Below are 56,676 nucleotides of genomic sequence, written 5' to 3' on the forward strand. Positions count from 1 at the left end.
GTGATGTGATAGGGTTTTCTAATAACGTAAGCATATATGTTTCCTCAAGTAAGCAACGATCAGCTAGAAGGTTTTTAATTACTTTCGCTTCCATTGCAGAACCTGTTATTAACAAATTGTCATCCACATCAAAGATGCTTGTAGTATGTTTTAGTTGTAGTAAGAGATTTTGAAAGTATTGTGGAGTATCATCGGCACATTGTATTTCCAATCCGAACATTGACTTCATATAGGCAAATTTCCTTTCATTTCTCAACTTTCTTTCTTTAGTGTAAAATAGATAAGCAGATACTTCAAGGAAGGTGTGAATAAAAAATGAAATGGATTCAATTGCCACTTGGGCCTTTACAAACAAATGCGTATTTATTAATTAATTCTAAGCAAGAATGCCTGATTTTTGATCCTGGTAGTGAGGGAGAAGCGTTCATTTCTTATATAGAAGAAAAGGCATTAAAGCCTATTGCGATTCTCTTAACTCATGCTCATTTTGATCATATCGGCGCCGTTGATGCCGTGCGAGATCATTGGAAGATTCCTGTTTATATACATAAAAAAGAGAAAAATTGGCTAATGGATCCAAGTTTAAATGGTTCACAATTCTTTCAACTCGGTCCAATCACAGCAAAGCCCGCAGATCACTTAATACAGCAAGAAGAAAAATTGGTTATTTCAAATTTTGAACTGGATATCTTGTTTACACCAGGTCATTCTCCGGGAAGCATTAGTTTTTACCATGCAAGTACCAAAACAGTATTTTCTGGCGATGCACTTTTTGCTGGTAGTATTGGTAGAACAGATCTACCGGGAGGGAATCATGATCAGCTAATAAAAAGTATTCATGATAAACTACTAGTTTTACCCGAAGAAACAACGGTTCTATCTGGACATGGAATGACAACCACTGTAGAAAGAGAAATGGACAGTAATCCATTCTTAAATGGATTTTAGAAATGATTCCTGCTTTTTTAAAGGAAAGGATTACTAATACAGCCCAACGGAAAATAACGTATGCTGATTACATGGCGGAAGTACTCTATCATCCCAAACATGGCTATTACATGAAAGAGAAAGAAAAGGTAGGCGCAAAAGGGGATTTCCTAACTTCTAGTAATGTTTCGGATATGTATGGGAAGTTGTTTGCGGGCTTGTTTATTAACTACTTTAAGAAAAATGCCATACAACCTATGATTTGTGAAATAGGTGGAGGGACAGGAAGATTTGCGAAACAGCTCTTAGAAGAATGGAAGAAAATAGATGAGACTTTTTATCAATCTGTGATTTATAACATGATTGAAACGAGCCCATTCCACCTTAAATGCCAAAAGGAATTATTAGTTAACGAGGAAAATGTGCACTATTACTCCTCTCTTGAAGATATTCCACAAACGCAGATGGAGGGAATCGTCTTTTCTAATGAACTCTTTGATGCTTTTCCTGTTCATGTAGTAGAGAGAAAAGATGGGGAAATAATGGAGGTTTTCGTTACATTAAATGAAGCGGATACCTTAGAAGAATGCATAGGTAATGTTTCTACACAACGTATTTTAGAGTATATCAGTTTTCATCAACTTAAATTAAAAGAAGGGCAACGAGTAGAAGTTCCGTTGGCGATGGAGGAATACGCCAAAAAGCTATCTGGCTTTCTAGAGAAGGGTTCCATTATAACGGTCGACTACGGTTATACTTTTGCTGAATTAGCACTGCCTGAGCACGTTGAAGGGAGCCTGAGAGGATATTATCAGCATACATTAGTAACAGACCCCTTGCAGCATCCAAGTGAAATGGATTTAACAACACATATACATATCAATGCTCTAGAAGCTGTTTTTGAAACGGAAGGATTAACGCCTGTTTGTCAAAAACGTCAAGGTGATTTCTTAGTGGAAGCTGGGATATTAACTTATCTGCAAGAAAATTTTGATAGCAATCCTTTCTCAGAAAAAAGTAAAAGAAACCGAGCCATCAGAAGCTTGATTTTAGATTCGGGATGGAGCCAATCCTTTCAAATACTAATCCATGAAAAAAATATTAAAAATTCATGGAATGGAATCATAGACCCATGCAATGTAAAGAAAAATTGCACCATGGATAATGAAAAGGTGGAATGTTAAGTATCTCTGTCTCCCCTGTAGATTGTAGTGCAAGGTGTGAGACTCCTGCGGGAAGTAGCGTTTTGTGGAGACCCCCGCAGGAAAAGCCGAGGAGGCTCCACAAGCGCCCCGCGGAAAGCGAACACCTGGCACGGAAATCAACAGGGTGTTCAAAGAGGCCTCCGTATTTTCAGGGTAGCTAAATGAAAAAAGCGTTGACAAATGTCAGCGCTTTTTCCATTTAACTACCTATGTTTAATGTCCTCCACCTGGTACCATCATAAATGTTGTCCAATACGAAAAGGCAACAAAGAAAATCGTTAAATATGCACCAAAAATGTAAATGTACATACGTTCAGATAGCTTTAAGTAACTTAATAAAATGAAGAATACCGTTTGTCCGAAGAAAAGTAAAGACGTTTGAGTCATGTGTCCAAGGTAGAACATAACAGCAAATATCCCTGTCCAGAAACCCATTACACGGTACATACGATCCATATGTATCCCCTCCTTACGCACTATTCCATATGCTTGTCACTTACCTATTATAATGTACCGATAGTTTACTTGTAAATAAGTGTTTGTTTCTAGTTTGTGACGATTGCTTAATAAATACATTTTTCTCAAGTGGTAGCTAAATTATACACCAATTGATTGTGGTTTGCTTAAGTAAATTAGGTGTTGTTTTTTTGGCACGCTACTTTTTTGCTCTTACTTTTTATATAAGAGGTGAAGGGGGGTGAGAGCATGGCTGAGGTAACAATTGAAAATACTCAACTACGTTTAGTGTATGAGTTAGGCGAGGATGGTAATGGTAGAATGCAGTACCGCACTAAGAATTACAACAACATTAAAGCGGATGCACAGGTGGAAGGTTTATTGGCAGCAGCTTTTGCTATTTCTAGCTTACAGGAAACACCAGTAGCTAGTGTGAAGCGAAATGAGCTTCATTTTATAGGGTAATAACGTCTTAAATAATGGGGAGAGGAGGGAGTAGAATGTTTACATTAGAGCTATTGTTTTTAAATGAGGAAGGGAAATCTGTAAAAATTTCTATCGATGATCCGAGACCTGGCGTTACATCAGAAGAATTGGAAATTGCGATGGATGCTATTGTCGAAGCAAATGTGTTCACATCAGCAGGTGGAAATTTTGTTTCTGCAGTTGGTGGAAGAATTATTGAACGACATGTGACAGAGATTGATTTGCCATAATGTATAGCATGAAAAGGTCTACCTCAGTAGGCCTTTTCTGTTGTAAATAGGAAGAAAGGAGAAAATAATGATGGAGCAATGGTGGGCATGGGTTAGTGAAGTGGGGTTTCCGATTGTGGTGACGTTTTATTTGTTACATCGTATTGAAAAAAGATTGGACAATGTAACAAAAACGCTCCAGCAACTTCCTTATCAATTAACTTTTCATTCGCAACCGAAGCGTAGTACGAAATAAGTGTAGCACCCAATGGCTGAAACCTCTGTTCATTGGGTTATTTTTTGCGCTTTATAAAAATTTTTGCCTTTCTTCTGCATTTCGATAATAATATAGGGTAGAGAGTTAAGAGGTAAAGGATGATGAAATGTGAAAAATAAAATTGTATTTACTGGTGGGGGTTCTGCTGGACACGTTACTCCTAACATTGCCATTATGAATAAAATGAAGGAAAAAGGCTGGGACATTACATATATCGGATCTCGAAAAGGGATAGAAGAGGATATTATTAATAAAGAAAACATTCCCTTTCATGGAATTTCTAGCGGAAAACTAAGAAGGTATTTTGATTGGAAAAACTTTTCAGACCCTCTAAAAATAATGAAGGGTGTTATGGATGCATATTTCATTTTACGAAAAGTAAAACCAAGATTAGTTTTCTCTAAAGGCGGGTTTGTTACGGTACCTGTAGTAATTGCCGCAAAAATGTTGAAAATTCCGGTGATTATCCATGAATCTGATATCACGCCGGGGTTAGCCAATAAAATAGCTACAAAGTTTGCGACAAAAGTATTTGTAACCTTTGATGAGACGTTAAAGCATTTTCCAAAGGAGCGCGTCTTATTCACAGGCTCTCCAATACGTGAGGAACTCTTTAAAGGAAGAGTCAGCGAAGGGAAAGCATGGTTAGGTTTTCATGCTCCTAAACCAATTTTAACCATTATGGGGGGAAGCCTAGGGGCAAAAAAAATCAATGAAACGGTTCGGGCCATCTTACCAGCCTTAACGGAAGATTTTCAAATTGTACACATTTGCGGGAAAGGAAATGTAGATACTAGCTTGCAAAATGTGAAGGGTTATAAACAGTTTGAATACATTTCAAATGAATTGCCAGATATTTTAGCCGCATCACAATTTATTATTTCAAGAGCGGGAGCAAACTCTATTTTTGAATTTTTAGCCTTGCGAAAACCAATGCTACTTATTCCACTGTCACGAAATGCAAGTAGGGGAGATCAAATACTAAACGCAGAATCCTTTGAGAAGCAGGGATTTGCTAAGGTATTATTGGAAGAAGAACTAACCGAAGCTACTCTTGCAAGTCATATAGAAGAACTGAAAACAAACAAAGAAATACTAGAAACTAACATGAATAAAAATAGTGCACCTAATACATTGGAAATTATTCTTGCTGAAATTATAAAGGCTGCAAAATAATAATGTTCTCAAAACAATCTCTAACGGGACCTTCCGCTAGAGATTGTTTTTTGATTACCGGTAGATTAAAAGGTAATAACGGATGCAATGTGTACAGCAGCAAGCTTTTTTTATGTTTTTTGGGAAAAATTACGAAACTTATTGGATATCTAACTATTAATAGAACACTTGTCTATACACATGGGACAGAGGTTTCATAGAATATACTATCACTTGGTGGAAGGAGTGTTGGTATGAGTGGATCTTATGGTAACAATTTTGTGTTAATTTTAGTATTGTTTATTTTACTAGTGATTGTAGGAAAATCGTTTTACTAAAAAACTAATAAAGACATGGAAGGTGGTTTAGTCCCTTCCATGTCTTTCTCTTAATAATCGTTATTAAATCATCGGTAATAGATAGGAAATGATAAACCACATGATGCCGAAAAAGATAACTAAGTATGCAGTATATTTGATGAAAGTAGATGCCACAAGTCCTCTATCTTCTTTTGTTTCTCTTTTTTCCACTCTTACATCTTTATCTTCCATATTCATCTCCCTTTCATAATAAGGTTTATCGATTATATTCCCTATTGTGCTCCCTCATTAAACATTAGACATACCTCTTTAGAGTCCAGCAGAAAATCAGAAGTATATAGAATTTGCAACTTGGGAAAGTGTATAATGAAAAGGTAGAATTAAAACGTGATTTAGACAGAGACTTTCCCAACCAGGACTTTGTATTTATTTTTGGGGGAAAGCTTTATAATGAAGTATACATTATTGAAAATGCTTCTTTGTTCTAATAAAATGAATTCTTCTCAAAAATAAAAGACTATCTAGATAAATAGGGGTATTGTATGAAGAATAAATGGCTAAGGTTTATACCATTAATCTATTTAGGCTTTGGTATCTTATGGATTTCACTGACTGATTATTGGCTTTATAGTTTAAACCAAAATAATAATCTGATAATTGTAGAATATGTAAATTTGCTAAAGGGTTGGTTGTTTATTATAATCACAGCTTTGCTTATCTATTTGATAATCAAAAAGCATGAGGCTCTAAAAGAATTAGAGCAAAAAAAGAGTGAACTATCGACTTTAATTAATAATATGCCTGACTTTGTTTGTTTTAAAGATGGTGCAGGTAAATGGGTACTTGCTAATGATTACGGACTCGCCTTATATGATTTGCAAGAAGTAGATTATCAAGGTAAAACAGATTTAGAGCTTGGTGAATACTCCCCCCATTTTAAAGAAGCATTTGCTTATTGCATGGAAACGGACGAACAAACGTGGCAAGATGGAAAAATCACTAGGGATGAAGAATCGTTTCTTTTACCTTGTGGAGAACGGAAAACATTTGATGTTATCAAGGTTCCTTTATTTTATCCAGATGGTAAAAGAAGGGCACTGGTGACAATCGGGAGGGATATTTCTTCTTTAAAGAAGGCAGAGAGTTTACTTTTAACGAAGGAAAAGCTTTCTGTGGTGGGGGAAATGTCAGCTGGAATTGCTCATGAAATAAAAAATCCGTTAACGGCTATTAAAGGCTTTATCCAACTAATAAAAAAGTCTGGAAAAGCAAATCAAAATCACGTTAATCTAGTGTTATCAGAGATCGATCGAATTAATGATATTGTAAGTGAAATGTTAGTGCTATCTAAGCCGCCAACCAAAAAATTACTACCAGTGCCACTGACAGAAGTTATTCATTATGTATCGAACTTAGTTAGCAATGAGACAAAGCAGGGAAATATACATATTGATGTGAAAAATATTGTGGAAACGACTATGGTTAAAGGTGACGTGAACGGTTTAAAGCAAGTATTTTTAAATATTATTAAAAATGCGATGGAAGCAATGCCAGAAGGTGGATTAATCGAAATTTCAGCTGAAATGACCACGCCCAATTACTTAACGATAAAGATTAAAGATGATGGAATAGGTATTAGAGAAGCTAATATTGATCAGCTAGGTAATCCTTTTTTTACCTCAAAAGAAAAAGGTATGGGCCTTGGATTAACTATTACTAACAAGATTATACAAGAACACAATGGTCAATTATATATTGAAAGTGAAGAAGGAAAAGGGACGACGGTATCTATTTCACTATCAACCATTTAAAAATGTGCGTTTGATAGAAGATAGATGACCAAGCACTCTGGAGAAACTAACATAGAATGATTAGTGTACAGCTTCCTTCTCCTTTCGTACACGGGATTATTTAGGACAGAGATTCTTCTGTCCTTTTTTTTGTTGTGTAGAAGATTATTAGCTAAAACTGGGTATGAATAAAGATAAAGAATTTAGATAAAATGGGGGAATTTCATGTCAGAGCATGTACTTTATGATTGTATTGGCGTTGGTATAGGTCCCTTTAACCTAGGGCTTGCGGCGCTATTAGATAACCAAGACAGTATCAAGGCAATCTTTTTTGATAAGGCTGAGTGCTTTGAATGGCATCCAGGTATGTTAATCGAGGAAGCGGATTTACAGGTACCATTTCTGGCGGACCTAGTAACTTTTGCAGATCCTACCAGTAAGTATAGTTTCTTAAATTACGTGCATAAACAAAATCGCTTATATCAGTTTTATTTTTTCAAGAGATTTGATATTCCTAGAAGAGAATATAATTTATATGCCAAGTGGGTAGCTGATCAACTGAAAGCTTGTCATTTTCAATCTGTCGTAGTAGATGTAAAAGAGACTGAGCACAATGGAGTGTCTGCATATCAAGTAACGGTTCATAGGTTGGATACTGGTGAGACAAAACTATATTTCACAAAGCATGTTGTTCTTGGGACAGGAAGCATCCCTTTTGTTCCGGAAAGTTTTAGTCGTGGCAAGCAAAATAATGTCGTACATACTAGCGATTACTTGCCAAATGCATCCGATATTAAAGAAGCTTCATCAGTTGTTGTCGTTGGCTCCGGGCAAAGTGCAGCCGAGGTTTTTTATGAATTGCTAGTAGATCAAAAGCATTTCCATTATTCACTAACATGGTATACAAGATCAGCCCTCTTTTCTCAGCTCGAAACTGGGAAGTTAGGTCAGGAAGTATTTTCCCCGGACTACGTTCACTATTTCCATAGCTTAGATTACGAAAAGCGAAAAGAAGCGCTTGGTCGTCTTCAAACGGTGCGTAATGGAGTAGATAAAGAAACCTTAATTAATATCTATGATTTGTTATACAACCGGTCAGTCGAAGGTAGAGATAAAAATATCATCATCCAACCCTTAACAGAAGTAGAGGAAATCAAAGAACATGGAGTGGAAGTAGAACTTCAATGTATGCAGTGGGAAACGGAAGAAAGCTTTGTTAGAAAAGTAGAAAAAGTAGTGGTAGCGACAGGTTATAAGCCTCATATTCCAGAATGGATTTGGGATAAAAAAGCAGAAATGGTATGGGAAAGTGATAAGGAGTTTCAGGTAGATGAGAAGTTCCGGATTGTATGGAAAGAAAAGCGTGCTAATCATATTTATGCATCTACTAATTTAGAGCACAGTCATGGAACAGCAGCAACAAACCTAAGCTTAGCTGTTATGCGGAATCAAACAATCATTAATGATATAGCTGGAAAGGAACTTTATCCTTTGAAGAATGATACAGTCTTCCAACAGTTTAGGCCTGAGATGAAAAACTAAGTTTACAAAGTTAGAGGAAGGGTATTTTAACTTATGTAACTATATGTAGAAGGAGTCGATAGAAAATGAGTAAAAAAATTGCTGTAGTTGTAACAAATATGTTCGAGGACTCAGAATACACAGAACCAGTTAAGGCATTTAAAGAAGCAGGTCATGAAGTAACTGTCATAGAGAAAACTAAAGGTGAGACTGTTAAAGGGAAATCAGAAGACACGAAAGTAACTATTGATGCTGGGATAGAAGATGTAAAACCAGAAGACTTCGATGCACTATTCATTCCAGGTGGCTTCTCACCAGACATATTACGAGCGGATGATCGCTTCGTTATTTTTACCAAAGCGTTTATGGATGACAAGAAACCAGTGTTCGCAATCTGCCATGGTCCTCAGTTATTAATAACAGCCGAGGCTTTAAAAGGGCGAGATGTGACAGGATATACTTCAATTAAAGTGGATTTACAAAATGCAGGAGCCACTTTTCACGACAAAGAGGTAGTCGTTTGCCATGATCAGCTCGTCTCCAGTAGAACACCAGATGACTTACCTGCTTTTATCCGTGAGTCATTAAAATTGTTGAAATAATTAGCAAAAAACTACCAGGCAGTTTTAAAAGTCTGGTAGTTTTTTTGAAAAATATTTAAAAACCTTGCAGGAATAACTCGAGTTTTGTAGAAATTTATGAGAGTAAGCAAAAAATTTAAGAAAGGAATTCGGCTACCTTAATCCAAGAACTAGAGGTGAAAAATGAATATTGAAAAAAAGTGTGAAGAAATTATTCGTCAAGCCATTCGGTTGCGTGTATCCGATATTCACATGAAACCACAAGAGAAGACAGCGTGCCTTATGTTTCGGATGGATCATTATTTATATGATCAGGAAGAAGTGTCACTCGAGATTTACGAAAGAATAGTTTCCCATCTTAAGTTCCAGGCTTCTATGGACATTGGAGAAACAAGAAAACCACAAAATGGCGCATTAACCTTAATGATTGACTCCAAACAAATTAATCTTCGGCTCTCCACACTCCCAACTTTTTATCATGAAAGCCTAGTTATTCGAATTCTACCCCAAGATTCCCATCATCCATTAAAATATCTATCCTTATTTCCAAACTCTACTACAAAGTTATTATCTTTAATGAAATATTCCCACGGATTAATTCTATTTACAGGTCCGACTGGCTCTGGAAAATCTACAACGCTCTATTCCCTACTAGAAGAAACAAAATCTATGCTCCAGCGAAATATTATCACGCTCGAGGACCCTGTAGAAAGAAAAAGTAAACATGTCCTACAAGTTCAAGTAAACGAAAAAGCTGGTATCACTTATACCACAGGATTAAAAGCAATACTTCGCCATGATCCTGATATCATTATGGTTGGAGAAATAAGAGATGAGGAAACAGCAAAAATTGCGATAAGGGCTTCGCTCACAGGTCATCTAGTATTGAGTACACTGCATACTCGGGATGCCAAAGGAGCAGTTTATCGGTTGTTAGAATTTGGTGTAACACAACAGGAGTTAGAACAGACACTTATTGCCATCTCTGCTCAACGATTAGTAGAGTTAAAGTGTCCTTTTTGTCAGCAGGAGTGTTCAACCTTTTGCAGAAAGTACCGAAGCCATCGCTTAGCTAGTGTCCATGAACTGCTCTATGGGAGAGAGTTAGTAAAGGTCATGAAAGAATGCAATGGAGAAAATGTAGTATTAGGCTATCCGACGCTTAAAGAAGTAATTAAAAAAGGAATTGCACTAGGGTTTATCCAAAATAGTGAGTATGAGAGATGGGTCTATGATGGCACGGAGCAATAAAAGATGGAGTATAAAAGCACAAGAAGAGTTTCTTATTCGTGTAGGAGATTTATATTCAAACGGTTATTCTTTATTAGAAGCAATTGAATTGATGAGCATCTATTATGAGGATAAGAAGAAAAGCAATGACCTATTAAGAGCAATACAGGAGTTGAAAAATGGCTTTAGCATCCATAAAGTACTTGAGATGCTTGATTTTCATCAAGATGTTTTATCCCTACTTTTTTTTTCGCAAAAACATGGGAATTTAGGAGATGCCTTTAAAACTGCAGGTCAATTAATGCAAAGAAAGAGGTATTATCATCAAAAGCTCATGGAGATAATTCGCTATCCAATTTTCTTGCTTTTCCTTGTTTTAATCATGCTAATCTTTGTTCAAACTGTCTTGCTACCACAATTTAACCAGTTATTTCAGCAAATGAATATTGCACTACACAAAGGAATTACGATGTTTTTCATCGTTATAAGTAAGCTACCCCAATTGCTTTTTTTTACGGCTATTTTGATTGGTTGTCTCTTGTTACTCACTCGTATTTACGCAAAGCGAATCCACCCTACAAAAAAACTCAAACTTTTAATGAAAATACCTCTCCTCAAATCATTCCTATCGCTTCACTATTCCCATTACTTTTCACAACAACTAAGTAGTTTACTCTCTAGTGGTATGACGATTAATGAAGCGATTTCTGTGTTTGAGCAACAAACCTATCATGCCTATTTTCAAGTGAGAGCGGCGGAATTTCGGGAGCGGTTAATTGAAGGAGAAAAATTCGAACAACTGATTCAAAGAGATATGGTATTTGAAAAGGGATTAGCTTCTGTCATCTTACACGGTCAAAAAAATGGTAGACTTTCTCGTGAATTAGAGGAATATAGCCGTTTATTATTAGCAAACTTACAAAAAAAATCAGAAAGTTTGCTTGGAAAAATCCAGCCATGTTTATTTTTAGCTATCGGAGCATTCGTTTTAGTACTATATCTCTGCATTTTTATTCCGATGTTTCAACTTTTAGGAGGATTATAATATGAGAAAAATGATGAAGGATGAAAATGGATTCACCTTGGTCGAGATGCTGCTAGTTATGCTAGTCATCACGGTATTGTTGTTGATAATGATCCCCAATGTTACAAAAAACACAGGAATCATTGGAGATAAAGGATGCGATGCGTTAGTAAAGATGGTAGAGGCTCAAATGCAAGCGTACCGTTTAGAAACGGGGAGTAATCCTACTAGTATTCAAGACTTGAATGATCCGGAATACTTAGGGGATAAATTTGACGAAGAAGATGTGCTTTCATGTCCCAATGGAAAAGTAATCATCATTAATGGGAATGAGGTCGATACGGTTGAAGAGTCGTAAAGCTAACTCCCTTCTTTACTCCTCAGGCGGTTTTACCTTTTTAGAATCAATTTTGGTTTTATCCATTGTATCTATAATCTTATCCGTTAGTGTTTTAAAACTTGCTGCAGTGGAAGAAAAACATATTGCTCAAAATTTTTTCTACCAATTTAGTAACGATGTATTATTTGCACAGCAATACGCTATGAGTACGAAGCATACGGTTAGCATCATCATTGTACCAAGCCATCATTACTATCGAATTACACAAGGATCATTCAACGAAGTTCTTAGAAGAAACTATCATGAAGATATCTCGATTGATCCACGTACAATGGGCACTGTGATTAGCTTTCAAGGAAATGGTAGTATACAAAAAGCAGGCACGATGGGATTGACTTATAAACAGAAAGAGAGTTTCCGTATCGTCTTTCAGTTGGGCAAGGGAAGATTTTATGTGGAAGCTGTCTAATGGTTTTACCTTATTGGAGGTACTTGCTACTATGGTGGTTTGGATGATTACTATTACGTTATTGTTGCCAGCTTTAGTTATGATTAACCAGGAGCGGAATGGATTTACGCTTGACCGCGAGGCGCGGTTTCTACTCAATCAAGAATTAGAAAGCAAAAGGAGTCATGGAGATCCTCTAAGTGAAAAAATAATAGAAAAACAGGGACGCGTCTTTCAATTAATTCGTAAGGAAGATGGATCTCTCATATCAATATGTGTGAAGTATCAAGACTATCGGGATCGAGAAAAAACAAGGTGTGTGTATTGGCATGAATAAAAAAAGTGGAGGTTTTACTTTAATCGAGGTGCTTGTTAGTTTTTCTGTGGTTTTGGTTTTAACTGCTTTTTTCCCAATTCTTCTAAAAAGCATCTATACATTAACGAAAGAGAATAAAGAGATCCATCCTTTAGAGCTCGAAGTATTTATTCATCAAGCAAAAATGGAAATAAGAAATGCGAAACATGTAACAACGAATGGAAAGATGCTAACGATTATGAATCGCAATAATCAAACCATCACTTATGAAAATTATGAGGGAAAGGTACGTAGAAGAGTAAATGGGAGTGGGCACGAAATATTATTACAAAATGTCCATCAAGTAACATATGTAGAGCAAAATAATGGGGCAGTCTTCTTAATAGAAGGAAATAATCATGAGTTTTATGAAATTACCGTCAGTGCAATTGTGAAAGAATGGACATCTGATTAAGATGGAAAAAGGCTATATTTTCCCTATCACATTAATGCTCTCTGTACTATTGTCGGGATTTTTGTTACACCAAATTGAACTATATAGAATGGAAAAGCTGTTTTATGCCGAATCAGATGAGCTGTTTGAATTAGAGCATATGATGAAGTATTCTTGGGACAGTGTGGAGAATGAATTGCAAACTGATACGTTTCCCCTCCTTAACTCCATTTCCTTTCCTTCAGGAACGGCTACAATTTCTACCCAAGATACCTATCCAATAGCACAAATTAAGATAATTTGCGTAACAACGAATGACAGAAGATATGAGGCGACTATTCAATATGATCGAGCGGCCTATCAAGTAATTTCTTGGATAGAAACCAATTGATTCAGACATAAATGCATACGAAAGACCTTTTTCTAAAGGCTCTGTTAAAGTACAGTGGTGTTTAACAGAGCCTTTCTAATATAAATGGTGCTTAGTGATCTTTCTAGATTAAGCTAAGCACTTTTTAGGTAGAGAAATTACGGTGTTTTTCCTATAATAGAAAGAAAGAATATCTGGGAAAGAGGAATTTCGGTGAAAAGTATCTATTTAACAGGATTTATGGGAGCGGGGAAAACCTCAATTGGAAAAGCGCTTGGTGAAAAAATGTCCCTTCCCATATATGATACAGACTCTTATATTGAAAAAAATGAGGGGTGTAGTATAAAAGAAATATTTGATAGCCGTGGGGAAGAGAAATTTCGTTTCTTAGAGGAACAAACTTTAAGAGAACTACCTATAACTAATTCCATAATCATGACAGGCGGTGGCATAATTAGTCGACAAAGTAATATCGAATGGATGAAAGTAAAAGGGGTAATGTTATTTTTGTACTGCGATATTAACACAATAATGAAACGGTTAGAAAATGATGTAACAAGACCGCTTGTACATAAAAAAAGTATAGAGGAAATTAATATGATTTACTCGAAACGGTTGCCACTGTACCATCAAGCACATTTAACCATAGATATATCAGACGATACTCTACAAGAGGCAACCGAAAAGGTATATCAAGCGATTAAATCATGGCAAAGCGGTCAACACTAATGGGTAAGAAATAAGCCCATTGGTGGTGAGTGCGTTGAAAACAAATGATTATGTGAAATATGTGACACAGCAGCTAGTAAGCTATATGGATCAACCAAAAGAAATGAAAAAAGAGCAAAGACAACAACGAAAGCTAGAGCGTTCGCCTGTTGTATACCAGTTGTTTGGTATCATTCCTTTTGCATTGATGATGTTTATTAAAAAGAAGAATAAGTAAAAACATGGATAAGATAAAACTATTGCATGTTTTTAGTTTTTTATGCTACAATCTCAATCGAAAGAAGAATTTATTCAACTACATATTAATGCAAATGCTTTCAGACAAGCATTAGAACTTTACGTGTTACTGATTCGATTAGGCATGAGTAAAGAGGATTTGATTAATACTAAGGGATGAAGTCTACCCTTATACAGTGTCAAACCTTTTTCTCGTGCCTTTTTTATATTCTCTACACTGCATCCTTTCGGTTAAGGATGCAAGTTACAGGGTATAGGTAAAATGGAATAATAGGTTCTATATGTATTTGAAGGTTTCTTGAAGTTGCTTGTCACTGATTTTTAACAATTTAAAAGGGTATAATAGCCTTTTTGTTGAAATCTATAGGGGGCAGCTGTACATTAGGTACAATCAAAAAAATAAAAACATATTTAAAGGAGTTTGATTACAATGGCAGAAAAAACTTTTAAGGTAACAGCAGATTCAGGAATTCATGCACGTCCAGCAACTCAATTAGTACAAGCGGCAGGGAAATTTGACGCGGAAGTGAACCTTGAGTATAACGGAAAATCTGTTAACTTAAAGTCTATTATGGGTGTTATGTCTTTAGGAATTCCTCAAGGTGCGGAAATTAAAATTGTAGCTGAAGGTTCTGACGAGAGCGAGGCTATTTCTGCAATCGAAGAAACTTTAAAATCAGAAGGGTTAGGGGAATAATGTCTAACACGATTCAAGGTATACCTGCTTCAAGTGGGATTGCCATTGCAAAAGCCTATCGTTTAGAAAACCCAGAGCTAACTGTTGAAAAAAGAACGATAGAAAATGCAGAAGCAGAAGTGGGAAGATTTGAAAAAGCAGTTGAAATTTCTAAAACTGAATTGGAAAAAATAAAAGATCATGCTAACCGTGAATTAGGCGCAGATAAAGCAGAGATTTTTTCTGCACATATACTTGTGTTAAGTGATCCAGAATTAATAAAGCCAATTGCAGATAAAATTAAAAATGAAAATGTAAACGCTGAATATGCATTGGATGAAATTGCAGGTATGTTCATTACTATGTTCGAACAAATGGATAATGAATATATGAAAGAACGTGCGGCAGATATTCGAGACGTAACGAAGCGTGTATTAGCTCATCTCCTTGGAGTGGGTGTTTCAAATCCAAGCTTAATTTCAGAAGAAGTAATCATCATTGCCGAAGATTTAACACCTTCTGATACAGCACAATTAAATCGCCAATTTGTAAAAGCATTTACAACAGATATCGGGGGACGTACTTCTCACTCTGCAATTATGGCACGTTCCATGGAAATTCCAGCGGTGGTTGGAACAAAAAATGTTACAGAAACAATTGCAAATGACACGATGGTTATTGTGGATGGATTAGACGGAGTTGTTATTGTAAATCCGTCTGATGACGAAATTGCTACGTACAAAGAGAAGCAAAGAAAGCATGAAGAGCAGAAAAAAGAGTGGGCCAAGCTTGTAAATGAGCAGAGTCTCTCGGCTGATGGCCAGCATGTTGAGCTTGCTGCGAACATTGGAACACCTAAAGACGTAAAAGGTGTTCTAGCAAATGGTGGAGAAGGAGTGGGTCTATACCGTACAGAGTTTTTGTATATGGGTAGAACAGAACTTCCAACCGAGGAAGAGCAATACAAAGCTTACAAAGAAGTATTGGAGCGAATGGAAGGCAAGCCGGTGGTAGTTCGTACATTAGACATCGGTGGAGATAAGGAATTACCTTATTTAAATCTTCCAAAAGAAATGAATCCTTTCCTAGGCTATCGTGCAATTCGTCTTTGCTTAGAGGAGCAAGAAATTTTCCGTACCCAGCTTCGTGCTTTATTACGTGCAAGCTCATACGGTAACTTAAAAATTATGTTCCCAATGATTGCAACTTTAGATGAGTTCCGTCAAGCAAAAGCGATTCTATTAGAAGAAAAAGAAGAGCTAGTGAAAAACGGAACAACTGTCAATGAGAATATCGAGATTGGAATCATGGTAGAAATTCCATCTACCGCAGTTCTTGCTGATATTTTCGCTAAAGAAGTGGATTTTTTCAGTATCGGAACGAATGATTTAATTCAATATACGATGGCTGCGGACCGTATGAATGAGCGAGTATCTTACTTGTACCAACCATACAATCCAGCAATCCTTCGTTTAATTGATACAGTCATCCAAGCTGCACACAAAAACGGTAAATGGGCTGGAATGTGTGGAGAAATGGCTGGCGACCCAATCGCGATACCTATCCTTTTAGGTCTTGGATTAGATGAATTCAGCATGAGTGCAACAAGCATACTGCCTGCACGTAGCCAGTTAAGAGGAATTTCAAAGGAAGAAGCTGCTTCCTACAGAGAACAAATCTTGGCGATGGGTACTGCGGAAGAAGTAGTAGCTTTTGTGAAAGAGAAGTTTGGAGTTTAAGTTAATTTTGTGAGTCAACCTTCAGATTGTATTTGGGGTTGGCTTTTTTGTTTTTGGATAGGAATAGAGGGAAAGTAAAAGACACTAAGCTTAAGACTATTTTTGCAGCTTTCTTATACAGATTTTTCAACCTCCAAAACGATAGCTATGCTACAATAAAACCAGTCAAATTAATAAAGGAGGAATACTTAGATGGAACAAGAAAAATTAGCGAAATATGCAGAATTAGCGTTAAAAGTAGGGATAAATTTACAAGAGAATCAACCGCTTGTGATTAATGCGCCAATCTCAGCTGCTCCGTTTGTTCGGGAAGTTGCAAAGGTAGCCTATCAAATTGGTGCGAAATATGTACATACTGAATGGAACGATGAGCAATTAACAAAAATTACATATGAGACAGCATCCATTGAAACATTAAAAGGTGTACGGGAATGGAGAGTCAAAGGTCTTGAGGAAATGGCGGAGGAAGGAGCAGCATTTATGAGTATTGTCGCTTCTAATCCTGACCTTCTCAAAGAAGTAGATCCAGAGCGAGTATCGATTGCCAATAAAGCTCTAGCCCAGGCGCTACAAACCTATCGTTCTTATATACAAACGGCAAAGGTTAGTTGGGCAGTAGTTTCTGTCCCTTCACAAGAATGGGCAGCGAAGCTTTATCCAACATTATCACCAGAAGAACAAGTTGCAAGCTTATGGGAAAATATTTTTGCCGTAACAAGAATTAATGAAGCAGATCCAGTTGCTGCATGGGAAGTTCATATTCAAACGCTCCAACAAAAGCTTGAAGTTCTTAACGGGAAGAATTATAAAAAGCTGCTTTATAAAGCACCTGGTACTGAGCTCATCATTGATCTTCCTAAAGACCATATTTGGTTAGGTGGAGGTATGAACAATGATCAAGGCACTTATTTTGTACCAAATCTTCCAACAGAGGAAGTTTTCACGCTTCCAGTAAAAACTGGTGTGAACGGGATAGTTTCTTCGACTAAGCCTCTAAACTTAAACGGGAACTTAGTGGATGAATTCACCCTTACTTTTAAAGATGGAAAAATAGTAGAATTTACAGCTAAAGAAGGCTATGAGGTATTAAAGAAATTATTAGAAACAGACGAAGGTGCTCTACATTTAGGTGAGGTTGCATTAGTCCCGCACAGTTCTCCAGTTTCCAAGCAAGAAGTTATTTTCTATAACACTTTATTTGATGAAAATGCTTCTTGCCATCTTGCATTAGGTTCTGCATATCCAATTTGCATTAAAGATGGTGCATCACTAAGTAAAGAACAGTTGGAAGCAAAAGGCGTGAATACAAGCATGATTCACGTTGACTTTATGATTGGTTCTGCTGAACTGACCATTCAAGGAGAAACTGAAGATGGAAAACTGGAGCCTATTTTAACGAATGGGGAATGGGCTATTTAAAGAAAAGGGAAAGCAGTGAAATTTCTTATAGAGAAATTTCACTGCTTTTCTTATTGGCGCTTGTGGAGCGTATTCGTTGTTTTTTTGTTTTATTTTGGATAATACGAAAATCCAGGATACTTAACAACTGGCCATTTTTCTTTTCTAAGTGAATCTATTAATTCTGGACCAACGTTTAAATTGCTTTGTACTAACTCTTTTGGTGTCAATGCCATCCACTGATTAAGTGATACATCCTCGAATCGATCACTTTTAAATATTTCTAAAAACCATAGTGTGTCAGCCCCGGTGTTCTGAATATAGTGACCAGTTGCAAAAGGAACATAGCCAACATCTCCTGCTCGATAATCGAAAGTTCGAGCATTTCCATTTCCGGTGAACACAGTCATCCGCGCTTCTCCAGTAAGGTAATATTGCCATTCATCGTTATTAGGGTGCCAATGTAATTCTCTCATTGCACCTGGCTCGACTTCTACAAGCGCTGCTGCGACAGTTTTGGAAATAGGGAAATTAGATGAGTCAACAATCCGTACGCTACCACCAGGAGTTTGGATAGGTGTTTGTTTTAGAAGCTCATATTTAAAGGGTAATGGAACTTCTCCATAAGGTGACAATACTTTTTGGTTTTCAAGGGAAGGTGGCACTTTATCCTGATAAATATATACTTGATCGTTAGGAATAGAATGAAAGGCTTGTTCAGCAACACCGAAATTGGCGGATAGAACGTCTTTTGGTGTATGGGCAAACCAATCGGAAATGGAAAGTGTATTAAGGTCTGAAAAATTCCCGTCATCAAAGACGAGTAGAAATTCACATTGTTCTAATCCTTGAATGGAATGGGGGATCCCGGGAGGAAAATACCATAAGTCACCTGGCTCAATATCGGCAATGAAATTTCTGCCTTCTTGGTCTACGGAAGTAATCCGTGCTCTCCCCAAAAGCATATAGGCCCATTCAGCTTCTTGATGCCAATGTAATTCTCTCACGCCACCAGCAGTTAGGCTCATATTTACTCCAGCAAGAGTGGTAGCAATGGGAAGTTCTCTTACTGTAATTTCTCTAGACCAGCCACCGTGATTTAATTTCATCGAAGTATCAGAAAAAGAAAATTTCAAATTAGGCACTAGTCCGTTATCTGTAATAGGTGGAACAAGCATATCTGGGTTTTGGATATCCCTCATAATATTACGAGGTCCTAGATCGATAGCTCCAGCTCCATCACTTCTTATTGGCTGGGGGATGTTTTGTTCATTCTTATGGTTATCGTGCTGTTTATGCAATAAACACACCTCTTTCTATTAAAGGGGAGCTTTAGTATTCATTCTCTAACATAGTCTTATGATGTGTTCGTAAAAGATATGCCAGCAAAGGATTATTAACCAAGTAAAGTGGTTTTTTAAAGATTGCACTCTCTTTTATCTCCTTTTATTGTATAAAAATCGACAAAACACGACAAAATACTTATATTATGTTGTATCTCCGTATCATTAGATGTTTAGCAGTTAATACAAAAAAGAGCCAAGAATTAACTCTCTCTTGGCCCATCTCTTAGTTGCTTTCGATCAATTGAAATTGGGGGTTTCTCAAACCATCCATTTTTTATTAATAATGTGGCACCGTCTTCTGTATAACTTGCAATTTCAGACATAAGTCGTAAATAATGAACACTTAAGTCCTTTCTAATGCTTGCGCTTAATGCAGTGCCATAATCAGCAATTCCGATAGCACCTAACATGTTAGCGTGGAATAACATTAGCTTGTCAGAAAAAGGAGTTTCAGTTGATTCTGTTAAGGTTCCATCCCATGTGGAAGGGTAAGCTGTATCATTTTCTCGTAATACATCTAAGAAAGTATCTACCTGTTTTTTACCTATTTCATAGCCCTTTCGAAAGAAATCTCTTAGCTTTTGAGATTGTGCTACTTGGCTAAATCCTAAAAATAATGTTTTACCGACATTGTTCACCTCAATATTTGTACCTAAATGTGCGATTTCAACAGCTAATAATGGTCGTTTTTGACCAAATAGACTGCCTAAAAACGAATTATCCTTCACATATTCTATACTAGTAGGATAAGAAATATAGGGTGAGCGAATATAAACTCCTTTTTCTAATTGAGTATCCGACACCATATCATACAATTCTTCTGTTTGACTGTAATATTTTTTATATAAGGCACGGATATCTTTTCTAGAAGAAATAGCTTTTGCCAATCCATATGTGGACAAGCCTGTCCTACCCATGTGTTGCAGATATCGTATATACGAAGTGTCAGACCAAAGTTTGGGTGCATGAAGGTTTACATCATTGTCATTAAAGCCATGCGGTATAGGGATATTTTCACTTTCAAAAAGAGAAGTAATATCCTCCATATGGCTTTTTGAGATAGAAATAGCAAATTCTATAATTGTCTTAAAATCCATCGTTTCATTAGTTGCTAAAAAGTGTTTTAAAACACATATAGCTAGTGAATCAGCAAGATAAGTATTCCACAATGTTGCTAGTTCTGAAGAAGTTAGTCCTGGGTTATGTTCTACACTCACTTTTCTTCGCTCCCATCTTATGTTTTTTTGATTAACTATATAAAATAGACACTAAATTCCAATCACTTCATTTTTTCAAGAGGGATGTTAAATTGAAATAATAAAAATACAATAAAAAGCAAGGATATACCCAGTGCTAAAAGCGGCTTTTTATGATGAATGGGAAACATGATGAACATGACAATTACAAATAAAATGGACCACCCCATATGCCAACCATTATGATGAGAAATTAATCCTAAGCGGAGATTGACAAATTCACCCCCAAGGTAAAGGGTTACCCAAATAACTAGGTGAAGAGCTCGAAGCCACCATTTCTTTGTTTGAAAGAAATATTTAAGATAAATCAATATCGTAGCAGGGTAAGAGATAACCATCGTCATTAAAGAAATAATGGTATGGTTTGGAAGTACTGTTGGTAGAAGGTTTTCGTGTAACAACCAATAATAGTGATTGTACATAATAAAATTATGTAGTAGGTCACCAAAAACAAAAAAAAGAATCGTTGGATAGTACTTCTCCCAATTTCTCCAATCACCCCAACGCCAAGCTGCAAATAAGAATATAAAGTTGTAAACAATATGCATAGCATTCCCAATTCCTCATAATTAAAATATAAAAGGTTGTACTAGTATTTACTTTTATTGGAATTATATTCAATTTGAAAATAAGGTAAAAATTCACAAAAAAGTTTGCTTAGGCTTATTTTAGAGAACTTCTTGTGATAGTCTAAATAAGGTGAGGTACGCAAAATATTACATTTAAGTGGAAAGAGAAAAATAGTACCATAATAATACAATGTGCAGATTAAGTAATATGTGTTATATGATGTCATCCATGATAAAGAAAAAGGGGGATTTCTATGTATTGGGAGACTCTACCTAGTTGGTTTTGGTTTATTTATTATTTATTTTTATTTGCAACATTTGGCACAGCGGTATCTAGTCTGATTAAAAAGAGACTTGTAATCTATTCTTTTATTGTTTTTGTATTGGTGTTAACTATTCCAGTTAATGGAATGATAAATGGCATAGAGAGAGGGCCCGGACTTAATGAATTAGAACATTTAATCCAATCTTTTCAGCAAAGGGAGGGCTGGTCGCTCTTTATAGTAACTGGTTTTGTCATTTTATTTATATGGTGGATTGTTTTTTTTAAAGTAGCTTTAGGAATGCGAAGGAAAGACCAGTTGTCTTCGTAACAGTTTGGTCGAAATTAATAGCCTGAAAAAACAACAAGCTATGCAAAAAGAGCCGTAATTTAAAGTAGAAAAAAGAAATTACTTACATAGTAGGAAATAAAAATATTCAATTAATACATATATTTACCTGGTTAATGAAATTGCTTAGAGTTTATTTTTTTGATAAAAGGACACCCAAAGGAGCATGATAAGAAGAGGAAACGAACGCATAATTGTCATTACTTTATGTGCAAAATTGTATCTTGAAAGAGGTATTTCGAATGGCGCTCAAAGCTGAAAAAACAATTGAAGTCTCTTCGTGGATTGTTATGGCATTTTTATTGATACGTTATGTCCCTAAAAATAAAATTCGAGAGGCAAGTGTTGCATTTCTATTTAAGCAATTAATTACTTGGCTATTTGGATTAGCTGTAGTAGAAACGGGTCTAATAAAATACCCATCTCGCCTATTTTTCAAGCATGCTACCAAATCGAGCTTTACGTTTGAATACTTTGTTTATCCAGGATTATGTGTGTTATTCAATCTTTACTATCCAGAAAAAAGAAATCTACTTGTAAAGGCACTTTATTATACCTTTCATGCAGGAATTATTACTTTTTTTGAATTAATCGCCGTTAATTTTACTCAGTTAATAAGATATCCAAAGTGGACCTGGTATTGGAGCTTTCTTACTATGTGGAGTAGCAACTATCTTTCACGGCTATTTTTTAGATGGTTTTATAAGATAAATTAATAAAAGGGTTTTAATAGGGATAGGAAATAGCCGCAGAATGGAAAGCTTCTGCGGCTTATTTCTATTCTAGTTACATTCTCTCGCTGGTCTTAAATGGTATAATTTATAGGGAAATTGCGTGTGAGTACAATGTACGAATAAGTAACACAGACTTTAAGAGACGTAAGAAAGCATATCCCAGTCACATGAAAGCAAAAAAAGACAGGATTACACAATAATTAACGGCTAGAATTAAACCAAGGAGTGAGCTTTTATGACATGGGTGGAATCAATTCAAAAAGCGATTGAATATATGGAGACGAATTTAATGGATAATATCTCCATCGATAGTATCGCGAAGCAAGCAAATGTTTCCGCCTTTCATTTTCAGCGGACCTTTACTGTTTTGACAGACACTTCGGTTGGAGAATATCTAAGAAGGCGTCGCTTAACGCTTGCAGGACAAGAAGTACTCATGACAGATGTCAAAATCATTGATCTAGCTTATAAATATGGCTATGACACTCCTGAGGCTTTTACGAAGGCTTTTCGCAGACAACACGGCGTGACACCTAGTGATTTGCGGAAGCACAAGGGGAAGCTACAATCCTATAACCGCCTGACTATTCAGGTGTCCTTGAAAGGGGCAGAACCGATGAAGTACAGTATTGTAGAAAAAGAGGGATTTCAAGTAATAGGTATCAAACGAGAATTTTCATTTGAGAATGACGGGAATTTAATAGGTATTCCTAAGCTTTGGAGTGAAGTTAATGGAGACGGGACTAGTGATCAACTTTTTCAATTAAATGATGGAGAAATTAAAGGTGTTCTTGGAGTTTGTGATAGCTCTAGTAAAGAGAAACGTAATAAAAATATGATGGATTATTGGGTAGCTACTTCATATAGCGGGAATGTGCCAGAAGGTTTTGCAAGCTTAGAAATACCAGCATCAAAATGGGTAGTTTTCGAAGTGATCGGTCCAATGCCTAATGCTATGCAAAAAGCTTGGAAACAGATTTTTTCTGAATGGTTCCCATCTAATCAATTTGAGCATGCAGGAACACCAGAGTTTGAGATGTATACCGATCAAGATCCGTCCAGCCCAGACTTATATTCGGAAATATGGATTCCGATTAAATAGAAATATCCATTCTTTATGAAAAAAGAGCAATCTCTTATCTTACAAAGATAAAAGTTCGCTCTTTTTTTATTCTTCCACAATTACTTTGAAACTCATAACTGCATGGCCAGCCCCACATAAAATGCTACATCTACCTTCAAATTCTCCCACTTTATCCGCTGAAAAAATCTCAGGACTTTTGTCAGTTAGCGTGATTTTCAGTGCTGGAACTTGAATCCCATGCTCTACAGCATTGGAGCTTTCTAATGTCAACTTAACTATTTCGCCTTTTTTAACGATGATTTCTGCTGGTTCAAAATAAAAATCTTCTAATTCTGGACCTGTGTGACCAACAATTGTAATTTCACGATCAGCTTCAAGTATCACTTTTTTCTCAGGTAAGGCAGTATTTCCACATCCGCTAATAATAAGAATCAAACTAAGTAGAAGGATGCTAAATATATGTTTCATCATTTCTTCCCCTTAAATGCAATTTTTTTCATTATAAGGGGGAATGTAATAGGTGTCGACTAATTGAAAGTGTTTTCTTAAAAAAGAACTAATTAGTTGATTTTGTCCCTATCTATCCACTATAATGTTCTTTAAAAAGAACGAAAGGAAGGGTGGTTTTGAATAAGCTACTTTTTACCTTACTAATCTTACATTTGTTCGACACAAGTGCAACTTTTCTTGGGTTAAAGCTAAAGCTTGTGGAAGAAGCTAATCCACTTATGCATCATCTATATGAAAAAGATCCATTGCTCTTCCTTGTGGTGAAACTAGGCTTTTCTTTCCTTCTCCTTCTTTTCATTCTCAAAAAGGAATTCGTTTCTTCGATCATCGTAAAATACATAAGTGTTGTTGCGGTAATTTGTTATAGCCTTGTCTTTGGAATACATGTTTTTTGGATGTATCGTTTTTTAATCTAAAACGCATAATGGTAGGACTTTATCTACCATTATGCACTCTATTGATAAAAGCTTGCGTTAAATAGAACATGCCACCGTTTATTATAGTCACATGAATTTTCGGCTCATATTGCTCCTGTAAGGCTTTTTTTTCTGTTTGATACGATTCAGGCTTTTCCTCTTCATCTTCATAGAAATGGTTTAATAGCTGTAAATCCTTTTCCCACCGAGCTCTCGCCTCATCTGCCCATGTGTGGTCCTCGCTTGCAATAAACCCATTTACATAATGCTCTAATCTAGTAAGGCCGCTTGTAGGCATGATGATAGGAGACATCGTAAAACAGAAATCTGGAATCTTAGGAGTTACTTCTGTTTGTTGCAATACTTGTTGAAAACCTTCGACAATACTACCAGTTATTAAATGAATTCCTAGTGATAGAATAACGTCTTTTTTACGATCACATTGATAACTGATCTTGACATTAACATTTAACCAAGGGTGTAGCGGAAGGTGACCAGCAGAAGGTGGAATTTGTACATCTTCATATAGGCGAATGTATCCAGCCAACCGCTTTGTTGATTCGAAAATTTGGTGTAGCCTTGGTGAACCAAAATGGACAGTATCCCCTTTAAGATCTTCTGGTGCTACCGTGTTATCGGTAATAAGTGTTAATTGCATTGGGTTAGGAACGCCACCAGTTTTCTCGAGATAGTGCCAATAAAAAGGTCGATTCATTAGCTCCTTATCCATTTCAATGGAAAGCTGGACAGCTAAATGGCTATTCGTATTCTCCATAACTTCACAGCTGTTTGCGGTAAAATAGCGCTCCAGAAATTTATGAATTTCCTGCTGCTGCATGGGGCTCTTCCTCCTTTTTCAATTGATCAGCAAACTCAATAATCGAAGAGAGATTCTCCATTTTAATCTTCATTTCTCCTTCTGACTTGGAATGAAGCATAATATCTTGAATATGCTCTTCTAAATTTTTTATCTCCATCTTCGTGAGAATATCATCCAACTCCCCAATTACCCGTTCAAATAAATTAATTTTTTCATATAAAAGCTTTAAAATATGCTCTTCCACAGTATTGGTTGTTGCAAAATTATAGATATGCACATCGCGTTCTTGACCTAGTCGATGTATCCTTCCGATACGTTGTTCTAGCCTCATTGGATTCCATGGTAGATCATAATTAATGATGTGATTACAAAACTGAAGGTTGATACCTTCTCCTCCAGCTTCTGTTGCAATCAAAACTTGCGTATGCTTTTTGAAAAGTTCCTTCATCCAATCCTTTTTACCACGTTTAAATCCTCCCCGAAAAGGAACCGAGGTTATACCATGTTGTTTTAAGAACCATTGTAAGTACAATTGCGTCGCACGGTATTCCGTGAAAATAATGACTTTATCATTAACCTTCTGAATTAATTCTAAGACTTTTTCTGCCTTGGAGTTCTTACCAACAAGGTCAATTTTTTGAAAAATATTCATTAACGCTGGTGGTGGTTGATAGTGTGGATTTTCCTGTTGCTTTCGCTCAATCATATTTTTCACCGTATAATAAACGGCTTCTCTGCTGCTACATGCTTCTCGTTGTAACGTCATAATAGCGAATTGACTAGTAACCGTAAAAGTAGGATCTATTTTTAATTGATTAATGGAGTCGTATAAATCTTGCTCCTCCTTCGAAAATTCAATCATACAAGATTCCACATGCCGTTTCGGCCAATCAATACCTGTATCGCCACGACGATTCCGAATCATGACCTTGTTTACTAACTCTTTTAAGTATTCATCATTATCAAGATTGCGGTCCTTCGCACGAAATACTTCTAAAAAATTACTTTGGCTACCGAGATGCCCGGGTTTGAGGAGGGAGACTAAGTTGAAGATTTCCTCCACTTTATTTTGAATTGGTGTCGCGGTCAGCAGGAGACAAAATTTCTTTTTTAAGTTTTGAACAAATTCATAGTTTTTCGTTTTATTATTCTTTAATTTATGAGCTTCATCGATAATGACCATGTCATATTCCAGACCATTAATGATTTCGCGATGAGGGCTTCTCTTGGCTGTATCAATAGACGAAACGACGACATCACATTGCTCCCAGACATAGCTTTTGCGCTGAGCAACAGCTGGAATGTAGAATTTTTGATATAGTTCGACCGACCATTGTGATACTAAAGAAGCCGGTACTAAGATAAGAACCTTTTTCACTAAACCCCGAATCATGTATTCTTTTAAAATAAGTCCAGCTTCAATTGTTTTTCCTAGCCCCACTTCATCTGCAAGAATAGCTTTACCGTTCATTTCTTCCACTACATTTCTTGCAACCTCTAGCTGGTGAGGAAGAGGAGTTAATTGTGGCAAATGTGAAGGCGCTAGTAATCCCTCAAACTCAGGAATACTTAAGTGATTCTCTACTTCTAACGCCAATTTAAATAATTCAAAGTTCGCCCATGGTCCGTCATCTTCCATTCTTTTTAGTAATTCTTTCTGCCAGTCTTTATCAAAAACTATCTCCACATTCATGCGTGAGCATCCTTTCTGAATCATCCAATATTTAGTGTATAAAAAATAGATAGCGGTTACATTGGTTATTGGTATTCATAACTTCGTTTAAATCCGAACAATTAGCTATATAAAAATAATAATGTTATGTGTTTTTATATTGCCAGACCCCATTATCTAATGGTAGGATAATAGTGAGCTTTGAAAGGTGATTTTACCTATAATGGTTATTTATAATAATTTGAAATCTAGGCGTGAATAGGGCTTGTTTTGTTTTTGATTATAAGTTTCTGCTACTTTTCCTTTATTATTAACCATATTTAGCAAAATTATATATTCGCGAATGAGAGCAGGGGGAGAGACTACCGAAGTTTGGTGGCGCCGAAGGAGCAAGCAAAGTAATTTGTGAATCTCTCAGGCAAAAAGACTCTTGTTTGACGCATCTCTGGAGAGCGTTCAACAACTAGATGAACCACCAAAGGGGCAAACCTTACATAAGGTAAACTTTCAGGTGCCAAGGACAGAGGAACTCTACTTAAAAAGGAGTTTCTCTGTCCTTTTTTTGAGGAAACACAGAAGAAATGTAGGTTTCATTCTTTTATTAAGCTAAGGAGGAGAAAAGCAATGACTGAATTAAAAAGAACTCCGTTGTTTGAAGTGTATAAGGATTATGGTGCGAAAACCATCGATTTTGGTGGCTGGGACCTACCTGTTCAATTCTCTAGTATTAAAGAAGAGCACGAAGCTGTTCGCACAAAAGCTGGACTTTTCGATGTTTCACATATGGGTGAAATCGAAGTAAAAGGCAAAGATAGCCTAGCTTACCTACAAAAAATGATGACAAATGATATTTCCAAACTAAAAGATGGCGGAGCACAATATACAGCAATGTGTTACGCAAACGGTGGAACAGTGGATGATTTGCTTGTGTACAAAAAAGCAGACGAAGACTATCTACTAGTAGTGAATGCCTCTAATATTGAAAAGGATTTTGACTGGTTAGTAAGTCATGTGACAGAAGAGGTCGAAGTAACGAATATATCTGATTCGATTGCACAGCTTGCTATTCAAGGTCCGTTAGCAGAACAAGCGCTTCAAAAATTAACAAACACAGACCTATCTGAAATTAAATTTTTTAAATTTAAAGAAAATGTAGAAATAAATGGAGTGGCTGCACTCGTTTCCAGAACTGGCTATACAGGGGAAGATGGATTTGAAATCTATTGTCTAAAAGAACATGCAGTAGAGCTATGGAATGCTATTTTAAAAGACGAGAGCGTCGTACCTTGTGGCCTAGGTGCTCGTGACACACTTCGCTTTGAAGCAAACTTAGCATTGTATGGACAGGAATTATCCAAAGACATTACCCCACTTGAAGCAGGAATTGGCTTTGCGGTAAAAACAAACAAAGAAGAAGATTTCTTTGGTAAAGAAGTATTGAAAGACCAGAAAGAAAACGGCGTACCACGTAAATTAGTTGGGATCGAGATGATAGATAAGGGGATCCCACGCCACGGATATGAAGTATATGTTGGGGAAGAATTGATTGGTGAGGTTACGACTGGAACACAATCGCCAACATTAAAGAAGAATATCGGGTTAGCCCTATTAAAGAAAGATTTTACAGAGCTTGAAACAGAAGTAGAGGTACAGGTTCGTAAAAAACGTCTAAAAGCAAAAATTATAAAAACACCATTTTATCAACGTCCAAAAAACTAAGTGGAGAGGGGCTTTCAACATGAAACATCGTTATTTACCGATGACAGACCAAGATATTCAAGAGATGTTACAGTTAATTGGAGTATCATCGATCGATGAGTTATTCGCTGACATTCCTGAAAGTGTTCGTTTTGATGGAGAATTAAAAATTAAACAAGCTAAATCAGAATCTGAGTTAATGCGAGAGCTTAGTGACTTAGCAGCAAAAAATAAAGACTTAAGAAAACATGCATCTTTCTTAGGTGCTGGTGTTTACGACCATTACATGCCAGTAATCGTCGATCATGTTATCTCTCGTTCGGAATTCTATACAGCTTACACACCATATCAACCAGAAATCTCTCAAGGGGAGCTTCAAGCAATCTTTGAATTCCAATCCATGATTTGTGAGTTAACTGGAATGGATGTAGCGAACTCTTCCATGTATGACGGACCTACTTCCTTTGCAGAATCTGCTATGCTTGCATGCGGACATACAAAAAAGAAGAAAGTACTTATTTCTGGCGCAGTACATCCTGAAGCGAAGGCAGTTGTTCAATCTTATGCGAAAGGTCAATACATCGAAGTTGTCGAAATTCCAACGAAAAACGGTGTAACAGACGTAGCGGCATTAGAAGAAATGATGTCTAGTGATATTGCAGCGGTGATGGTTCAATACCCTAACTTCTTTGGTCAAATTGAACCACTTCAAGAAATAGAGAAAATTGCACACACAGACAAAGGAATGTTTATCGTTTCCTCTAACCCGCTAGCACTTGGAGCATTAACACCTCCTGGTAAATTCGGTGCTGATATCGTAGTAGGGGACGCTCAACCATTTGGTATCCCAACTCAATTTGGTGGACCTCATTGTGGTTATTTTGCGGTAACGACTAAATTAATGCGTAAAGTTCCAGGTAGATTAGTAGGGCAAACAGTGGATGAAGAAGGACAAAGAGGATTTGTTCTAACGCTTCAAGCGCGTGAACAGCATATTCGTCGTGACAAAGCGACTTCCAATATTTGTTCCAACCAAGCATTAAATGCTCTTGCAGCATCTGTTGCGATGACAGCGCTTGGCAAAAAAGGCGTGAAAGAAATGGCGATTCAAAACATCCAAAAAGCACACTATACAAAGAACTTATTAGAAGAAAAGGGTGTAAACGTTACATTTAACGGCCCATTTTTCAATGAATTCGTTGTAAAGCTACCTAAACCAATTAAAGAAGTAAATCGTAATCTTTTAGATAAAGGAATTATCGGGGGCTATGATTTAGGAACGTATTATCCAGAACTTGAAAATCATATGCTTCTTGCGGTAACAGAATTACGTACAAAAGAAGAAATCGAGACACTTGCGAGAGAATTGGGGGATGGCAATGAATAAGCAACAAGATCAACCACTAATATTCGAACTTTCTAGAGAAGGCCGAATCGGCTATAGCTTACCAGAAAATGATGTGCCAGAAATCGATTTAGCTGATATTTTCCCAGCAGAATTCATTCGTACCGAAGAACCAAATTTACCAGAAGTATCAGAACTAGACATTATGCGTCACTATACAGCACTAAGCAATCGTAACCATGGTGTAGATTCTGGATTCTATCCATTAGGTTCTTGTACGATGAAATACAATCCGAAAATTAATGAAAATGTTGCACGCTTCCCTGGCTTTGCTCATATTCATCCATTGCAGGACGAGTCTACGGTTCAAGGTGCATTAGAATTAATGCATGACCTACAAGAACATTTAATCGAAATTACGGGGATGGACGAAGTGACACTTCAGCCAGCAGCCGGTGCTCACGGTGAGTGGACAGGATTAATGATGATCCGTGCTTACCATGAAGCAAACAATGATACAAAGCGTACAAAAGTAATTGTTCCGGATTCTGCACACGGAACAAACCCAGCATCTGCTACGGTTGCAGGTCTTGAAACCATTACGGTAAAATCAGACGAAAACGGTCTTGTAGACTTAGAAGATTTAAGAAGAGTAGTGGGTGAGGACACAGCGGCATTAATGCTTACTAACCCTAATACACTTGGACTTTTTGAAGAAAATATTTTAGAAATGGCACGCATCGTCCACGAAGCTGGCGGTAAGCTTTACTATGATGGAGCTAACTTAAATGCGGTATTAAGCAAAGCACGTCCTGGAGATATGGGCTTTGACGTTGTTCACTTAAACTTACACAAAACATTCACAGGTCCTCACGGTGGCGGTGGTCCGGGTTCAGGTCCAGTAGGTGTGAAAGCAGACTTAATTCCATATTTACCGAAACCACTTGTTGTGAAAAAAGAAGATGGTAGCTTCGGATTCGATTACGACCGTCCAGAATCAATCGGTCGTGTGAAGCCGTTCTACGGAAACTTCGGTATTAACGTTCGTGCCTATACGTATATTCGCTCCATGGGTCCAGATGGCTTAAAAGCAGTTACTGAATATGCGGTTCTAAATGCAAATTACATGATGCGTCGTTTAGCAGAGCACTATGATTTACCATTCGACAGACATTGTAAGCATGAGTTCGTATTATCTGGTAAGCGTCAGAAGAAGCTAGGCGTGCGTACACTTGATATTGCAAAACGCTTGCTAGACTTCGGCTACCATCCACCAACCATCTACTTCCCATTGAATGTAGAGGAATGTATCATGATCGAGCCTACAGAAACGGAATCAAAAGAAACGTTAGATTCATTTATTGAGGCGATGATCCAAATTGCGAAAGAAGCAGAAGAAAATCCAGAAGTGGTCCAAGAAGCACCACATACAACGGTAATTAAACGTTTAGATGAAACACTTGCTGCACGTAAGCCTGTGTTGCGATATATTAAAGAAGCTTAAGTTTTTGGGGCAGCGATCCGTTTTGGATCGCTGCTTTCTTTAGGTTATGGGAATAAATGGGGGATTCGGCTAATTTGGACGAATACTATCCAAAATCGGCCGAATGAAGTTTAATTTTGGACGAATGCTACCCAAAATCGGTCGAATGAAGTTTAATTTTGGACGAATATCACCCAAAACCGGACGAATACCAACCCAACTTGGACGAATAGAGTCTGACTTTGAATGAAATCTTCTCAAAACACAGTCGAATCTTGTAAATAAACGGTTATTACCAGCTACTCGATCAATCAATTGACACTTCTCAACTCACTCGGAAAGATTTATGATAAAAGTAGACACAAGGGGAGGGATAAAGATGTATTACGAGCAAACATATGAAGCGAGAAAAGAATTACTTCACTTATTAGAAACCTTAAACGATGAACTACTGCACCAAAAGGAGAATCCTGAATTATGGTCCGTAAGTGAAAATGTGGAACATCTATACTTAATTGAAACCAAAATCATTAAAGGGTTGAAAGCAGCAATTCAAACAAAGTTAACCGTTGAAGCGAAAGATATAAATTTGGAGAAGCTACTCGCCAATCGTACGTATAAAGTAAAGGCGCCAGAAGATTTAATCCCAACTAGTAAACGATATACGAAAGACGAATTAATAGAGCTCTTAAAACAGTCAAGAAGTAACCTTGAAGCTTTTGTTAAAGAAGTAGACGATGCATCCTTGAATCAGTATGGTTTTAATCACCGCTGGATTGGTGACTTATCTGTACAACAATGGGTTCAATTAATTGGCTACCATGAAAGACGCCATATCAATCAGATTAATGAGACTTTACGCAGCACTGCACAATAAATACGAACAAAAAAAGAGCACTTACTTCTAACCATGTAAGTGCTCTTTATCTTTAGTTCTTTGTTCTAATTTTTCCGCCCCATTGCTTAAATCCACCTTTTAGCTGATAAAGCTGGTTGTAGCCTTTACGTTTTAGCATATTAGCTGCACGGCCACTGCGTAAAGTGTTTTGGCAATAAATATAGATTGGTTGATCGGAACGAACTTCTTTCATTCTCATTTTTAATTGAGAGAGCGGAATATTTCTTGCTCCTAAAATGTGTCCACCTTCGTACTCTTTTTGTTCGCGCACATCAATTAGTTGCGCTTTGCGGTATCCAGCGCGAAACTCATCCTCTGTTAAAGTAGTTAGAATTCTGCGTTGGTAGATAAACATGACAACAGAATAAGCAATAAATCCACCTAGAACTGCTAATAAAACATACAATGATGTCAAAGCTGACAACCCCTCTTTATCTTTTTCTTCCAAAGTATATTATATAAAAGGTTGGGCGAAATGTCATCCCTTGTCGATTTAAAAACTACCAAGCTTTAACTTTGAATAAGTGGTGCTGTTTTGATACACTAAATCATCATACATAATAAAAGAGGTACGAACTATGACAAAAGAAATTTGGAGATTTATTGATTCACAGGAACAGTCTCCTGCGTTTAATATGGCACTTGATGAAGCGTTATTAGATTGGCATAGCGAGGGGAAAATTCCTCCTACTATTCGATTTTACGGTTGGAATCCTCCGACTCTATCCATTGGTTATTTTCAAAAAGTCGAAAAAGAAATAAATATGGAACGAGTAAGAGAAGTGGGGTTAGGCTTTGTTAGAAGGCCTACTGGTGGTAGAGGTGTTCTTCACGATAAAGAATTAACTTATAGCGTCATTGTTTCCGAAGAGCACCCTGAAATGCCGCAGACAGTAACAGAAGCTTACCGGGTGATTTCAGAAGGTATTTTAGAAGGTTTTAAAGCACTTGGTCTTGATGCTTACTTTGCCATTCCACGAACAGAAGAAGAAAAACAAGGATTAAAGAATCCAAGGTCCGCAGTGTGCTTTGATGCACCTTCCTGGTATGAACTAGTGGTGGAGGGAAGAAAGGTAGCAGGAAGTGCTCAGACTCGTCAAAAGGGTGTCATTCTACAACACGGATCCATCTTACTAGATATAGATGAGGATTTACTATTTAGTTTATTTAATTACCCGAGTGATCGAGTGAAAGAACGGATGCAAAAGAATTTTAAAAACAAAGCGGTCGCAATCAATGCTTTGAGAGAAACGCCAGTAACGATTGCAGAAGCGAAAGAGGCTTTTTATAAAGGATTCGAAAAAGGTTTAAATATTCAACTAGAGCCTTATGAACTTTCCAAAGAAGAACTGGCAGAGGTTCAAGGTATTATGGATAAAAAATATTCTACAGATGAGTGGAATTATAAAAGGTAATGAGGAGTAAATTCCTCGTTACCTTTTTCCTTTTACAAGATATAGTAGATGGTATTTAGTTATGAGACTAAAATGAAAAAGTCAACCACTTAATATAAAATAAATTATTTTTCTTGAATGAGTAGGAAAAGCAATAAAGCCTAATAAATCAAGGGCTCTATAATTCTTTGAAATTAGCAAGTGACAGAAAACGTCATTATTCGAGAAAATGGCAATACAATCTCTGGTTTTCTCTCTAAATCTCATGAATATGATTGTTTTATCATTTGACAAATTCCGAAATAGATGACCGCATATCAATATATAGTATTGTCGAAAAAATATCACACACTATATGTTGATATTTTAGGTTAAGATATGATACCTTATCTGTAGCACAATTTTTACAGAAGTAAATTTTGGTAGAACTACTAGTTTTAGAGGAGTTGTAATAATGACCATTGCCACAAACGAAAATAAATTAAAAATTAATGTAGAACGACTAAATAAGGATATTAGCTTGTTTCCGCAAGTTCATCCTATAACCGAGGACATGACGACCACTCATAAAGGTGTTTCCCGTCTTGTTATGCTCGATCGTTACACATTTAAAGATACAGAAAAAGTAACCTTAACAGCTGGAGACTTTGTCGTGCTAACGATTAAAGAGGACCCGAAATTCCCAGCAAGAGGACTTGGGTTTATACAAGATATTGATTGGTCTACCAAGAAAGCTTCTGTTTTAATTGAAGAGGAATATCGTGGAGTGTTAACGAAACAAGGAGAAGTTGAAACAGGTGTGGTTGTTCGTTCTCTAGACGTCATTGAAAAGCCATTGGAAGTCTACTATGAACAAATCGCCAAGCGTAATGCAACAGGTTTAGCTGCTGTGGAAAAAACAGAAGAAAAGCGTCAAGAATGGTTCGAGAAATTCTACCATGAGCTAGTAAATTTAAACTTTGTGCCAGCAGGACGCGTCTTGTATGGAGCAGGAGCGGATACAGACGTAACGTACTTTAACTGTTATGTAATGCCGTTTGTTCAAGATTCACGTGAAGGAATCTCGGAGCACCGTAAGCAAGTAATGGAAATTATGAGTCGTGGTGGCGGAGTTGGAACAAACGGATCAACCCTACGCCCACGAAACACGCTTGCAAGAGGTGTAAATGGAAAATCGTCTGGAAGTGTTTCATGGCTTGATGACATTGCTAAGCTAACACATCTTGTGGAACAAGGTGGATCCCGTTAACACCATGGCGGGATTAAAATCTCGTGAATTGCTGGAACACCCTTAGAGCTTTCTTCACCACAACGTGACTGGCAACAGTGAGCGTGAAGGTTAGAAAAGAAGAAGGATTGGGCAATCAGCAGCGAAGTATCTTTGGAAACGAAGATAAACGTTCAACGACTATTGAAACTCCCTAAAGTTTCCAAAGTAAATGAAAACAGCAAATTACTAGGAGGTTTTCTATTTGGAAAGAAAGGGAGGAGTAAATCATAATAAACGGAGACGTTGTTATGAGGCGCGAGACAAGGAAGAAATGATAAAGTTAATTACAAAACTCCATGAAGATGGCTATAGTCAAGTTGATATAGCAAAAATGCTAAAAATAAGCCGTGGAACAATAAAAAGATGGAATGATAGCTTGAACTTTATAGATACTAGGACGCCAGGTGATACTGGGAAGTTGAAAAGTAGAATTTATAAATACAATGAAAACTACTTTGAAAAAATTCTCACAGCTAATCAAGCTTATATAGTCGGATATATAACAGGTGATGGAACAATACTTGATAGAAAAAAATCCAAAAGATTAGTATTATCGCTTGCAGAACAAGACAAACAATTATTGTTCAGTATCGCTAAAGAAATGAATATGACAGAAGCAATTAAATTCAGAAAGAAAAACGCTGAAAATGAACAAAACAAATATTCATTAGCTATTAATTCCACAAAAATGTGTAATGATTTGATTGCATTAGGGATAGGTCCAAGAAAAACTGGAGTTGAAAAGTGGATTAACTTTAATGATTTAAAACTACAGTGGGCTTATTTAAGAGGTTTCTTTGATGCAGATGGTCATATTAGGGTATATGAGAGAAATGGATACAACAAAGCTAGAATGGGGTTTACTGGGAACCCCGATATGCTACTTTCAATAATGTCCTTTATGAAGTCATGTGGATTAGCCCAAAATGTTAATACCATTACACATAAACAAGGTTGTTCTGATCTTTATTTTAGTAGTATAAAAGAGTTAAAGATTATCTTTAATGAATTATACAAACATGGAGAAATTAAACTTAATCGAAAATATCATATCTTTTCTTCTTTGATGATATAGTCTGACCTTGCATGAAAGTGCAAGAATGTGGCAGAAATGACCACATCCCTCGGGTAGAGGAGTAACATTAGGCGTGGAGCTCAAATGATCATGCTAGCTGACTGGCATCCAGATATTGTTGAATTCATTATTTCCAAAATGCAAAATCCAAGAATTCTGCGATATTTAATCGAAAATACGAATGACGAAAGCATTAAAAAAGCAGCGGAAGACAAGCTGAAGTTTATGCCATTAACGGACCAAGAAATAACGATGTATCAGTCTGTAACAAACTTCAAACATATTCCTGGTTATGGTGGTTTTACCGATCAAATTATTAAAGATGCCGAGCAAAAATTAAAAGTCGGCGGCACCTATTCCGTTCATAATCCAGAATTCTTAACAGGTGCGAACATTTCCATTACGCTAACAAAAGAATTCATGGAAGCTGTGGAAAATGATGCGGATTATGAACTACGTTTTCCGGATGTAGAAAGCTATGATAAAGAAGAAATGACGCTTTATAATAAAGAATGGTCTGAGGTTGGGGACGTTCGTGAGTGGGAAAAGCTAGGTCACAAAGTCCGTGTATATCGTACGATTAAAGCAAAAGAGCTTTGGAATCTCGTTAATATTTGTGCAACATATTCAGCCGAGCCAGGAATCTTCTTCATCGACAATGCCAACGACATGACTAATGCGAAAGCGTATGGCCAAAAAGTCGTTGCTACAAACCCTTGTGGAGAGCAGCCTTTAGCTCCGTTCTCTGTTTGTAACTTAGCTGCCGTGAACTTGGCGGAAATGGCGGACAAAGACAAAAGGGAAGTTGATTTTGAAAAACTAAAACGCACGATAGAGGTTGGCGTAAGGATGCAGGACAACGTTATTGATGCTACTCCTTACTTCTTAGAAGAAAATAAAAAGCAAGCCCTTGGAGAGCGCCGTGTTGGACTTGGTGTGATGGGATTACATGACCTGCTTATTTATTGTGAAACAGAGTATGGATCTGATAAAGGAAATGAGTTAGTAGATAAAGTTTTTGAAACAATTGCTACAACCGCGTACAGAGCTTCTGTAGAACTTGCCAAAGAAAAGGGGAGCTTCCCATTTTTAGCAGGAGAAACGGTAGAAGAAACTAACCGCTTACGTGCTGCATTTACGAAAACAGGCTTCATGAGTAAAATGCCAGAGGATATCCAAGCAGGTATCCAAGCCTATGGAATTCGTAACTCTCACCTCTTAACTGTTGCACCTACAGGTTCTACGGGAACAATGGTTGGTGTATCTACTGGGCTTGAACCTTATTTCTCCTTCTCTTACTTCCGTAGTGGACGGTTAGGGAAGTTTATTGAAGTCAAAGCAGATATCGTACAAGAATACTTGGATCGTCATCCAGAAGCAGATTCAGAAAATCTGCCAAAATGGTTTATTTCCGCGATGGAATTAGCACCGGAAGCCCATGCGGATGTACAATGTATAATTCAGCAATGGATTGATAGCTCTATTTCCAAAACGGTAAATGCTCCAAAAGGATACACGGTTGATCAAGTGAAAAAAGTATATGAACGTCTTTATAAAGGTGGAGCAAAGGGCGGTACCGTTTATGTAGACGGCAGCCGAGATTCTCAAGTTTTAACTTTAAAGGCGGAAGAAAATACGATGGATGAAGAAAGCGAACAAATCCAAATGGAGGATGTCGTGAAAAAGCCAGTTGTATTAGTAGAAACTATTAATGATCTACGCTCAACTAATGTGCAATACGGCTCTGAAGTTGGAAATGTTTGTCCAGTCTGCCGTATTGGAACGGTGAAGGAAATCGGTGGCTGTAACACATGTACAGATTGTGGCGCACAGCTGAAATGTGGATTATAAACTAACAATAAGAAAGAGACCTATTCAGCTAGTTGGATAGGTCTCTTATTCTGCTGCCTGAAAAAAATAAAGTTTTTGGTGTAACGAAATTAATACTCTCTCATAGGCTAGCTTTAGAGGAGAGGGGGAGTATTGTTATGTGGAAACAAAAAATACCATATCTAATTGGTGATCCAGTAGGCGTATCATTCGTCACTGGGCAAGGTACTTCTGGAATACTATGTGGCGCAGATGGTGACAAGCTCTATGTGTTAGAATACTTATATCATACACAATTTGCACTTAAGCAATATGAATATCAACAAATCCAAGACATTAACCCATTCCCAAATTGCCAATAACATTCACCATGGATGGTGGAAATGTGGCTCAGGTTCGTTTAACGTCATGTTTAACCCGTCCCCCCTGTAGATTGAAGTGGAAGGTGTGAGACTCCTGCGGGAGAAGTAGCGACCCCGCAGGCAAAGCCGAGGGAGGCTCGACAAGCGCCCTCTGGATAAGCGAACACCTGGCACGGAAATCTACAGGGAATTTAAAGACGACACTGTATTTTCAGGGTAGCCATTAAATTTAACTAAAAATCCATCAAAAGAAAATTAGAAATAATGAATCAACGTGACATAACTTGTCAGTAAAGAAAAGTTAATGTATCATTTTAATGACGGTCAAGAACGTGGATAGTAAATGGAGGGATTTCACATGCCTACCCCAAGTATGGAAGACTACATAGAACAGATTTATATGTTGATTGAAGATAAAGGATATGCTCGTGTATCAGATATTGCCGAAGCATTGGCGGTACATCCCTCTTCTGTAACAAAAATGGTTCAAAAGCTAGACAAGGATAAATACTTAATCTATGAAAAATATCGTGGGTTAGTCTTAACTTCAAAAGGTAAAAAAATTGGAAAACGTTTAGTATATCGCCACGAACTATTAGAACAATTTTTGCGAGTAATTGGTGTCGATGAAGAAAATATTTATGTAGATGTAGAAGGAATTGAACATCACTTAAGCTGGAATGCGATTGATCGCATTGGCGATCTTGTTCAGTACTTTGAGGAAGATAAAAGCCGTAAAGAAACACTAAGAGACATTCAAAAGCAAAATGAAGAGAATCAATAAGAGGTTGACCAGGCTATATGCTGCATGGTCGACCTCTTTTTTATAGTTTTAGAGAAAGAAACGGGTATAATTCCAATCAATCGCCATTAAACATCTAAGTAGAAGCAATCACCTTATTTTTACTGGAGGGATTTCCTTTGAAAATAGATGGTGTATTTTCAGGCGGTGGTATTAAGGGCTTTGCATTAGTAGGTGCCCTTCAAGCAGTGGAAAAGAGAGGATTGAAATTTCAACAGCTTGCGGGGACAAGTGCTGGCTCTATTATAGCTGCTTTTTTGGCTGCCGGTTATACAGCTGATGAGATTTATAGCATGTTAGGGGAAACGGATTTCATGGATTTTCTAGATCAGCGACGAACACTTTTACCCCTGCCAGTTACAAAATGGCTCCTACTTTATTGGCGACTAGGTCTATACAAAGGTGAAGCCCTAGAGCGATGGATAAAAGAAAAATTAGCTGCTAAAGGAGTCGATACCTTTGCAGATCTACCTGCAAATAAATTACGAATCATTGCATCTGATTTAACTGGTGGAAGGATTGTGGTTCTACCAGACGATTTACCACGTTATCACATAGATCCAAGAAAGTTTTCAGTTGCTAAAGCTGTTCGGATGAGTTGTAGCATTCCTTATTTTTTTGAACCAGTCAAAATAAAAGGAAAAGGAGTTTGCTATCTTTTTGTGGATGGTGGGGTATTAAGTAATTTCCCAATTTGGCTTTTTGACAATGACCGGATTCCAAAAGTTCGTCCAGTACTCGGAATAAAACTCAGCGCCAAACAAGAGGATCGTCCTGTTAATAAAATAAACAACGCGATAACGATGTTCGGTGCGCTATTTGAAACGATGAAAGATGCCCATGATGCACGGTATATTTCGAGACGCCATGAGAAAAATATCATCTTTATCCCGATGGACCATATTGCACTTACGGAATTTGCACTCACAGATGAAAGGAAAAGAGCGTTAGTCGAAATCGGAAAAAAGCGAGCGGAGGCTTTTTTGCGGACCTGGAGTTGTTGAGAATCTCTCCATAAGCTATTAAATGGTAAAAGTAACTCCATAAAAAAATCGGGTCGTTTAGAAAAACGCCCGATTTTTTTTCTTTCCTTTTTTCCCTTCAATGACTGTAAGGTGGGAAGAACTTTTTCTTTTTTGAACATTGGATTTTAGTCCTTGCTTATCTTTTCCGATAAGGGGAGATACATTTGGTTTTGGTTTAGCTGTGGGGTATTTCTTTTTTGATTGTTTGACTGCTTTGCTATACCTTGCATCCGTTTTCCCGCCCAACCTACCTTGAATGAAGTGTCGGAATACTAGATAAAAAACGGTGGCTCCTCCAACAATTAATAGAAGGGTAGTAAATAATCCTTTTGGATCACTAAAGAGTCGAATACCGAAATAAAATCCAGCTAAAGAAAGGAGAATAATTAAAATCGGCTTTCCAAAGTTTCGTTTCACCTTCGTCACCTCCCAGGTATCAGATATAAGAAATGTATCCTTTAGTTAAAAGGAATCTTCCATCTTTGTTTTACTATTATATTTACTAGGATAAGGCTTGTTGCGGATTTTTATACTATTTCTTCGGTAATCTTTTTCTCGGAATCTTGTTCAAGTTCTAAAAGTTTATTAAAAGAATGGATGGCAACTTCTACTTGGTCATCTGTAGGTTCTTTTGTTGTAAGGAGTTGAAGCCATAATCCAGGGTACCCTAACACTCGAAGAATAGGAACTTCGCGAACTTTGTTTGTAAGCTGTAAAACTTCAAAAGAAATTCCTAATACTACTGGGATAAGTGCTAGACGGTTAAGGACACGCAACCATAATGGATCAGTTGGAACTAATAAATAGATAAAGAATCCAACAATTACCGTAAACAAGATAAAGCTACTACCGCAACGATAGTGTAGTCTTGATTGTGCTTGTATATTCTTTACAGTTAATTCTTTCCCATTTTCATAGGCGTTAATCACTTTATGTTCTGCTCCATGATATTGAAACACTCTTTTAACAATTGGTGTAAAGGAAATGAAATATATATAGGATAGTAAAAGTATTAGTTTAAATACCGTCTCGATAAGTACTTGGGCAAAATCCCCAGGGAATATTGGTTTTGTTAATGCTGCTAAAAATACGGGAACAAGTGTGAAGACAAACTTCCCGAACAAAAAGGAAAGTATCCCAACAGCAGCTACGCTTAAGACCATTTCGAGCTTAGATGTTTCTTTTTTGTTATAAATTACTTCTTCATCTTCACTTGGATCTACATCATATCGTTCCGTTGAAAAATTAAGATGCTTTGAACCGTTTCCTGCAGCTTCTACAATAGCTACGATTCCTCTTAAAAACGGAATTTTTTTCAAAGATTGCATTGTTTTATTCGTTTTTCTTGGGACATGTAGGTATTCGATGGACTTATCTTTTCTACGAATTGCTGTTACATAATGACGTTTTCCGCCAAACATAACACCTTCAACAACAGCCTGTCCTCCATAGACAGGTTTTGACTGATTTGACATATGGACACCAACCTAACTTATTCTAAGAAGAAAAATTTTTCCTATTATCTAATATTCTACCTGAATCTCAAAAAAACCTCTACTGTCGTTCATTGTTCCTATTCATTTTTTTAAAATCCCATGAATGGTTCCCTTTTATAATGGAAAGATATGTTTATATGAGAAAAGAGAAGGAGAACAACTATTATGAGCGAGAATCGAGAACTAGAGCAAAATAAACGAGAACAACCAATGAGTTTTATGACAAAGGTAGTTGTTACTGGGTTTGTAGGTGGGGTTTTTTGGAGTATCATCGGATATGTCGCTTACCTATTTAGTTTCACGGAAATAAGTCCTAATGTCGTATTACAACCGTGGGCATTAGGAGATTGGAAAAAAGGGTTACTAGGCTATATTATTAGCTTTATTTTACTTGGAGTATTTGGAATAGGTGCGGCATTAATTTATGCAGCAACACTTAAACAATTTCCACATTATTTGCTCGGAATTGTTTATGGAATCGCTTTATGGGGGATTGTTTTTTTCTTGCTTAATCCAATGTTCCCGGCAATTAAAACCATTCAAGAGCTCACATTTGATACAAATATTACAAACTTATGCTTATATATTCTATTTGGTGTTTTTGTTGGTTATTCGATTTCTTTTGAACACAGTGAAATGCAAATGCAAAAACAACAGCAACAACATCAAGATCAAGATCAATCCTCGGCAAATAAGTAGTAGGAAATAGCGGAATGTGATAGAATGTTCAGTAATTGGACATTCTTTTCTAATGTAAAAATAGGAGGAATTGTTCATAAATGCATGCTTAAGGGAGTAAGAATATGCGCCTACTTGTTGTAAATGGTCCCAACTTAAACCGGCTTGGATTACGCGAGCCTGCTGTGTATGGGAACCAAACTTTAAGCGATTTGGAGAAACAGCTAGAAGATTTAGCGAAGGAAATACATATAACGATTGATTGTTTTCAAAGCAATCATGAAGGGGACATAATTGATAAGCTTCATGAGGCGGAAGAAACATATGCTGGAGTTGTTATTAATCCAGGTGCTTTTACACATTATAGCTATGCCATCCGTGACGCAATAGCTAGTATTACGATTCCAGTGATGGAAGTACATATTTCAAACATACATAAGCGTGAGGAATTCCGCCATACTTCTGTAACAGCTCCTGTCACAGTCGGACAGATTATTGGGCTTGGAATGTATGGCTACCATTTAGCAGTATTAGGGTTAGTAAAGAATATCAAGGGGGAATAAAGAATGGAGAAATTAACAAAATTAAGAGAACATTTTCAAGCAGCCAATATTGAAGGCTTATTAGTGACAAGTGGGAAAAATCGTCAATATTTAACGAATTTCACTGGCAGTGCTGGAGTAGCGATTATTACGGAAAATAAAGCTGTATTTATCACTGACTTCCGCTATACAGAACAAGCTAGTAAGCAATGTGTTGGCTTTGAAATAGTTCAGCATAAAGGTGGGTTAGTCGAAGAAATCGCCTCTGTAGTGAAAGATTTAGGGATTAGTAAATTAGGGTTTGAACAAGATCATGTTACTTTTTCTAGTTATTTGAATTACAAAACCACGATAACGGCTGACCTTGTTCCTGTTTCTGGTGTAATTGAAAAGTTACGCTTGATAAAGAATGAACAAGAGATTAAGATATTAAAGGAAGCTACAGAGATTGCTGATGCGGCATTCCAACATATTATTACTTACATAAAGCCTGGTCTTACAGAATTAGATGTATCCAATGAGCTTGAATTCTTTATGAGAAAACAAGGTGCGGTCTCTTCTTCATTTGATATAATTGTAGCTTCTGGTTATCGTTCCGCACTTCCACATGGAGTGGCTTCTGATAAAATAATCGAAAAAGGCGAATTTGTCACATTAGACTTTGGCGCTTATTATAAAGGTTATAACTCGGACATTACACGTACACTTGCTGTGGGTGAGCCTAGTGACGAACTAAGAAACATCTATAATATCGTGTTAGAGGCACAATTAAGAGGAATGAAAGGCATCAAACCTGGAATGACAGGTCGTGAAGCTGATGCTCTTACTCGTGATTATATTACAGAAAAAGGGTATGGTGAGTACTTCGGACATTCCACGGGACACGGCTTAGGTATGGAAGTGCATGAAGGACCATCCTTATCTGTGAAATCTGAAACTGTTTTAGAACCAGGAATGGTTGTAACGGTGGAACCAGGAATTTATATTGCAGGTCTTGGTGGTGTGCGTATCGAGGATGATACGATCGTCACAGAATCTGGAAATGAATCTCTTTCTTATTCCACAAAAGAACTTATTATTTTGTAAAGGTAATCTCTGTCCTGTGTAGACTAGACTGTATTAGTCAAGGATACAATACGGATAGGGTAACTATTTACATAGCATTAGGAGGAAACAACATAATGATTTCAGTAAACGATTTTCGTACAGGATTAACAATTGAAGTAGATAATGGTATTTGGCGTGTACTAGATTTCCAACACGTAAAACCAGGTAAAGGTGCTGCGTTTGTTCGTTCTAAGCTTCGTAATCTACGCACAGGAGCTATTCAAGAAAAAACTTTCCGTGCTGGGGAAAAAGTAGCAAAAGCACAAATCGACAACCGTAAAATGCAGTACTTATATGCTAATGGAGATTTACATGTATTCATGGACAATGAGTCCTATGATCAGCTGGAATTACCATCTGGACAAATCGAGTATGAGCTTAAGTACTTGAAAGAAAATATGGATGTTGCCATTATGATGTATCATGGTGAAACACTTGGGCTTGAATTGCCTAACACAGTAGAGTTAAAGGTAGTGGAAACCGAGCCTGGTATTAAAGGTGACACTGCTTCTGGTGGTTCTAAACCAGCAATCGTAGAAACAGGTTTATCTGTAAACGTACCATTCTTCGTAAACGAAGGCGATGTATTAATTGTTAATACAACGGACGGATCTTACGTTTCTAGAGCATAAGAGAAAGGGGCAGACTGATAGGGTCTGTCCCTTGATTTTTTTCTAAGTTTCGAATAAATAACTAATCATACAAACTAAGTCCTCTTACTCCGTGAACCAAACCACTCTTTCTACACCATCAATTAATTTCTGCTGCTCGCTTCCATCGGTTTTACTAATCCAGACTGTATTCCAACCGTTAGAGTCCTTTCGTATCCAGCTAATTAGATTTCTATTTTTCAAAAAGATGGGATTTTCGTCTGAACTACCATCTGGAGTTTTCACTAGCCTTTTTTCGGAAGACGTCCCATCCTTAGTATTCACAATATACAAGGAGGAATAGAAAGGAGCTGGTTTATCTGCTTCCAATCCACGAGCAACAACAATGGTATTATCGTCAATCCAATCGAAATCAATGTCAGCACAGCCTACGGGAGTGAATACTTTCTTTTGATTAGGAAGAATGCTTTGCACGGTCAATTTTTTATTCTTAACTCCTGTTGTAAGTCGACCGCCTCCTTGAATAGATGCAAGTAATGGTTTCGTTGGCGCCCATTTAATCCATTCTTTTTTTCGTAATATTTCTCCCAATGGGATTAGTATTTTATTTTCGTTAACAAATACACTTAACATATTGCTATCCGCTGACCATGATGCAGTAGGGGATACAATAAAGGCTAAAAGCTTTCCATCCTTTGACCAGTTAAATTTCTCGGCTTCGATGGATATTATAGATAGATCATCGAGATTAAGTGGCGAGGAAATCGTATATAATGGGTCCACCTTGACATCTAATTCCTGTTTCTTTTTCTCAAGCATCCAATTCACAACATAAAGTCTTGGGTGACTCCATCCATCTGGGAAAAGCATCGCACTAGCTGAGGCGATAAGATTCTTTCCTTCAGTGTCCCATGAAAAATGAGAAACACCACCTGTTAGCTGATGGATGACGGGATTCATAGACGAAAGTTCAACAACCGATAAAATAGAATCGCTTAAAAAGGCAAATGTAGGGCCAGTAGGGCTCCACATGATAGAGTTACCTTTCATTTTTAGTTTGGTATGCTTATTGGACGGAACATGATAGAGCCAAATGTCTGATTCTCCATTCGCTTCCGTTACCGTGGTTTCAAAAGCTAACCATTGACCATCGAAAGACCAACTTAGATTGGAGATCGATATATTTTCTTGTAGTAAAACTTCGCCATCATCCTTATATAGCCACAAGCCTTGATCGCGTATAAAAGCTGCTTTTATGGGAGTCTCTGCCAATATACTGTCTGGGAGTAGAAAAATAAGTAGGACCAATGTGATCCACATTTTTTTCATAAATATGTTCCTCCTATTTAAGTTAACTATCATTGTAGTCTTACCTTAGAATGGGGTTTTCATGAAAAAGCTAGTTGAAAATAAAAAAAAAGGTGGTATAGTAAAATATAGGATTTATTCCTAGATATATTTTTTAACAATTTGTGCAAACGGTTACGCAATCCGTTATGATAGTAAAGTGTTGTTGACAAGGGAGTGTATCATGTTGAAAAAGATATGGTGGAAAGAAGCTGTCGCTTATCAAGTATATCCAAGAAGTTTTATGGATTCGAATGGTGATGGAATTGGTGACCTACGAGGAGTTATTTCAAAATTAGATTATTTAAAAGACCTCGGTATAGACGTAATTTGGATTTGTCCAATGTATAAATCCCCGAATGTTGATAATGGGTATGATATTAGCGATTACCAAGATATCATGGAAGACTTCGGTAATATGGCTGATTTTGATGAATTATTAAAAGAAACACACAATCGTGATATGAAACTTATCATTGATTTAGTGATTAACCATACAAGTGAGCAGCATCCTTGGTTTATTGAGTCTGCATCATCTAAAGATAACCCAAAAAGAGACTGGTATATTTGGGAAGATGGAAAAGGCGGAAAAGAGCCAAATAACTGGGAAAGTATTTTCAATGGCTCAGCTTGGGAATTAGATGAAGAGACGGAGCAATATTATCTTCACTTGTTTGCAAAAGAACAGCCAGATTTAAACTGGGAGAACAAAGACGTTCGTTTTGCGATTTATGACATGATCAATTGGTGGCTAGACAAAGGGATCGATGGTTTCCGTGTGGATGCAATCTCTCACATAAAAAAAGAACCAGGCTTTCCAGACTTACCAAACCCAAAAAAACTAGATTATGTACCATCGTTTGACTATATGATGAATGTCGATGGGATTCAAAAGCATCTTCAAGAATTGAAAGAGCAAACGTTTGCGCGATACGATATCATGACAGTAGGAGAAGCAAACGGAGTAAAACTGAACCAAGCCGATGACTGGGTGGGCGAAGAGAACGGCAAATTTAATATGATTTTCCAATTTGAGCATTTAGGACTTTGGGAAAAAGGAACAGAAGGCGGAGTAGATTTACTTCAATTAAAAGCAACCTTAACAAAGTGGCAAAAAGGCTTAGAAGGCAATGGCTGGAATGCTTTATTCCTCGAAAATCATGATCAGGCTCGTTCTGTTTCCACTTGGGGGAACGATAAGGAGTATTTAGTAGAAAGTGCTAAATCTTTAGGTGCACTCTATTTTCTCATGCAAGGGACTCCATTCATTTATCAAGGACAAGAACTTGGCATGACAAATGTCCGTTTTGAAACCATCGACGAGTACGATGATGTCGGGATGAAAAATCTTTATCGTATCGAAAGTAAAAAGGGCAATGCACAAGAAGTGATGGAAATTATTTGGGCAAAAGGCCGTGATAATTCACGAACTCCTATGCAGTGGAACGACAAACCAAACGGTGGATTTACAACAGGTACACCTTGGATGGGTGTAAACGATAACTACAAAACAATCAATGTAGAAAAGCAATGGAATGATCCGAATTCAGTTCTTAGCTTCTACAGAGACATGATCAACCTTCGTAAAGCAGAAGAGGTATTTGTTTATGGCGAATATAATCTAATCTTAGAAGATGATACGAATGTCTATGGCTACACAAGAACGTTTGAAGACAAAAAAGCAGTAGTATTGTGTAATATTAGTGAAGAAGAAGTAGAAATAGAGTTAATGGATATCGAAGTTTCCTCTGAGTATTTACGACTTCAAAACTATGAAGTAGAAGCACATGAGAATGTTGCGAAACTCACATTAAAACCTTTTGAAACGAGAGTTTATCTGTTAGGAAAATAATAAAGCTATAGGGAGTCCCGCATCTGGTGGGGCTCCCTTTTTGTGTTTCTGGGATTTCGCTATTTCTATAGAAAATTGAGGGGGAATTAGAAATGTGAGAACCTTCGTGAGTTACGTGAGAACGTAGGCGAGAAGCCTGAGAACCTTCGTGAGTTACGTGAGAACGTAGGTGAGAAGTGTGAGAACCTTCATGGGTTACGTGAGAACCTCATCCAGAACGGTGTGAAAAAGAATACATGAAGGCGAAAAAACAACTGAAATGTCATTTGTAGAGGTGAATTTGAAAAAAGGTGGATGATATAACCCGAGAAAATCGATAAAAAGAGAGACTTTCATTAAAAAATGATGAAAATTAGCAGTGAGAGAACCCCTATAAGGAAAAATCAACAAACTATCTTAATCTTGTTCTCCTTATATTCCTTACTACTCAAAAAAGAATCTTTTTTGAGTAGTATCCGTCATCGAAGGTCGTTCATTTTGAAAATAATACGAAAAATTTAATTTGTTATTGACACTGTACCTTTATCACGTTAGAGTAATAGTAATCTTTTGAAAAATTAAATATTTCGATCTCTTATCAAGAGTGGCAGAGGGACTGGCCCGATGACGCCCAGCAACCGTTCCGTTTGGAATTGGTGCTAAATCCTGCAAAACAGTGATGTTTTGGAAGATAAGAGAGGGACACGTCTATATATTAGCGGTTAAACCTCTCTTTTTCTGGAGAGGTTTTTTGTGTTTATCGAGTGTGAAAATTCTAATCATACCTCCTCACTGCCACTGTTGCTCTAAGGGAATGCGAAATAAAACAGCAAAAGAAAGAGAAATGCTACATAAAAAATATGATGGGGAGAGTACAAGCATGATAAAAAACATATTTAAAAAGGGATTAGTAGCCATTACAGCTGCAACACTGCTATTAACTGGCTGTAATGCAGGAGGAGAGACTACGGCTAAAGGAAGCCATAGCGGACCGATAGAAAATGTTCCTGAAAGATTTGCAGATGGCGAAGGGGCAAAAATTAAAGTTATTAGAAAAATCGGTGGCGATGATCATACAGCTCAGTTTTTAGCGGGCGCGAAAGAAGAGGGAGAAGCGTTAGGGTTTAAAGTGGATGTGTTTACTGCGAATGGAGATAGCGCGAAGTTCCACGATGCTATTAATCAAACGTTAAATCAAGATTATGATGGAGTCATCATTTCACATGGTGATGATGCAGCAACGGTTGAGGGAGTTGAAAAGCTTATCGAAAGTGGGAAAAGTGTAGTGACCTTTGATTCTATCGGTGACCTGGCAGAAGTGGACGGTGTAACCCTCACTTCTCAGGATGATGAAGAATTGGCGAAATTAGCGCTTGATCAGCTTGTAAAGGAGCATAATGGCGAGGCAAACATTGTCTATCTATGGGTAGATGGTTTTCCGCCAATGGTGCGACGAAATAATGTATATCAAGAAACATTGAAAAATAATCAAGGGTTAAATGAAATAGAAAGATTTGGAGTTGCTGCTGCTGATACTTCCGTTCAAACACAAAATGCGGTAGCGGCAATGCTTAATAAACATCCAAAAGGGAGTATTGATGCGATTTTTGCCACTTGGGATGCATTTGCTATAGGAGCAGCAAGAGCGTTAAAAGAAGCGGGAAGAGAAGAAATTAAAATCTACGGAATTGATGTCTCCAATGCCGACTTGCAGGAAATTAGTGAAGAGGGTAGTCCTTGGAAATATACCGCTGCAGTCGATCCAAAGCTAATTGGAGCAGTAAACTTAAGACTTCTAGCTAAAAAACTAGCTGGGGAAGATACACCACAAACATATGATTTAGAAGCGGCACTTATTTCTCAGGATGAGCTACAAAAATCAAGTGAAGCAGTGAATATGGGGAATCTCTCTAACGTCATTGAGGGCTGGGGACAAACAGATGCCTTTATCGAAGATTGGATGACCACCTTGCGAGAGCATTTTAAGAAGTAATTTTGGGTTAATAACGGATGATGTACGAGCCTGTTCTTAGACACTCTCCTTATTTTTAAGAGGGTGTCTGCTTTTTTGATTGGAGGGGAAAAAAGCCGATGGGACATACCTTACTTGAAATGAAAAAGATATCTATTGGGTTTCCAGGAGTAAAGGCGTTAGAGGAAGTAGATTTTACAGCAAAAACAGGTAGTATTCATGCCTTAATTGGAGCAAATGGTGCCGGGAAATCTACTTTAATGAAAGTGTTGGCTGGTGCTTATGATCACTATACTGGAGAGATCTCTATTGCTGGGCGTGAAAAATCAATCCGGAAGCCAAGTGAGGCTCAATATGCGGGAATCCAAATCGTTTACCAAGAGGTAGATACAGCATTAATACCAACGTTAACAGTTGCCGAAAATATTATGTTACAAGAAACCGTTCAAGAGATGGGAACAAAGCAATGGATTAATTGGAAGTCGATTCATCAAAAAGCGGAATCACTTTTAGCGAAAATGAATGTGGAGCTTTCGACGAAAAGATTAGTTAGCACATTAACACTTGCAGAAAAGCAAATGATTTTGATCGCTCGAGCTATCTCTACTAAATGTAAATTTCTTATTTTAGATGAACCGACTGCACCACTTAGTTTAAGAGAAACAAAGGAACTGTTTAAGATTATCAAGGACTTAAAGAATCAAGGTGTAGGCGTTATTTTTATCTCTCATCGCATTCCGGAAATCTTTGAGTTATGTGATGAAATAACGGTGATGAGGAATGGGAGGCTTGTGTTGCATGAGAAACTCGCTAAGCTTACATCAGAATTTATCGTAGAATCAATGCTAGGCCAAAAATTAGAAGAGCAATTTCCAGAGTTAAATAAAGCTGTAGGGAGAAGTCTGTTAGAGGTGAAGGGGCTAACAGACAAAGGAAAAGTGAAGAATGCATCATTGCAGGTAAGAGCAGGAGAAGTAGTAGGGATTGCAGGGCTTGTAGGGGCTGGAAAAACAGAGCTATGTAAAGCGTTATTTGGGGCTTCTTCTCTAAAGGAGGGGGAGGTTTGGCTGGATGGGAAACAAGTGCAGTTGAAAAGTCCCCAAATAGCTGTTAAGCATGGAATAGCTTTAATTCCTGAGGAAAGAAGAAAAGAAGGGATTTTACTAAATGAATCTATTCTAGTAAATATAACTTCAGCTAGCTTAAATCGATTTACAAAGGCCCGCCATTTTGTTGATACGAAAGCAGAAAAGAGACGTGCGACAGAAACGATCAAAAGTTTAGGAGTGAAGACCCCATCAGCTGAAACTAGTGTTCATACGCTTTCAGGTGGGAATCAACAAAAAGTTGCGATTGGAAAATGGTTAGTAGTAGACGCAGACATCTATATCTTTGACGAGCCAACAAAAGGGGTCGATGTTGGAGCGAAAAGAGATATCTTTGACCTTATTTCGGAGCTGGCAAAACGAGGAAAGGGTATCCTTTATGCGTCTGCTGAGCTACCTGAAATTATTGGACTTACGAATCGAACCTACGTTTTATATGATGGTAGAGTTGTAAAAGAACTTGAAACAAGCAAAACAGATGAACAAGAAATTCTATTCTTTTCAACAGGAGGCAGGTAACTTGAAAACACAAATTCCTGTTCAACATCATGCAAAGCCGAAATTTAATTTTGACCTTTTTAATTTTCTTTATAAGTATGGGACTATTCTTACTATATTTGTGCTAATTGCAGTTTTCGCTCTTGTTAATCCTGCATTCATCCAAACCAATAATGTGATTAATATTTTACGTTCCATTTCCATCGTAACGATTATAGCTATTGGAATCACGCTCTCCTTAACGGTAAACGGATTTGATTTGTCAGTAGGTTCGGTTGCATCCCTCTCCAATGCCATCGTTATTTCAATGTTTGTATGGTTCTCACAAAATACGATGGTAGCAATTTTTTCTGCTTTAGCTGCAGCACTTTTAGTTGGTGCGTTTAACTCTTTTATGATAGTTAAGTTAAAAATACCGGATATGCTGATGACCCTTGCTACGATGTTTATCATTCAAGGTATCGCTCTATCGTATACAAAGGGAGCGACGATTTCCCAAAACATGGTGATGGCAGATGGGACATTCGCTACAGGAACCATTAGCCCGTTATTTCAAAAGTTTGGACAAGTACCATGGATCATCATCATTATGCTAGTTTTAGTTGCAGTCGTTCATATCTTTTTGACGTATACGAAGCATGGTCGATACATGTATATTATCGGAGGGAATCCAGAAGCTGCACGATTATCTGGTATTCCAGTTAATAAATACAAAGTAGTTGCTTATCTTTTATCTGCACTATTAGCAGCAATTGGAGGTATGGTGCTTGCTTCAAGAATTATGACAGCAGAAATTAATGCTGGCACCCCTTATTTAATGGATTCAGTAGCGGCAGCATTCATTGGATTTGCTGTATTAGGTGCAGGTAAACCTAATGCTTTTGGGACGTTTATTGGAGCAGTATTAATTGGGATATTGCAAAATGGCCTCGTGATGATGTCCGTTCCCTATTACTCGATGGATATCGTGAAGGGGGCAGTATTAGCTTTTGCACTTGCCATTACGTATTACAAGCAGAAGTAATTTATATGATATTTACAGAGAGAGCTGCTAAGGTAGCTCTCTTTTCTTATGTAATGTAACTTCGAATAACATCATCCAAAGATTCGCCTCAAAAAAATACTTCTGCATCCTCAAGTTACGGCATAGGTTGTACAAAGTGTGGGAAATTGTGTAATCCGGCACTGCACTAGGGAGGCCAACATTGTATGAAAAAAATAATCGGAAGTTTCGATCCAACGGTCCTATCGATGGCTGGTTTACGTTTATTTTCTGGAGTGCTAGAAATTAGTGCGGCCATCATTATGCTCTATTTAAATGATGTCAAGAAAGCGGTCGTTGTGAATTCTATGTTAGCGGTTTTAGGTCCCGTTATTTTTATCTCAACGATGATGATCGGATTAGTAAGTATGGCAGATGAAATCTCTTTTTCGAAATTAATTTTTATCGCTATTGGAGTGGGATTTATTTTGTATGGCATTTATAAATGAACACTCAGAAAAATAAGTGAAAGTATAAATGATTGTTATATATTGACCAACCGAGCATACATTGTAAGTAACAAAGGGACAAGAAGGGGATTTTATGATAGCTAGTGTAATGAATGTGCTGCCGCCTAATTTGGCTAGAGTAATTGAGCGACTTTCTCCACTAACATTGGATAGATTGGAAGAAATAAGAGTAAGGATTAATCGGCCGTTAGAGTTAATAGTGGACGGGCTTCCAATATTCCCATCTTATATTGTATCTTTTGACGATGGAACCCACCTTTTAAATAAAATAAGTAAATACTCCATCTATGCCTTAGAAGAAGAGTTAAAGCGGGGGTATATTACGATTACCGGAGGGCATCGAATCGGCCTATCAGGAAAAGTGATTACGGAAAAAGGGAAGGTAAAAGCAATTCGTGACGTTTCCTCCTATAATATTCGGATTGCTAAACAAAAGCTTGGTGTAGCGGCGCCGCTTCTTCCTTACTTATATGAAAAGCGCTGGCTAAGCACGATGCTTATCGGTCCACCTCAGACAGGGAAAACGACGATGCTCCGTGATATGGCCAGGATGATGAGTACAGGTGTGGAAGAAAGAGGAATTGCTTCCTGCAAAGTAGGTATTGTGGATGAGCGATCAGAAATAGCGGGATGTGTGGATGGAATCCCTCAACATGATCTAGGAGTACGAGTAGATGTATTAGATGGTTGTCCGAAGGCAGAGGGGATGATGATGTTAATTCGCTCGATGAGTCCCGAGGTTATTGTAGTCGATGAGATTGGAAGAATGGAAGATAGTGAGGCCACCATGGAAGCTGTGAATGCTGGGGTAGGGTTACTAATGAGTGTGCATGCTTTCTCTTACGAAGAGCTTATCCATCGACCAAGTCTTCGCGAAATACTATCATTACGAGCAATAAAAAGATTTGTTGAGCTTTCGCGAAACAACGGTCCTGGTTCCATAAAACGCATTTTAAACGAAGCTGGAGAGGAGATCTACCGGGAAGAGAGTGTGACAAGATGATTAAATTACTTGGAGCAGTATTTATCATTGTTTCTACGTCATGGGCAGGGTTTGAAGCGGCGCGACATTTAACGGAAAGACCCAGACAGTTGCGGTTATTAAAAGTAGCACTTCAATCATTAGAAGCGGAAATTATGTATGGGCACACTCCTTTAGCTGAAGCAACAAAAAATATAGCTAAACAGATGGATAAACCACTTACTTGGTTCTTTGAAGCTTTCTCCCATAAGTTAGATAAAGCTAATTTAAATGTAAAGCAAGCCTGGCAAGAAAGCTTGGATGAGGTATGGCAATCCACCGCATTTAAGAAAGCAGAACTAGAGATCATGAAGCAGTTTGGGGAAACTCTTGGACAACATGATCGGCATACCCAGCAAAAACATATTCTTTTAGCAATGACACACTTAGAACGAGAAGAATTAGAAGCACGTGATAAGCAGATTCGTTACGAAAAGATGGTGAAAAGCTTAGGTGTGCTATCAGGATTATTGCTCATTATCTTATTGATGTGAAAATAGGGGGAAGCATTCATGGGCATGGAAGTCGATATTATTTTCAAAATAGCAGGGATTGGAATTGTTGTTGCATTCTTGCATACCGTTTTAAAGCAACTCGGAAAAGAAGAGTATGCAAACTGGGTCACCTTACTTGGATTTATTTATATCTTATTTATGGTTGCGAATATTGTGGAAGATCTATTTAAAAAGATAAAATCCGTGTTCCTGTTTCAATGATAAAGGAGTGTTGACCTATCGAGATAATTCAAATTGTAGGTCTAGGGCTTGTTGCCACGTTTCTCGCGTTAATTGTGAAAGAGCAAAAGCCGACATTTGCTTTTATGCTCGTTGTGTTTGTAGGTTGTGTCATTTTTTTATTTTTAATCGATCAAGTTTTTGAAGTGATTCGAATGCTTGAACGAATCGCTATTAATGCAAATGTGAACCTCATCTATGTGGAAACGATCTTAAAGATTGTCGGAATCGCGTACATTGCTGAATTTGGAGCGCAAATAACAAAAGATGCGGGTCAAGGTGCCATCGCTTCTAAGATTGAATTAGCAGGAAAAATATTGATTCTGGCGATGGCTATACCAATTCTAACCGTTATTATCGAAACCATCATAAACCTAATTCCTTCTTAATGGAGAGGCTTTGGGAGGGGGCAGTTGATGAAATTTATTCTAGCTTTTTTTTCACTTTTTATAGTAGGAACTCTATTCACTCATCCTGTACAAGCATCTCCCTCATCACCATCAGAACTTGTGACCGACCAGATAGAAGGGGTTGGAGTTGAAGAAATAAAAGTTTATTGGGAAGAGATTATGAATGAGTATGGTGGGTTTTTACCTGAAAGCCAAAAAGGCAGCTTTATGGAGTTTGTAAAAGGGGACAAGTCCTTCTCTCTAAAAGAATGGTTTAAAGGGTTTATAAAATATCTTTTTCATGAATTACTAGCAAATGGAAAGCTCCTTGGGAGTCTTATCCTCTTAACGATCTTCAGTATGTTCTTACAAACATTACAAAATGCATTTGAGCAAAAAACCGTTAGCAAAATTGCCTACGCAGTCGTATATATGGTGCTGATTATTATAGCATTAAATAGCTTCCATATTGTCATTACCTACACAAAGGATGCCATCGCAGCAATGACCGGCTTTATCATTGCTTTAGTTCCGTTGCTGATTGCTTTAATCGCTTCATCAGGTGGCCTAGTTTCAGCGGCGTTTTTTCATCCGATTATACTCTTTCTCATGAATACGAGTGGCATGCTTATCCAGTATGTGGTGCTTCCACTACTATTTCTAGCAGCGATTCTTAGCATAGTGAGTACGTTAAATGAACAATACAAAGTAACCCAGCTTGCACAGCTCTTACGAAATGTAAGTATCGGAATTCTCGGAATCTACCTAACCGTTTTTTTAGGGGTCATATCGGTACAAGGTGCAACTGCAGCAGTAACAGATGGAATTGCGATTCGAACAGCTAAGTTTGTCACTGGTAACTTTATTCCAGTAATCGGAAGAATGTTTACCGATGCAACAGACACTGTTATTACGGCGTCCCTGTTGCTCAAAAACACGGTGGGAATCCTCGGAGTCGCTACTGTTATTATGCTGGCTGCCTTTCCAGCGATAAAGATTCTGTCAATCGCCATTATCTACAAGTTAGCAGCGGCCTTGTTACAGCCACTTGGCGGGGGAACGGTTATCACGTGCCTAGACATAATTAGTAAAAGTATTATTTATATTTTTGCCGCACTTGCGATTGTATCCTTTATGTTCTTTCTAAGTATCACCGTTATCGTTGCTGCTGGAAACATAACTGTGATGATTCGATAGGTAGGTGAGAGATAGTGAGTTATTTAACAGAATGGATTACGAGTATTATTCTATTTATCTTGCTGGCAACCGTAGTAGATATGCTACTACCAAGCTCAAGTATGCAGAAATATACGAAGCTAGTAATTGGATTGTTATTAATAGTAGTCATATTAACGCCGATCTTAAAGCTACTTTCTACAGACATGGACGAGCTCTTTGCAAAAATGACCACCAATCCTGACTATATTTCTGAAAAAAATACAGAAAATTTAATAGAAATGAAGAAAAAAGAAATACAAGCCTCCCAAGCTGCATATATTTTAAAACAAATGGAATTAACCATGAAAGAAGATGTGGAAGAGGAGTTGAGGGAGCAATATGGTCTAAGTGTAAAGGAGATAAATTTCGTTGTAAAAAATGCAGAGCAACTCACAACTGTACCGAACTTCGAAGACTTAGAGATAGTGGAATTTGTATTAGTGAAAGCGAAAGAAGAGACAGCTGTTTCCGTAGTAAAGCCTATCAATATTGACACCTCCAGACCAAAGGAACTAGCTCCTTCCTCTACTAAATCAAGTAGTGAAGG

Annotated in this window: 63 protein-coding genes, 2 pseudogenes and 2 riboswitches (2 of these 67 cut by a window edge); of the genes and pseudogenes, 52 read left to right on the top strand and 13 right to left on the bottom strand. The window is 37.4% G+C overall.

All coding sequences use genetic code 11. The features are described 5' to 3' along the window. A protein-coding gene (locus BK580_RS07455; RefSeq protein WP_139364853.1) for a hypothetical protein crosses the window boundary here: on the bottom strand, positions 1 to 229 show its 5' portion. Its footprint begins 257 nt before the window's first position; only the first 229 of its 486 coding nucleotides appear in the window; its start codon is at positions 227 to 229; its stop codon lies beyond the left edge, outside the window. Between the two features lie 86 nt (positions 230 to 315). Between BK580_RS07455 and BK580_RS07460 the strand changes: the two genes are divergently transcribed. Together BK580_RS07460 and BK580_RS07465 are read left to right on the top strand one after the other, a co-directional pair. Continuing rightward, the gene (locus BK580_RS07460; RefSeq protein WP_078379720.1) at positions 316 to 948 is read left to right on the top strand and encodes an MBL fold metallo-hydrolase; all 633 of its coding nucleotides are present in this window, start codon (positions 316 to 318) and stop codon (positions 946 to 948) included. 2 nt (positions 949 to 950) lie between these two features. After that, the gene (locus BK580_RS07465) at positions 951 to 2,111 is read left to right on the top strand and encodes a class I SAM-dependent methyltransferase (protein ID WP_078379721.1); all 1,161 of its coding nucleotides are present in this window, start codon (positions 951 to 953) and stop codon (positions 2,109 to 2,111) included. Between the two features lie 234 nt (positions 2,112 to 2,345). On the opposite strand, the gene BK580_RS07470 is transcribed toward BK580_RS07465, so the two are convergent. Continuing rightward, entirely contained in the window at positions 2,346 to 2,588 is a 243-nt protein-coding gene (locus BK580_RS07470) for a DUF2626 domain-containing protein (protein WP_078379722.1), read from the bottom strand. A gap of 249 nt (positions 2,589 to 2,837) precedes the next feature. On the opposite strand from BK580_RS07470, the gene BK580_RS07475 reads away from it, so the two are divergent. The 5 genes from BK580_RS07475 to BK580_RS07495 all read left to right on the top strand — a co-directional run bounded on the left by BK580_RS07475 (position 2,838) and on the right by BK580_RS07495 (position 5,053). Then, positions 2,838 to 3,053: a DUF1659 domain-containing protein gene (locus BK580_RS07475; protein WP_078379723.1), complete on the top strand. Its 216-nt coding sequence runs from the start codon at positions 2,838 to 2,840 to the stop codon at positions 3,051 to 3,053. Positions 3,054 to 3,088: 35 nt separating this feature from the next. Beyond that, complete coding sequence (locus tag BK580_RS07480) at positions 3,089 to 3,304, top strand: DUF2922 domain-containing protein (RefSeq protein WP_078379724.1); 216 nt, start codon at positions 3,089 to 3,091, stop codon at positions 3,302 to 3,304. Positions 3,305 to 3,374: 70 nt separating this feature from the next. Further along, positions 3,375 to 3,539 carry a YvrJ family protein gene (locus BK580_RS07485; RefSeq protein WP_078379725.1) on the top strand — a complete coding sequence of 55 codons (165 nt, stop codon included), beginning with the start codon at positions 3,375 to 3,377 and terminating at the stop codon, positions 3,537 to 3,539. Positions 3,540 to 3,668: 129 nt separating this feature from the next. Beyond that, the gene (locus BK580_RS07490; RefSeq protein ID WP_078379726.1) at positions 3,669 to 4,736 is read left to right on the top strand and encodes an undecaprenyldiphospho-muramoylpentapeptide beta-N-acetylglucosaminyltransferase; all 1,068 of its coding nucleotides are present in this window, start codon (positions 3,669 to 3,671) and stop codon (positions 4,734 to 4,736) included. Between the two features lie 233 nt (positions 4,737 to 4,969). Beyond that, on the top strand, positions 4,970 to 5,053 hold the full coding sequence (locus BK580_RS07495) for a YjcZ family sporulation protein (protein ID WP_078379727.1): 84 nt from the start codon (positions 4,970 to 4,972) through the stop codon (positions 5,051 to 5,053). A gap of 63 nt (positions 5,054 to 5,116) precedes the next feature. On the opposite strand, the gene BK580_RS23520 is transcribed toward BK580_RS07495, so the two are convergent. Further along, a complete protein-coding gene (locus BK580_RS23520; RefSeq protein ID WP_169864850.1) occupies positions 5,117 to 5,266 on the bottom strand; it encodes a hypothetical protein in 150 nt (49 codons plus the stop codon). A 311-nt stretch (positions 5,267 to 5,577) separates the two neighbouring features. Between BK580_RS23520 and BK580_RS07500 the strand changes: the two genes are divergently transcribed. The 15 genes from BK580_RS07500 to BK580_RS07570 all read left to right on the top strand — a co-directional run bounded on the left by BK580_RS07500 (position 5,578) and on the right by BK580_RS07570 (position 17,888). Next, a complete protein-coding gene (locus tag BK580_RS07500; protein WP_078379728.1) occupies positions 5,578 to 6,846 on the top strand; it encodes an ATP-binding protein in 1,269 nt (422 codons plus the stop codon). A 204-nt stretch (positions 6,847 to 7,050) separates the two neighbouring features. Next, the gene (locus BK580_RS07505; protein WP_078379729.1) at positions 7,051 to 8,367 is read left to right on the top strand and encodes a lysine N(6)-hydroxylase/L-ornithine N(5)-oxygenase family protein; all 1,317 of its coding nucleotides are present in this window, start codon (positions 7,051 to 7,053) and stop codon (positions 8,365 to 8,367) included. Positions 8,368 to 8,432: 65 nt separating this feature from the next. Next, positions 8,433 to 8,948, top strand: a complete 516-nt coding sequence (locus BK580_RS07510; RefSeq protein WP_078379730.1) for a type 1 glutamine amidotransferase domain-containing protein — start codon at positions 8,433 to 8,435, stop codon at positions 8,946 to 8,948. Between the two features lie 162 nt (positions 8,949 to 9,110). After that, positions 9,111 to 10,178, top strand: a complete 1,068-nt coding sequence (comGA, locus tag BK580_RS07515; RefSeq protein WP_078379731.1) for a competence type IV pilus ATPase ComGA — start codon at positions 9,111 to 9,113, stop codon at positions 10,176 to 10,178. Continuing rightward, the gene (gene comGB, locus BK580_RS07520) at positions 10,159 to 11,202 is read left to right on the top strand and encodes a competence type IV pilus assembly protein ComGB (RefSeq protein WP_169864853.1); all 1,044 of its coding nucleotides are present in this window, start codon (positions 10,159 to 10,161) and stop codon (positions 11,200 to 11,202) included. The genes comGA and comGB overlap by 20 nt, the downstream gene beginning before the upstream one ends. A 1-nt stretch (position 11,203) precedes the next feature. Next, positions 11,204 to 11,539, top strand: a complete 336-nt coding sequence (comGC, locus tag BK580_RS07525; RefSeq protein WP_235864007.1) for a competence type IV pilus major pilin ComGC — start codon at positions 11,204 to 11,206, stop codon at positions 11,537 to 11,539. After that, positions 11,526 to 11,990 carry a competence type IV pilus minor pilin ComGD gene (gene comGD, locus BK580_RS07530; protein WP_078379733.1) on the top strand — a complete coding sequence of 155 codons (465 nt, stop codon included), beginning with the start codon at positions 11,526 to 11,528 and terminating at the stop codon, positions 11,988 to 11,990. The genes comGC and comGD overlap by 14 nt, the downstream gene beginning before the upstream one ends. Beyond that, positions 11,974 to 12,306 (top strand): type II secretion system protein, encoded by a 333-nt coding sequence (locus BK580_RS07535; protein WP_078379734.1) that lies wholly within the window; start codon positions 11,974 to 11,976, stop codon positions 12,304 to 12,306. Before comGD ends, BK580_RS07535 begins: the two co-directional genes overlap by 17 nt. Beyond that, the gene (gene comGF, locus BK580_RS07540; RefSeq protein ID WP_078382680.1) at positions 12,299 to 12,739 is read left to right on the top strand and encodes a competence type IV pilus minor pilin ComGF; all 441 of its coding nucleotides are present in this window, start codon (positions 12,299 to 12,301) and stop codon (positions 12,737 to 12,739) included. Before BK580_RS07535 ends, comGF begins: the two co-directional genes overlap by 8 nt. A gap of 1 nt (position 12,740) precedes the next feature. Then, positions 12,741 to 13,109, top strand: a complete 369-nt coding sequence (gene comGG / locus BK580_RS07545; RefSeq protein ID WP_078379735.1) for a competence type IV pilus minor pilin ComGG — start codon at positions 12,741 to 12,743, stop codon at positions 13,107 to 13,109. Positions 13,110 to 13,301: 192 nt separating this feature from the next. Further along, a complete protein-coding gene (locus BK580_RS07550; RefSeq protein WP_078379736.1) occupies positions 13,302 to 13,817 on the top strand; it encodes a shikimate kinase in 516 nt (171 codons plus the stop codon). 34 nt (positions 13,818 to 13,851) lie between these two features. Further along, a complete protein-coding gene (locus BK580_RS07555) occupies positions 13,852 to 14,034 on the top strand; it encodes a YqzE family protein (protein WP_078379737.1) in 183 nt (60 codons plus the stop codon). 450 nt (positions 14,035 to 14,484) lie between these two features. Further along, a complete protein-coding gene (locus BK580_RS07560; RefSeq protein WP_078379738.1) occupies positions 14,485 to 14,751 on the top strand; it encodes a phosphocarrier protein HPr in 267 nt (88 codons plus the stop codon). Next, positions 14,751 to 16,469, top strand: a complete 1,719-nt coding sequence (gene ptsP / locus BK580_RS07565; protein ID WP_078379739.1) for a phosphoenolpyruvate--protein phosphotransferase — start codon at positions 14,751 to 14,753, stop codon at positions 16,467 to 16,469. Before BK580_RS07560 ends, ptsP begins: the two co-directional genes overlap by 1 nt. 192 nt (positions 16,470 to 16,661) lie before the next feature. Further along, positions 16,662 to 17,888, top strand: a complete 1,227-nt coding sequence (locus BK580_RS07570; protein ID WP_078379740.1) for an aminopeptidase — start codon at positions 16,662 to 16,664, stop codon at positions 17,886 to 17,888. An 89-nt stretch (positions 17,889 to 17,977) separates the two neighbouring features. Here BK580_RS07570 and BK580_RS07575 read toward each other — a convergent pair whose 3' ends face one another. The 3 genes from BK580_RS07575 to BK580_RS07585 form a co-directional block, all read right to left on the bottom strand. Next, positions 17,978 to 19,168 carry an oxalate decarboxylase family bicupin gene (locus BK580_RS07575; protein ID WP_078379741.1) on the bottom strand — a complete coding sequence of 397 codons (1,191 nt, stop codon included), beginning with the start codon at positions 19,166 to 19,168 and terminating at the stop codon, positions 17,978 to 17,980. Positions 19,169 to 19,413: 245 nt separating this feature from the next. After that, the gene (locus BK580_RS07580; RefSeq protein ID WP_078379742.1) at positions 19,414 to 20,430 is read right to left on the bottom strand and encodes a DUF3231 family protein; all 1,017 of its coding nucleotides are present in this window, start codon (positions 20,428 to 20,430) and stop codon (positions 19,414 to 19,416) included. Between the two features lie 62 nt (positions 20,431 to 20,492). Then, entirely contained in the window at positions 20,493 to 21,017 is a 525-nt protein-coding gene (locus BK580_RS07585; RefSeq protein ID WP_078379743.1) for a CBO0543 family protein, read from the bottom strand. A 275-nt stretch (positions 21,018 to 21,292) separates the two neighbouring features. Between BK580_RS07585 and BK580_RS07590 the strand changes: the two genes are divergently transcribed. From BK580_RS07590 to BK580_RS07600, 3 genes are all read left to right on the top strand, one after another. Beyond that, a complete protein-coding gene (locus tag BK580_RS07590; protein ID WP_078379744.1) occupies positions 21,293 to 21,631 on the top strand; it encodes a hypothetical protein in 339 nt (112 codons plus the stop codon). 260 nt (positions 21,632 to 21,891) lie between these two features. Beyond that, positions 21,892 to 22,365, top strand: a complete 474-nt coding sequence (locus BK580_RS07595) for a CBO0543 family protein (protein WP_078379745.1) — start codon at positions 21,892 to 21,894, stop codon at positions 22,363 to 22,365. A 253-nt stretch (positions 22,366 to 22,618) separates the two neighbouring features. After that, positions 22,619 to 23,485 (top strand): AraC family transcriptional regulator, encoded by an 867-nt coding sequence (locus BK580_RS07600; RefSeq protein WP_078379746.1) that lies wholly within the window; start codon positions 22,619 to 22,621, stop codon positions 23,483 to 23,485. Between the two features lie 66 nt (positions 23,486 to 23,551). Here the strand turns inward: BK580_RS07600 and BK580_RS07605 are convergent, their stop codons facing one another. After that, positions 23,552 to 23,938: a cupredoxin domain-containing protein gene (locus BK580_RS07605; protein WP_139364856.1), complete on the bottom strand. Its 387-nt coding sequence runs from the start codon at positions 23,936 to 23,938 to the stop codon at positions 23,552 to 23,554. A gap of 155 nt (positions 23,939 to 24,093) precedes the next feature. On the opposite strand from BK580_RS07605, the gene BK580_RS07610 reads away from it, so the two are divergent. Then, the gene (locus tag BK580_RS07610) at positions 24,094 to 24,393 is read left to right on the top strand and encodes a DUF5658 family protein (RefSeq protein ID WP_078379748.1); all 300 of its coding nucleotides are present in this window, start codon (positions 24,094 to 24,096) and stop codon (positions 24,391 to 24,393) included. Positions 24,394 to 24,412: 19 nt separating this feature from the next. On the opposite strand, the gene BK580_RS07615 is transcribed toward BK580_RS07610, so the two are convergent. Together BK580_RS07615 and BK580_RS07620 are read right to left on the bottom strand one after the other, a co-directional pair. Beyond that, positions 24,413 to 25,231 carry a YqhG family protein gene (locus tag BK580_RS07615; protein WP_078379749.1) on the bottom strand — a complete coding sequence of 273 codons (819 nt, stop codon included), beginning with the start codon at positions 25,229 to 25,231 and terminating at the stop codon, positions 24,413 to 24,415. Next, entirely contained in the window at positions 25,209 to 26,906 is a 1,698-nt protein-coding gene (locus tag BK580_RS07620; RefSeq protein ID WP_078379750.1) for a DEAD/DEAH box helicase, read from the bottom strand. Before BK580_RS07620 ends, BK580_RS07615 begins: the two co-directional genes overlap by 23 nt. A 322-nt stretch (positions 26,907 to 27,228) precedes the next feature. Next, positions 27,229 to 27,325: riboswitch (glycine riboswitch) on the top strand. A 184-nt stretch (positions 27,326 to 27,509) separates the two neighbouring features. Here BK580_RS07620 and gcvT point away from each other — a divergent pair. The 4 genes from gcvT to BK580_RS07640 all read left to right on the top strand — a co-directional run bounded on the left by gcvT (position 27,510) and on the right by BK580_RS07640 (position 32,288). After that, the gene (gcvT, locus tag BK580_RS07625) at positions 27,510 to 28,604 is read left to right on the top strand and encodes a glycine cleavage system aminomethyltransferase GcvT (protein ID WP_078379751.1); all 1,095 of its coding nucleotides are present in this window, start codon (positions 27,510 to 27,512) and stop codon (positions 28,602 to 28,604) included. A 19-nt stretch (positions 28,605 to 28,623) separates the two neighbouring features. Then, positions 28,624 to 29,970 (top strand): aminomethyl-transferring glycine dehydrogenase subunit GcvPA, encoded by a 1,347-nt coding sequence (gene gcvPA, locus BK580_RS07630; protein WP_078379752.1) that lies wholly within the window; start codon positions 28,624 to 28,626, stop codon positions 29,968 to 29,970. Then, entirely contained in the window at positions 29,963 to 31,432 is a 1,470-nt protein-coding gene (gene gcvPB / locus BK580_RS07635) for an aminomethyl-transferring glycine dehydrogenase subunit GcvPB (RefSeq protein WP_078379753.1), read from the top strand. Before gcvPA ends, gcvPB begins: the two co-directional genes overlap by 8 nt. A gap of 358 nt (positions 31,433 to 31,790) precedes the next feature. After that, positions 31,791 to 32,288, top strand: a complete 498-nt coding sequence (locus BK580_RS07640) for a DinB family protein (protein ID WP_169864859.1) — start codon at positions 31,791 to 31,793, stop codon at positions 32,286 to 32,288. Positions 32,289 to 32,340: 52 nt separating this feature from the next. Here the strand turns inward: BK580_RS07640 and BK580_RS07645 are convergent, their stop codons facing one another. Continuing rightward, positions 32,341 to 32,664 carry a rhodanese-like domain-containing protein gene (locus BK580_RS07645; RefSeq protein WP_078382681.1) on the bottom strand — a complete coding sequence of 108 codons (324 nt, stop codon included), beginning with the start codon at positions 32,662 to 32,664 and terminating at the stop codon, positions 32,341 to 32,343. 223 nt (positions 32,665 to 32,887) lie between these two features. Here BK580_RS07645 and BK580_RS07650 point away from each other — a divergent pair, with 223 nt between their 5' ends. From BK580_RS07650 to BK580_RS07680, 7 genes and pseudogenes are all read left to right on the top strand, one after another. After that, entirely contained in the window at positions 32,888 to 33,724 is an 837-nt protein-coding gene (locus BK580_RS07650; protein WP_078379755.1) for a lipoate--protein ligase family protein, read from the top strand. A 433-nt stretch (positions 33,725 to 34,157) separates the two neighbouring features. Then, positions 34,158 to 34,949 (top strand): annotated as a pseudogene (locus BK580_RS07655) (ribonucleotide reductase N-terminal alpha domain-containing protein); the annotation flags it as partial. A 226-nt stretch (positions 34,950 to 35,175) separates the two neighbouring features. After that, positions 35,176 to 36,048: an LAGLIDADG family homing endonuclease gene (locus BK580_RS07660; protein ID WP_078379757.1), complete on the top strand. Its 873-nt coding sequence runs from the start codon at positions 35,176 to 35,178 to the stop codon at positions 36,046 to 36,048. Positions 36,049 to 36,117: 69 nt separating this feature from the next. Continuing rightward, positions 36,118 to 37,899, top strand: a pseudogene (locus tag BK580_RS07665) (vitamin B12-dependent ribonucleotide reductase); the annotation flags it as partial. A gap of 137 nt (positions 37,900 to 38,036) precedes the next feature. Beyond that, positions 38,037 to 38,240, top strand: a complete 204-nt coding sequence (locus tag BK580_RS07670) for a hypothetical protein (RefSeq protein ID WP_078379759.1) — start codon at positions 38,037 to 38,039, stop codon at positions 38,238 to 38,240. A gap of 358 nt (positions 38,241 to 38,598) precedes the next feature. Beyond that, positions 38,599 to 39,024 (top strand): transcriptional regulator MntR, encoded by a 426-nt coding sequence (mntR, locus tag BK580_RS07675; protein ID WP_078379760.1) that lies wholly within the window; start codon positions 38,599 to 38,601, stop codon positions 39,022 to 39,024. A gap of 137 nt (positions 39,025 to 39,161) precedes the next feature. Beyond that, positions 39,162 to 40,046, top strand: coding sequence for a patatin-like phospholipase family protein (locus tag BK580_RS07680; protein WP_078379761.1), 885 nt, complete (start codon positions 39,162 to 39,164; stop codon positions 40,044 to 40,046). 57 nt (positions 40,047 to 40,103) lie between these two features. On the opposite strand, the gene BK580_RS07685 is transcribed toward BK580_RS07680, so the two are convergent. Together BK580_RS07685 and BK580_RS07690 are read right to left on the bottom strand one after the other, a co-directional pair. Continuing rightward, positions 40,104 to 40,484: an SA1362 family protein gene (locus BK580_RS07685; RefSeq protein WP_078379762.1), complete on the bottom strand. Its 381-nt coding sequence runs from the start codon at positions 40,482 to 40,484 to the stop codon at positions 40,104 to 40,106. A gap of 110 nt (positions 40,485 to 40,594) precedes the next feature. Then, a complete protein-coding gene (locus BK580_RS07690) occupies positions 40,595 to 41,542 on the bottom strand; it encodes a DUF1385 domain-containing protein (protein WP_078379763.1) in 948 nt (315 codons plus the stop codon). Positions 41,543 to 41,728: 186 nt separating this feature from the next. Between BK580_RS07690 and BK580_RS07695 the strand changes: the two genes are divergently transcribed. The 4 genes from BK580_RS07695 to efp all read left to right on the top strand — a co-directional run bounded on the left by BK580_RS07695 (position 41,729) and on the right by efp (position 44,522). Continuing rightward, on the top strand, positions 41,729 to 42,262 hold the full coding sequence (locus tag BK580_RS07695; protein ID WP_078379764.1) for a YqhR family membrane protein: 534 nt from the start codon (positions 41,729 to 41,731) through the stop codon (positions 42,260 to 42,262). 104 nt (positions 42,263 to 42,366) lie between these two features. Further along, positions 42,367 to 42,804: a type II 3-dehydroquinate dehydratase gene (gene aroQ, locus BK580_RS07700; RefSeq protein WP_078379765.1), complete on the top strand. Its 438-nt coding sequence runs from the start codon at positions 42,367 to 42,369 to the stop codon at positions 42,802 to 42,804. Between the two features lie 3 nt (positions 42,805 to 42,807). Continuing rightward, positions 42,808 to 43,869 (top strand): M24 family metallopeptidase, encoded by a 1,062-nt coding sequence (locus tag BK580_RS07705; protein WP_078379766.1) that lies wholly within the window; start codon positions 42,808 to 42,810, stop codon positions 43,867 to 43,869. 95 nt (positions 43,870 to 43,964) lie between these two features. Next, the gene (efp, locus tag BK580_RS07710) at positions 43,965 to 44,522 is read left to right on the top strand and encodes an elongation factor P (RefSeq protein ID WP_078379767.1); all 558 of its coding nucleotides are present in this window, start codon (positions 43,965 to 43,967) and stop codon (positions 44,520 to 44,522) included. A gap of 84 nt (positions 44,523 to 44,606) precedes the next feature. On the opposite strand, the gene BK580_RS07715 is transcribed toward efp, so the two are convergent. Next, on the bottom strand, positions 44,607 to 45,830 hold the full coding sequence (locus tag BK580_RS07715) for a PD40 domain-containing protein (protein ID WP_078379768.1): 1,224 nt from the start codon (positions 45,828 to 45,830) through the stop codon (positions 44,607 to 44,609). Between the two features lie 205 nt (positions 45,831 to 46,035). Between BK580_RS07715 and BK580_RS07720 the strand changes: the two genes are divergently transcribed. The 11 genes from BK580_RS07720 to spoIIIAF all read left to right on the top strand — a co-directional run. Beyond that, positions 46,036 to 47,700: a glycoside hydrolase family 13 protein gene (locus BK580_RS07720; protein WP_078382682.1), complete on the top strand. Its 1,665-nt coding sequence runs from the start codon at positions 46,036 to 46,038 to the stop codon at positions 47,698 to 47,700. A 571-nt stretch (positions 47,701 to 48,271) separates the two neighbouring features. Further along, a riboswitch (SAM riboswitch) is annotated at positions 48,272 to 48,377 on the top strand. A 182-nt stretch (positions 48,378 to 48,559) separates the two neighbouring features. Continuing rightward, positions 48,560 to 49,672 (top strand): sugar ABC transporter substrate-binding protein, encoded by a 1,113-nt coding sequence (locus BK580_RS07725; RefSeq protein ID WP_078382683.1) that lies wholly within the window; start codon positions 48,560 to 48,562, stop codon positions 49,670 to 49,672. A 98-nt stretch (positions 49,673 to 49,770) separates the two neighbouring features. Beyond that, entirely contained in the window at positions 49,771 to 51,276 is a 1,506-nt protein-coding gene (locus BK580_RS07730) for a sugar ABC transporter ATP-binding protein (protein WP_078379769.1), read from the top strand. Beyond that, positions 51,236 to 52,279 carry an ABC transporter permease gene (locus BK580_RS07735; RefSeq protein ID WP_078382684.1) on the top strand — a complete coding sequence of 348 codons (1,044 nt, stop codon included), beginning with the start codon at positions 51,236 to 51,238 and terminating at the stop codon, positions 52,277 to 52,279. The genes BK580_RS07730 and BK580_RS07735 overlap by 41 nt, the downstream gene beginning before the upstream one ends. Positions 52,280 to 52,464: 185 nt before the next feature. Further along, positions 52,465 to 52,746 carry a YqhV family protein gene (locus BK580_RS07740; RefSeq protein ID WP_078379770.1) on the top strand — a complete coding sequence of 94 codons (282 nt, stop codon included), beginning with the start codon at positions 52,465 to 52,467 and terminating at the stop codon, positions 52,744 to 52,746. 97 nt (positions 52,747 to 52,843) lie between these two features. After that, positions 52,844 to 53,770 carry a stage III sporulation protein AA gene (gene spoIIIAA, locus BK580_RS07745; protein ID WP_139364975.1) on the top strand — a complete coding sequence of 309 codons (927 nt, stop codon included), beginning with the start codon at positions 52,844 to 52,846 and terminating at the stop codon, positions 53,768 to 53,770. Continuing rightward, positions 53,767 to 54,282: a stage III sporulation protein SpoIIIAB gene (spoIIIAB, locus tag BK580_RS07750; RefSeq protein WP_078379772.1), complete on the top strand. Its 516-nt coding sequence runs from the start codon at positions 53,767 to 53,769 to the stop codon at positions 54,280 to 54,282. The genes spoIIIAA and spoIIIAB overlap by 4 nt, the downstream gene beginning before the upstream one ends. 18 nt (positions 54,283 to 54,300) lie before the next feature. After that, on the top strand, positions 54,301 to 54,504 hold the full coding sequence (gene spoIIIAC / locus BK580_RS07755; RefSeq protein WP_078379773.1) for a stage III sporulation protein AC: 204 nt from the start codon (positions 54,301 to 54,303) through the stop codon (positions 54,502 to 54,504). A 17-nt stretch (positions 54,505 to 54,521) separates the two neighbouring features. After that, positions 54,522 to 54,911 carry a stage III sporulation protein AD gene (gene spoIIIAD / locus BK580_RS07760; RefSeq protein ID WP_211279077.1) on the top strand — a complete coding sequence of 130 codons (390 nt, stop codon included), beginning with the start codon at positions 54,522 to 54,524 and terminating at the stop codon, positions 54,909 to 54,911. A gap of 27 nt (positions 54,912 to 54,938) precedes the next feature. Continuing rightward, positions 54,939 to 56,108 carry a stage III sporulation protein AE gene (gene spoIIIAE / locus BK580_RS07765; protein ID WP_078379775.1) on the top strand — a complete coding sequence of 390 codons (1,170 nt, stop codon included), beginning with the start codon at positions 54,939 to 54,941 and terminating at the stop codon, positions 56,106 to 56,108. 14 nt (positions 56,109 to 56,122) lie between these two features. Beyond that, positions 56,123 to 56,676 carry the 5' portion of a stage III sporulation protein AF gene (gene spoIIIAF / locus BK580_RS07770; protein ID WP_078379776.1) on the top strand. Its footprint extends 79 nt past the window's final position, so only the first 554 of its 633 coding nucleotides appear in the window; it begins with the start codon at positions 56,123 to 56,125; the stop codon falls past the right edge of the window.

Source organism: Sutcliffiella halmapala (genome assembly GCF_002019665.1).
Taxonomy (GTDB): Bacteria; Bacillota; Bacilli; order Bacillales; family Bacillaceae_I; genus Sutcliffiella_A; species Sutcliffiella_A halmapala.

What these genes read in the sequence shown, in the direction of transcription:
- BK580_RS07460 (WP_078379720.1), top strand. Translation starts at nt 316, where the DNA reads ATGAAATGGATTCAATTGCCACTTGGGCCTTTACAAACAAATGCGTAT.
- BK580_RS07465 (WP_078379721.1), top strand. Translation starts at nt 951, where the DNA reads ATGATTCCTGCTTTTTTAAAGGAAAGGATTACTAATACAGCCCAACGG.
- BK580_RS07470 (WP_078379722.1), bottom strand. Translation starts at nt 2,588, where the DNA reads ATGGATCGTATGTACCGTGTAATGGGTTTCTGGACAGGGATATTTGCT.
- BK580_RS07475 (WP_078379723.1), top strand. Translation starts at nt 2,838, where the DNA reads ATGGCTGAGGTAACAATTGAAAATACTCAACTACGTTTAGTGTATGAG.
- BK580_RS07480 (WP_078379724.1), top strand. Translation starts at nt 3,089, where the DNA reads ATGTTTACATTAGAGCTATTGTTTTTAAATGAGGAAGGGAAATCTGTA.
- BK580_RS07485 (WP_078379725.1), top strand. Translation starts at nt 3,375, where the DNA reads ATGGAGCAATGGTGGGCATGGGTTAGTGAAGTGGGGTTTCCGATTGTG.
- BK580_RS07495 (WP_078379727.1), top strand. Translation starts at nt 4,970, where the DNA reads ATGAGTGGATCTTATGGTAACAATTTTGTGTTAATTTTAGTATTGTTT.
- BK580_RS23520 (WP_169864850.1), bottom strand. Translation starts at nt 5,266, where the DNA reads ATGGAAGATAAAGATGTAAGAGTGGAAAAAAGAGAAACAAAAGAAGAT.
- BK580_RS07500 (WP_078379728.1), top strand. Translation starts at nt 5,578, where the DNA reads ATGAAGAATAAATGGCTAAGGTTTATACCATTAATCTATTTAGGCTTT.
- BK580_RS07505 (WP_078379729.1), top strand. Translation starts at nt 7,051, where the DNA reads ATGTCAGAGCATGTACTTTATGATTGTATTGGCGTTGGTATAGGTCCC.
- BK580_RS07510 (WP_078379730.1), top strand. Translation starts at nt 8,433, where the DNA reads ATGAGTAAAAAAATTGCTGTAGTTGTAACAAATATGTTCGAGGACTCA.
- comGA (WP_078379731.1), top strand. Translation starts at nt 9,111, where the DNA reads ATGAATATTGAAAAAAAGTGTGAAGAAATTATTCGTCAAGCCATTCGG.
- comGB (WP_169864853.1), top strand. Translation starts at nt 10,159, where the DNA reads ATGATGGCACGGAGCAATAAAAGATGGAGTATAAAAGCACAAGAAGAG.
- comGC (WP_235864007.1), top strand. Translation starts at nt 11,204, where the DNA reads ATGAGAAAAATGATGAAGGATGAAAATGGATTCACCTTGGTCGAGATG.
- BK580_RS07535 (WP_078379734.1), top strand. Translation starts at nt 11,974, where the DNA reads ATGTGGAAGCTGTCTAATGGTTTTACCTTATTGGAGGTACTTGCTACT.
- comGF (WP_078382680.1), top strand. Translation starts at nt 12,299, where the DNA reads ATGAATAAAAAAAGTGGAGGTTTTACTTTAATCGAGGTGCTTGTTAGT.
- comGG (WP_078379735.1), top strand. Translation starts at nt 12,741, where the DNA reads ATGGAAAAAGGCTATATTTTCCCTATCACATTAATGCTCTCTGTACTA.
- BK580_RS07560 (WP_078379738.1), top strand. Translation starts at nt 14,485, where the DNA reads ATGGCAGAAAAAACTTTTAAGGTAACAGCAGATTCAGGAATTCATGCA.
- ptsP (WP_078379739.1), top strand. Translation starts at nt 14,751, where the DNA reads ATGTCTAACACGATTCAAGGTATACCTGCTTCAAGTGGGATTGCCATT.
- BK580_RS07570 (WP_078379740.1), top strand. Translation starts at nt 16,662, where the DNA reads ATGGAACAAGAAAAATTAGCGAAATATGCAGAATTAGCGTTAAAAGTA.
- BK580_RS07585 (WP_078379743.1), bottom strand. Translation starts at nt 21,017, where the DNA reads ATGCATATTGTTTACAACTTTATATTCTTATTTGCAGCTTGGCGTTGG.
- BK580_RS07590 (WP_078379744.1), top strand. Translation starts at nt 21,293, where the DNA reads ATGTATTGGGAGACTCTACCTAGTTGGTTTTGGTTTATTTATTATTTA.
- BK580_RS07595 (WP_078379745.1), top strand. Translation starts at nt 21,892, where the DNA reads ATGGCGCTCAAAGCTGAAAAAACAATTGAAGTCTCTTCGTGGATTGTT.
- BK580_RS07600 (WP_078379746.1), top strand. Translation starts at nt 22,619, where the DNA reads ATGACATGGGTGGAATCAATTCAAAAAGCGATTGAATATATGGAGACG.
- BK580_RS07605 (WP_139364856.1), bottom strand. Translation starts at nt 23,938, where the DNA reads ATGATGAAACATATATTTAGCATCCTTCTACTTAGTTTGATTCTTATT.
- BK580_RS07615 (WP_078379749.1), bottom strand. Translation starts at nt 25,231, where the DNA reads ATGCAGCAGCAGGAAATTCATAAATTTCTGGAGCGCTATTTTACCGCA.
- BK580_RS07620 (WP_078379750.1), bottom strand. Translation starts at nt 26,906, where the DNA reads ATGAATGTGGAGATAGTTTTTGATAAAGACTGGCAGAAAGAATTACTA.
- gcvT (WP_078379751.1), top strand. Translation starts at nt 27,510, where the DNA reads ATGACTGAATTAAAAAGAACTCCGTTGTTTGAAGTGTATAAGGATTAT.
- gcvPA (WP_078379752.1), top strand. Translation starts at nt 28,624, where the DNA reads ATGAAACATCGTTATTTACCGATGACAGACCAAGATATTCAAGAGATG.
- gcvPB (WP_078379753.1), top strand. Translation starts at nt 29,963, where the DNA reads ATGAATAAGCAACAAGATCAACCACTAATATTCGAACTTTCTAGAGAA.
- BK580_RS07640 (WP_169864859.1), top strand. Translation starts at nt 31,791, where the DNA reads ATGTATTACGAGCAAACATATGAAGCGAGAAAAGAATTACTTCACTTA.
- BK580_RS07645 (WP_078382681.1), bottom strand. Translation starts at nt 32,664, where the DNA reads ATGTTTATCTACCAACGCAGAATTCTAACTACTTTAACAGAGGATGAG.
- BK580_RS07650 (WP_078379755.1), top strand. Translation starts at nt 32,888, where the DNA reads ATGACAAAAGAAATTTGGAGATTTATTGATTCACAGGAACAGTCTCCT.
- BK580_RS07670 (WP_078379759.1), top strand. Translation starts at nt 38,037, where the DNA reads ATGTGGAAACAAAAAATACCATATCTAATTGGTGATCCAGTAGGCGTA.
- mntR (WP_078379760.1), top strand. Translation starts at nt 38,599, where the DNA reads ATGCCTACCCCAAGTATGGAAGACTACATAGAACAGATTTATATGTTG.
- BK580_RS07690 (WP_078379763.1), bottom strand. Translation starts at nt 41,542, where the DNA reads ATGTCAAATCAGTCAAAACCTGTCTATGGAGGACAGGCTGTTGTTGAA.
- BK580_RS07695 (WP_078379764.1), top strand. Translation starts at nt 41,729, where the DNA reads ATGAGCGAGAATCGAGAACTAGAGCAAAATAAACGAGAACAACCAATG.
- aroQ (WP_078379765.1), top strand. Translation starts at nt 42,367, where the DNA reads ATGCGCCTACTTGTTGTAAATGGTCCCAACTTAAACCGGCTTGGATTA.
- BK580_RS07705 (WP_078379766.1), top strand. Translation starts at nt 42,808, where the DNA reads ATGGAGAAATTAACAAAATTAAGAGAACATTTTCAAGCAGCCAATATT.
- efp (WP_078379767.1), top strand. Translation starts at nt 43,965, where the DNA reads ATGATTTCAGTAAACGATTTTCGTACAGGATTAACAATTGAAGTAGAT.
- BK580_RS07715 (WP_078379768.1), bottom strand. Translation starts at nt 45,830, where the DNA reads ATGAAAAAAATGTGGATCACATTGGTCCTACTTATTTTTCTACTCCCA.
- BK580_RS07725 (WP_078382683.1), top strand. Translation starts at nt 48,560, where the DNA reads ATGATAAAAAACATATTTAAAAAGGGATTAGTAGCCATTACAGCTGCA.
- BK580_RS07730 (WP_078379769.1), top strand. Translation starts at nt 49,771, where the DNA reads ATGGGACATACCTTACTTGAAATGAAAAAGATATCTATTGGGTTTCCA.
- BK580_RS07735 (WP_078382684.1), top strand. Translation starts at nt 51,236, where the DNA reads ATGAACAAGAAATTCTATTCTTTTCAACAGGAGGCAGGTAACTTGAAA.
- BK580_RS07740 (WP_078379770.1), top strand. Translation starts at nt 52,465, where the DNA reads ATGAAAAAAATAATCGGAAGTTTCGATCCAACGGTCCTATCGATGGCT.
- spoIIIAB (WP_078379772.1), top strand. Translation starts at nt 53,767, where the DNA reads ATGATTAAATTACTTGGAGCAGTATTTATCATTGTTTCTACGTCATGG.
- spoIIIAC (WP_078379773.1), top strand. Translation starts at nt 54,301, where the DNA reads ATGGGCATGGAAGTCGATATTATTTTCAAAATAGCAGGGATTGGAATT.
- spoIIIAE (WP_078379775.1), top strand. Translation starts at nt 54,939, where the DNA reads ATGAAATTTATTCTAGCTTTTTTTTCACTTTTTATAGTAGGAACTCTA.